General features: G+C 59.7%; 47 protein-coding genes and 2 pseudogenes. 30 read left to right on the top strand and 19 right to left on the bottom strand.

What is annotated here, in order from left to right; genetic code table 11:
* Nucleotides 1–476 precede the first annotated feature (476 nt).
* On the bottom strand, nucleotides 477–1931 hold the full coding sequence (locus SB822_RS47685) for a hypothetical protein (RefSeq protein ID WP_410858001.1): 1455 nt from the start codon (nucleotides 1929–1931) through the stop codon (nucleotides 477–479).
* 527 nt (nucleotides 1932–2458) lie between these two features.
* Between SB822_RS47685 and SB822_RS47680 the strand changes: the two genes are divergently transcribed.
* From SB822_RS47680 to SB822_RS47610, 15 genes are all read left to right on the top strand, one after another.
* Nucleotides 2459–3172, top strand: coding sequence for a type IV secretion system protein (locus tag SB822_RS47680; RefSeq protein ID WP_180736639.1), 714 nt, complete (start codon nucleotides 2459–2461; stop codon nucleotides 3170–3172).
* A 5-nt stretch (nucleotides 3173–3177) separates the two neighbouring features.
* The gene (locus SB822_RS47675) at nucleotides 3178–4059 is read left to right on the top strand and encodes a TrbG/VirB9 family P-type conjugative transfer protein (protein WP_410858000.1); all 882 of its coding nucleotides are present in this window, start codon (nucleotides 3178–3180) and stop codon (nucleotides 4057–4059) included.
* 2 nt (nucleotides 4060–4061) lie between these two features.
* A complete protein-coding gene (locus tag SB822_RS47670) occupies nucleotides 4062–5321 on the top strand; it encodes a TrbI/VirB10 family protein (protein ID WP_410857999.1) in 1260 nt (419 codons plus the stop codon).
* The gene (locus SB822_RS47665; protein ID WP_410857998.1) at nucleotides 5314–6120 is read left to right on the top strand and encodes a transglycosylase SLT domain-containing protein; all 807 of its coding nucleotides are present in this window, start codon (nucleotides 5314–5316) and stop codon (nucleotides 6118–6120) included. Before SB822_RS47670 ends, SB822_RS47665 begins: the two co-directional genes overlap by 8 nt.
* Entirely contained in the window at nucleotides 6117–7382 is a 1266-nt protein-coding gene (locus tag SB822_RS47660) for a hypothetical protein (protein WP_410857997.1), read from the top strand. Before SB822_RS47665 ends, SB822_RS47660 begins: the two co-directional genes overlap by 4 nt.
* Nucleotides 7379–7807 (top strand): lytic transglycosylase domain-containing protein, encoded by a 429-nt coding sequence (locus SB822_RS47655; RefSeq protein ID WP_410857996.1) that lies wholly within the window; start codon nucleotides 7379–7381, stop codon nucleotides 7805–7807. The genes SB822_RS47660 and SB822_RS47655 overlap by 4 nt, the downstream gene beginning before the upstream one ends.
* Nucleotides 7808–7822: 15 nt before the next feature.
* Complete coding sequence (locus SB822_RS47650) at nucleotides 7823–8434, top strand: toxin co-regulated pilus biosynthesis Q family protein (RefSeq protein WP_410858003.1); 612 nt, start codon at nucleotides 7823–7825, stop codon at nucleotides 8432–8434.
* 4 nt (nucleotides 8435–8438) lie between these two features.
* Nucleotides 8439–10070, top strand: coding sequence for a type II secretory pathway protein (locus SB822_RS47645; protein WP_410857995.1), 1632 nt, complete (start codon nucleotides 8439–8441; stop codon nucleotides 10068–10070).
* A gap of 8 nt (nucleotides 10071–10078) precedes the next feature.
* Nucleotides 10079–11359: a hypothetical protein gene (locus tag SB822_RS47640; protein WP_410857994.1), complete on the top strand. Its 1281-nt coding sequence runs from the start codon at nucleotides 10079–10081 to the stop codon at nucleotides 11357–11359.
* Nucleotides 11346–11930, top strand: coding sequence for a hypothetical protein (locus tag SB822_RS47635; RefSeq protein WP_410857993.1), 585 nt, complete (start codon nucleotides 11346–11348; stop codon nucleotides 11928–11930). The genes SB822_RS47640 and SB822_RS47635 overlap by 14 nt, the downstream gene beginning before the upstream one ends.
* 4 nt (nucleotides 11931–11934) lie before the next feature.
* Nucleotides 11935–14331 carry an ATPase, T2SS/T4P/T4SS family gene (locus SB822_RS47630; RefSeq protein ID WP_410857992.1) on the top strand — a complete coding sequence of 799 codons (2397 nt, stop codon included), beginning with the start codon at nucleotides 11935–11937 and terminating at the stop codon, nucleotides 14329–14331.
* A gap of 15 nt (nucleotides 14332–14346) precedes the next feature.
* The gene (locus tag SB822_RS47625) at nucleotides 14347–15465 is read left to right on the top strand and encodes a type II secretion system protein (protein ID WP_410857991.1); all 1119 of its coding nucleotides are present in this window, start codon (nucleotides 14347–14349) and stop codon (nucleotides 15463–15465) included.
* A 74-nt stretch (nucleotides 15466–15539) separates the two neighbouring features.
* Complete coding sequence (locus SB822_RS47620; protein WP_410857990.1) at nucleotides 15540–16118, top strand: type 4 pilus major pilin; 579 nt, start codon at nucleotides 15540–15542, stop codon at nucleotides 16116–16118.
* A 12-nt stretch (nucleotides 16119–16130) separates the two neighbouring features.
* Complete coding sequence (locus SB822_RS47615; protein ID WP_410857989.1) at nucleotides 16131–17351, top strand: hypothetical protein; 1221 nt, start codon at nucleotides 16131–16133, stop codon at nucleotides 17349–17351.
* 25 nt (nucleotides 17352–17376) lie between these two features.
* A complete protein-coding gene (locus SB822_RS47610; protein ID WP_410857988.1) occupies nucleotides 17377–18045 on the top strand; it encodes a hypothetical protein in 669 nt (222 codons plus the stop codon).
* Between the two features lie 197 nt (nucleotides 18046–18242).
* Here SB822_RS47610 and SB822_RS47605 read toward each other — a convergent pair whose 3' ends face one another.
* From SB822_RS47605 to SB822_RS47575, 7 genes are all read right to left on the bottom strand, one after another.
* Nucleotides 18243–19310, bottom strand: a complete 1068-nt coding sequence (locus SB822_RS47605) for a CAP domain-containing protein (protein ID WP_410857987.1) — start codon at nucleotides 19308–19310, stop codon at nucleotides 18243–18245.
* Nucleotides 19311–19514: 204 nt separating this feature from the next.
* On the bottom strand, nucleotides 19515–19886 hold the full coding sequence (locus SB822_RS47600; protein ID WP_410857986.1) for a hypothetical protein: 372 nt from the start codon (nucleotides 19884–19886) through the stop codon (nucleotides 19515–19517).
* Between the two features lies 1 nt (nucleotide 19887).
* Nucleotides 19888–20058, bottom strand: a complete 171-nt coding sequence (locus tag SB822_RS47595; RefSeq protein WP_165778933.1) for a hypothetical protein — start codon at nucleotides 20056–20058, stop codon at nucleotides 19888–19890.
* A 13-nt stretch (nucleotides 20059–20071) separates the two neighbouring features.
* A complete protein-coding gene (locus SB822_RS47590; RefSeq protein ID WP_180736622.1) occupies nucleotides 20072–21256 on the bottom strand; it encodes a FlhC family transcriptional regulator in 1185 nt (394 codons plus the stop codon).
* A 66-nt stretch (nucleotides 21257–21322) separates the two neighbouring features.
* Nucleotides 21323–22657, bottom strand: a complete 1335-nt coding sequence (locus SB822_RS47585) for a hypothetical protein (protein ID WP_410857985.1) — start codon at nucleotides 22655–22657, stop codon at nucleotides 21323–21325.
* A 153-nt stretch (nucleotides 22658–22810) separates the two neighbouring features.
* Nucleotides 22811–23290, bottom strand: a complete 480-nt coding sequence (locus SB822_RS47580; protein ID WP_410857984.1) for a hypothetical protein — start codon at nucleotides 23288–23290, stop codon at nucleotides 22811–22813.
* Between the two features lie 214 nt (nucleotides 23291–23504).
* Nucleotides 23505–24179 carry a nuclease-related domain-containing protein gene (locus SB822_RS47575; protein ID WP_410857983.1) on the bottom strand — a complete coding sequence of 225 codons (675 nt, stop codon included), beginning with the start codon at nucleotides 24177–24179 and terminating at the stop codon, nucleotides 23505–23507.
* Nucleotides 24180–24567: 388 nt separating this feature from the next.
* On the opposite strand from SB822_RS47575, the gene SB822_RS47570 reads away from it, so the two are divergent.
* The 5 genes from SB822_RS47570 (at nucleotide 24568) to SB822_RS47550 (ending at nucleotide 27892) form a co-directional block, all read left to right on the top strand.
* Nucleotides 24568–24879, top strand: a complete 312-nt coding sequence (locus SB822_RS47570; protein WP_410857982.1) for a hypothetical protein — start codon at nucleotides 24568–24570, stop codon at nucleotides 24877–24879.
* A gap of 110 nt (nucleotides 24880–24989) precedes the next feature.
* Entirely contained in the window at nucleotides 24990–25424 is a 435-nt protein-coding gene (locus SB822_RS47565) for a hypothetical protein (protein WP_410857981.1), read from the top strand.
* Nucleotides 25425–25435: 11 nt separating this feature from the next.
* Entirely contained in the window at nucleotides 25436–26215 is a 780-nt protein-coding gene (locus tag SB822_RS47560; RefSeq protein ID WP_410857980.1) for a hypothetical protein, read from the top strand.
* A gap of 269 nt (nucleotides 26216–26484) precedes the next feature.
* On the top strand, nucleotides 26485–27567 hold the full coding sequence (locus SB822_RS47555; RefSeq protein ID WP_410857979.1) for a primase-helicase zinc-binding domain-containing protein: 1083 nt from the start codon (nucleotides 26485–26487) through the stop codon (nucleotides 27565–27567).
* Between the two features lie 103 nt (nucleotides 27568–27670).
* Nucleotides 27671–27892, top strand: a complete 222-nt coding sequence (locus SB822_RS47550; protein ID WP_410857978.1) for a hypothetical protein — start codon at nucleotides 27671–27673, stop codon at nucleotides 27890–27892.
* Between the two features lie 71 nt (nucleotides 27893–27963).
* Here the strand turns inward: SB822_RS47550 and SB822_RS47545 are convergent, their stop codons facing one another.
* The 3 genes from SB822_RS47545 to SB822_RS47535 all read right to left on the bottom strand — a co-directional run bounded on the left by SB822_RS47545 (nucleotide 27964) and on the right by SB822_RS47535 (nucleotide 29839).
* Entirely contained in the window at nucleotides 27964–28203 is a 240-nt protein-coding gene (locus tag SB822_RS47545) for a hypothetical protein (RefSeq protein ID WP_410857977.1), read from the bottom strand.
* A gap of 233 nt (nucleotides 28204–28436) precedes the next feature.
* Nucleotides 28437–28823 carry a hypothetical protein gene (locus tag SB822_RS47540; RefSeq protein WP_410857976.1) on the bottom strand — a complete coding sequence of 129 codons (387 nt, stop codon included), beginning with the start codon at nucleotides 28821–28823 and terminating at the stop codon, nucleotides 28437–28439.
* Nucleotides 28820–29839, bottom strand: a complete 1020-nt coding sequence (locus SB822_RS47535) for a PRTRC system protein D (RefSeq protein WP_410857975.1) — start codon at nucleotides 29837–29839, stop codon at nucleotides 28820–28822. Before SB822_RS47535 ends, SB822_RS47540 begins: the two co-directional genes overlap by 4 nt.
* Before the next feature lie 1286 nt (nucleotides 29840–31125).
* Between SB822_RS47535 and SB822_RS47530 the strand changes: the two genes are divergently transcribed.
* Nucleotides 31126–32253, top strand: a complete 1128-nt coding sequence (locus SB822_RS47530; protein ID WP_410858002.1) for an integrase domain-containing protein — start codon at nucleotides 31126–31128, stop codon at nucleotides 32251–32253.
* Nucleotides 32254–32698: 445 nt separating this feature from the next.
* Here SB822_RS47530 and SB822_RS47525 read toward each other — a convergent pair whose 3' ends face one another.
* The 8 genes and pseudogenes from SB822_RS47525 to SB822_RS47490 form a co-directional block, all read right to left on the bottom strand.
* On the bottom strand, nucleotides 32699–33367 hold the full coding sequence (locus tag SB822_RS47525) for a hypothetical protein (RefSeq protein ID WP_410857974.1): 669 nt from the start codon (nucleotides 33365–33367) through the stop codon (nucleotides 32699–32701).
* Between the two features lie 97 nt (nucleotides 33368–33464).
* Nucleotides 33465–33899, bottom strand: a complete 435-nt coding sequence (locus tag SB822_RS47520; RefSeq protein WP_410857973.1) for a hypothetical protein — start codon at nucleotides 33897–33899, stop codon at nucleotides 33465–33467.
* A gap of 14 nt (nucleotides 33900–33913) precedes the next feature.
* Nucleotides 33914–34228 carry a hypothetical protein gene (locus SB822_RS47515; RefSeq protein WP_410857972.1) on the bottom strand — a complete coding sequence of 105 codons (315 nt, stop codon included), beginning with the start codon at nucleotides 34226–34228 and terminating at the stop codon, nucleotides 33914–33916.
* 27 nt (nucleotides 34229–34255) lie between these two features.
* Nucleotides 34256–34672 (bottom strand): hypothetical protein, encoded by a 417-nt coding sequence (locus tag SB822_RS47510; RefSeq protein WP_086909424.1) that lies wholly within the window; start codon nucleotides 34670–34672, stop codon nucleotides 34256–34258.
* A gap of 133 nt (nucleotides 34673–34805) precedes the next feature.
* A pseudogene (locus SB822_RS47505) lies at nucleotides 34806–36020 on the bottom strand (DUF1173 family protein).
* 3 nt (nucleotides 36021–36023) lie between these two features.
* On the bottom strand, nucleotides 36024–36314 hold the full coding sequence (locus tag SB822_RS47500; protein WP_086909426.1) for a hypothetical protein: 291 nt from the start codon (nucleotides 36312–36314) through the stop codon (nucleotides 36024–36026).
* Complete coding sequence (locus SB822_RS47495; RefSeq protein ID WP_086909427.1) at nucleotides 36311–36574, bottom strand: hypothetical protein; 264 nt, start codon at nucleotides 36572–36574, stop codon at nucleotides 36311–36313. The genes SB822_RS47500 and SB822_RS47495 overlap by 4 nt, the downstream gene beginning before the upstream one ends.
* Nucleotides 36575–36579: 5 nt before the next feature.
* Nucleotides 36580–37032, bottom strand: coding sequence for a hypothetical protein (locus tag SB822_RS47490; RefSeq protein ID WP_133061183.1), 453 nt, complete (start codon nucleotides 37030–37032; stop codon nucleotides 36580–36582).
* Nucleotides 37033–37515: 483 nt separating this feature from the next.
* Here SB822_RS47490 and SB822_RS47485 point away from each other — a divergent pair, with 483 nt between their 5' ends.
* From SB822_RS47485 to SB822_RS47445, 9 genes and pseudogenes are all read left to right on the top strand, one after another.
* Complete coding sequence (locus SB822_RS47485; protein WP_410857971.1) at nucleotides 37516–38346, top strand: hypothetical protein; 831 nt, start codon at nucleotides 37516–37518, stop codon at nucleotides 38344–38346.
* A 13-nt stretch (nucleotides 38347–38359) separates the two neighbouring features.
* Nucleotides 38360–38581: a hypothetical protein gene (locus tag SB822_RS47480; protein ID WP_086909430.1), complete on the top strand. Its 222-nt coding sequence runs from the start codon at nucleotides 38360–38362 to the stop codon at nucleotides 38579–38581.
* Between the two features lie 83 nt (nucleotides 38582–38664).
* The gene (locus SB822_RS47475; protein WP_410857970.1) at nucleotides 38665–41784 is read left to right on the top strand and encodes an SNF2-related protein; all 3120 of its coding nucleotides are present in this window, start codon (nucleotides 38665–38667) and stop codon (nucleotides 41782–41784) included.
* Entirely contained in the window at nucleotides 41781–42029 is a 249-nt protein-coding gene (locus tag SB822_RS47470; RefSeq protein ID WP_336598631.1) for a hypothetical protein, read from the top strand. The genes SB822_RS47475 and SB822_RS47470 overlap by 4 nt, the downstream gene beginning before the upstream one ends.
* A gap of 254 nt (nucleotides 42030–42283) precedes the next feature.
* A complete protein-coding gene (locus SB822_RS47465; protein ID WP_410857969.1) occupies nucleotides 42284–43954 on the top strand; it encodes a PRTRC system ParB family protein in 1671 nt (556 codons plus the stop codon).
* A 34-nt stretch (nucleotides 43955–43988) separates the two neighbouring features.
* A complete protein-coding gene (locus SB822_RS47460) occupies nucleotides 43989–44528 on the top strand; it encodes a PRTRC system protein E (protein WP_410857968.1) in 540 nt (179 codons plus the stop codon).
* 12 nt (nucleotides 44529–44540) lie between these two features.
* Nucleotides 44541–44759, top strand: a complete 219-nt coding sequence (locus tag SB822_RS47455; RefSeq protein ID WP_028366978.1) for a PRTRC system protein C — start codon at nucleotides 44541–44543, stop codon at nucleotides 44757–44759.
* A 96-nt stretch (nucleotides 44760–44855) separates the two neighbouring features.
* Nucleotides 44856–46001 (top strand): PRTRC system protein F, encoded by a 1146-nt coding sequence (locus SB822_RS47450; protein WP_410857967.1) that lies wholly within the window; start codon nucleotides 44856–44858, stop codon nucleotides 45999–46001.
* A gap of 10 nt (nucleotides 46002–46011) precedes the next feature.
* Nucleotides 46012–46306, top strand: a pseudogene (locus SB822_RS47445) (hypothetical protein); the annotation flags it as partial.

The following is a 46306-nucleotide window of genomic DNA, read 5'->3' as shown; positions in this document are numbered from 1 at the left end:
CGTCAAGTGTTCGCTTCGCCGGGCTGAAGCCCGCACTTGACCCGCCAAGCCACCCATTCGAGATTTGAAAGAAGCAGTTTCTAAGATATACAACAGCGTTTACAGATTTAGAACCGTTTACCCTCACTCTCAGTTTCGGGTACGACTCGGAACCGACGCATGAGGAAGCAGTCGACGCCGGCATCGGCCAATCGCAAATAGTCGAATACCACATCGGCAATCTGATCCCGAATTACCCGACGGGGCGTCTTACGTTTGCAGCAACTGTAGACGGTCGCCAGCAAATCCATGAGACGGCAGCCGAGCCGCTGTCGGCTGCGTGACGCCAAGGCTGTCGCGAGTACTTTGAAGCACTGTGGGCGAGGTAACGGTCGGAAAATGCTCCCAGAATTGCCTACCTTTCCGTTGCAGGAAGCAATTAAAGAACCGTATGGCGATGCAGATCAATTCTGCGGCCGCGGCATAGCTCGATGCGCTCAGGTAGTTCTGCACGATGCACCGATCCTAACGGTTTCGAACGGGTTCGCAGCAAGGTATTGATACGAAACCAGATCGTCGAAGCACTTCCTCACCGTTTCGAGCGCTTTCCGCCGGCTCTCGTACGAGAGCGGTCCACGGAAGGGACGCCAAGTCGGTTCATTGCGCGAGCGCCGCCCCTTCATTATCCAGACAGATCGCGGTTGAGGATCCACGGCAAACTGGTTGATGTATTCGTCGGCATCGATGACATCAATGCTCGACAGCGGCTTTCCCTTCGCGATAATGGCCCACAACAACAAACGTTCGACTTCGTTTTGATATCTGTTCCGAGTCGTTGGGTTCTGGTAATCAGACAGCCAATGCTCCAGCGCAGATCGATCGTCGTGAACGCCAACAGGAGGCATGGCAGTGCCACGGTTCGATCCTACAGAGCCGGACAGGTGCGGAGGTGTTGAAAGGCGGGAAAGAGGAGCTGGCCTGTTAAGCCGTTGCTGCTGCGTAGCGAGATACGGCCGGCGCGGATCTACGCGTGGCTTAACGATGCCGCTACTGGCTCCTGCCACGCTATTAGCGTTCGCCACGCGGCCTGCGAACTCCACGTTCAGACAGCCCACGAGCGTTTCAAGGCGCGATTCACTGTCTGGATCCAACGCGTCGAGATGTATCTCCACGAATATACGGCCCGGTCGGCCGCGCCTCTCGGGCGCACGCCGCACCTTGGCAAGGAATTGTGAAGCGTCGATTCCCATAAGACGCGCCAGCATACGTTGCGGGCTCGGCTGTGGTACCACCTTCCGGGCAGCTACCGCCTCTTTGCGGATTGCCTCAACCCCTCGCACGGCTACTAAGTCTGCAATGGCGCGCCCCATTTCAAAGGTCAGGCAATCCCCCGGGAGAACACTCGTTAGCTCATTGGGTAGATTGGCCACGGCCGATGCCGACACGATTCGCGAATGCGCGATGCCCATCACCTCGGCAGCTTCGCGCATCGTTGCCCATGTTTTCAGCCGAACGCCTTCGAGATAGCGCCTGTACAGCGCCAAGGGGCTATCCCTCTTGTATGTTCCACGAAAGCCGACGCGATGGGTGCCGCATAGATGCGCCAAAATTTCAGTACGCGACTTCCCAGCCGGATCAATGAGGGCAGCACGACTCACTAGATAAGCAATACCGTTCTTATTCCTCGCGCGAACGAGTAGACGGGCTGTCTCGTGCACTATGCCAACGTCGGAAAACAGCGCCAAAATCTCGTCAGGAAATGCCGAAACAGCTAGGGCTTGTTGAATCTGTGCCCGGCGAACGCGGGGGCCCAAGCTCGTTAGTCTCTCTGCTGCCTCCGCTTGGCTTCCCCATTTTAGCCCAAGCCCTGCACGATACAGAGCCGCGAGCGCCAGCGGGTCGTCACCTAAGCTGTTGGTCCTACTAATAGCCGCGTTACTCATTTCGGTCATTCAATCTCATGATCGTCGGTTAGTGCACGCAGCTTCAGTCTCCGGAAAAAAGAAGCCAAAACTCGCGCCAATCCGTTGCCTTTCGTTTGTCGGTTTCTTGCCGGGCTAGCGCCTGGACACTATGCCTCGTCAAGCCTTACGCCAGCGAGAGAGGTCTTCGAGGAGATCAATGCCACCTTGAACGTGAAGCAATTCTCCTGATCCCGTACACGTATAACGCGTTTTTCATTGTTTGTGGCTAAGTCGTTGATTATGCAGCTATGGTTTGTGTATCGTTTATAGACCACCGCAATAAACGATACATTACCTGTACGTACAATAGCGCAACGTCGCAGCCAGCGGATCCGAAAAGACTATCAAAAAAGGTGGTCTTTCCGCGGTTTGATCCGTAACGCGTTACACGCCGCAATTCGGCCGGATCAATCGGCAAAAGAGGCAAACATAAAAGGCCGCTAAAACTCTGTGCCTTTTGCCGCAAATCGCCTGTGAGAAATTGTTTCAATGGTAGCCATTCATCAAGGGTTGCCATGCGCATTTTCAGGAACAAGCGGCAGGCCGCGCTATCCACGGCCCCCGGCATGTATGCCGAGGAAGAAGATCCATCGAAAGTCATCTTCGAGACCAGCACGCGGCTCAAGGTCGAGAGCAACCGCTGGATGCTCATCGCTTTCGCCTGCGCTGCGGTCGCGGCCGGAGCGGTCTGGACGCGTCAGCCGCCGCCTTCCGTTACTCGCGTGGTCGGGGTCTCGGCCGACGTCAGCGGTCATCCGGTGGTGACTGAACTTGTTGCCTACAAGCCCGACTCGCAGGCCTTGCGCACGAGCATGCGTGACATGGCCGTCCGCTGGTTCACGATCGAGCCGGTGCTGACCGACAGCCTTCAGACGTCGCGTATGTCGCTGAACATCAACTCGGTGAAGGCACAGATGATCGGCGCGGCCACAGACCAGTTCAAAAGCTGGCTGCGCGAGGACGCTCCTTTCCAGCAGATCTCGGCCAATCCCAAGCTGATCCGCGAAGTGAACGTGCGCAACATCGCGCTGCTGGAGGACCAGACGGTCCTCGTTGAATTCACAACGACGACCTCTCAGGCAGGCGCTTCCGGCAAGCCAGAGGTCAAGTCGTATGCGCTGACCCTGCGCTATCAGATCGTCGCGCCAACGGCCGACGCAGCACTCACCGCCAATCCCTTCGGCATCTATATTCCGTTTTTCCGCCTTGAGCGGACCGGTGGAGCTTGAACAGCATGACTTCCAGACTTCAGCGGCCGGCGCTCGGCCTACTTGTCCTGCTCGCGGCAACAGCGTTGCCGATGACCGCGGCGAACGCCAAAAAGCCTACAGAGAACGGTTCGTTCAACGCCGCGATGATTGCCGGTGACCCGATGAGTCCGGTTAATCCATTCAACGGTGGATCAGACCCGCTCACGATGCCAGGCGACGCTCGCATCGGCGTCTTCCCATACAGCCGCGACCAGATTTTTCGCGTGCTCACCGCGCCGCTCAAACTCACGACGATCGAGCTCGAGCCGGGCGAGAAGCTGATTGCCGATCCGGCTATGGGCGACAGCATCCAGTGGGAGGTCGACGACGACAAGATGAACCACGTGTTCATCAAGCCGCACAAGGCGGACATCGTCAACACGCTGCACCTGACGACGAACCGGCGCGAGTATGACTTCACGCTCATCGCGTCGCCAGCTGGCGGGTTTTTCTATCAGACGGTGCGCTTCCAGTATCCGCACGCGCCGGTGGCCCGGACGAACGCGCGCGACGATGGGAACGGAGCAGGGCGCGGCTCCGCAAATGGGGAGCGCGGCGGCGATTCGGGAGCGATTACCGTTGCGCCCGACAAGCTGAACTGGGATTACTCAGTCGACGGTAGCGCCGAATTCAAGCCCGAAGTCGTCTTCGATGACGGTCACTCGATCTGGATGCGCATGCCTGCCAAAGCGCAGACCTGGCCGGTGCCGATGTACAAGGATCACGGCGATCGCGTCGTCGGCAACTTTATCCGCCGCGGTGACTTCCTTGTGTTCCAGCGCCTCGCTGACGAGATCGTCCTCGTTTCCGGCAAGGATGAGGTGACGGTGATGCGTGGGCGCCGGCGCGTGTTCGGAGTGTTCTGATCGTGCCCAAAAAAACGGAACAGGCGACGCCCAACGCCGAGCAGGCGGCGATCGTCAAAGGCAAGACGCCCCGCAACGCCATCATGAGCATTGGGCTGCTGGCCGCACTGATCATCGGCGCGCTAGGCTTCTACTACGAGCTGAAAGCGAGCGATCAGGCTGCGGAAGAAGCGCGTCTAAAAAAGGCAACGGCTCTTAAAAGCAGCACGGAGGTACCCGCTGCAGGCACCGCTGACATCGACAAAGTGATCAAGCAGCAGCAGGAGGCGGCTGCGGCTGAGGCGGCCGCGCGCGCCGCGTCGGATGCAGCAGCAGCGCAGCGTCCGACGGTAAAGCCGATGCTGACCGGCAATGATTTCCAGCGCGAGGTGGGGTCGGGCAGTGGCGACACAGCAGCTCTCGCCGCCAGCAACAAGCAGGACGCGATCTATACCTCGTCGGTTTTCAAGCATTCTGGCGCCTCCCGTAATTCAAGTCAGCCTGCAACCGCCACGCCTGCGGGCGTTCCCTCTCTGGACGATTTTCGTGCGGCGCGCGCTGCAGCGGCTTCCGCTGCGCAGAACCCGGCAGACGCGATGGCGCTCGCGCTGGGCAAACAGGGCCAGGCACCAGAAGACCGCGACAAGGCGTTCCTGAAAGAAACGGCAGGGCAGGGCGGCATCGAGCGCACGACATTCAACGGACAGGCTGGCGGCTGCACGCTGACTCCTCCGCACAACATTCACGTCAAGACTGTCGAAGGTCTGAACTCCGACAAACCGGGGCGCGTCGCGCTGATGGTGGACGAAGATGTGTATGACAGCCTGCGGGGCGACTGCCTGATGATTCCGAAAGGATCGTTTATCAACGGCGCGTACAGTTCCGACATCAAGGTCGGTCAGGAGCGGCTGCTAGTCGCGTCGACCAGTCTGCGACTACCCAACGGCAAGAGCGTGCCGATGAACGGCATGCAGGGCGCTGACCAGAACGGGTACGCCGGATTCTCGGGCGACGTCAACAACCACTTCCTGGCGATCTTCGGGGCGGGCTTCATCACCGCTGTACTGCTGAAAAGCTTCGACAATGGGTCAACGACCTCCACGACGGCAAGCCCGATCGGCATAACGACCACCGGGAGCACTGCAGGGCAAGTGGCTGCGACGACTGCCCAGGCCGTGCTTCAACGCAACCAGAACATCCCGCCGACGATCACGGTCAAGCCCGGCGAAAAATTCCTGGTGCAGGTTACGCAAGACATCGTGATGGAGCCGTACCATGACTAGGCGCGCCATCGCTGCGCTGCTGCTGACGGCCGCGTGCTCGTCGGCGGGTGCCGCAGTGATCGAGACGGTGATCAGCCCAACGCGCTTTGTCGTTGAAGAACACGGCGAGCGGTTCGTGCTGGAGCTTCCCGGCAGGCCCGTGTACGCATGCGGCCTCCAGCGCTTCCTTACATGGGCTCAACCGCTAAGAGGGCAGAGCATCACGCCGGGGTCACGTGGCTTCGCATCTGTGCTCGTTGATGGCGCGCCGGAAAGCCTGCAGGCGTTACTGGTGCGCAATGGGTGGCTGCAGCCAGCAGCGCTTGACGACGAAGCGCAGGCCGCGTTGACCGAGCGCCGTGGCGGCTGGGCCTGTGCGTCTGCGCAGACACCATTCGACGTCATGCATACAAGCGTCGACGCGAAGATCCTTGCGGGCGTCGCGCTCAATGAGTCGGCCTACAACGGTCGCGCCTGGCCATGGACATTGAACGTCGCAGGCCGCGGCTTTTTCTTTCGCACGCGCGAGGACGCTTACAAGGCCGTGCGCTTCCTCATCGCCGACGGCCGCTGCGATTTCGATGTAGGCCTCATGCAGATCAACTGGTGCTACCACCGGCAACGCTTCGCGTCGCCGTGGGATGCGCTCGCACCTGCCACCAACGTCCGAGCTGCCGAAGACATCCTCAACGAGAACTATCGAAAGACGAATTCGGCGGTAAAGGCGGTGGCGTACTACCACAGTGCGAACCCTCAACCGGGCCGCGAGTATCTCGCGCGCTTCATCCAGCATCTCTCCCAACTCGACCGCGGGCTATGAAGCACACGCTATCCCTTATCGCGCTGGCAGTGTTCTCGCTGTCCGCGTCGGCAGCGAGCACCGATCCGCTCGACTTCGACTACCAGATCAACGGCAACATGACCGAGCGCCCGGCGCTTGTGTTCAACGATGGCACCGACACGTACCTGCAGCCGCGTGTGGGCCAGGTCCTGAAGGTTGAGGGCGGCCATACCGAAGGCCCGTACATCGTCGTGTCCGGCACGCCCGAAGTCATTTCATATTCGGTCGGCGGGTCCAGTGCAACGGCGCGCTGGAAAAAGTCCAACAGTTTTACTTCCGAGCGGGGTAACCGCAGTGGTGACATGCCCGCCGGCTTCATGGGTTTCTCGAACCGCCTTGCGCTGATCGGCGCACGCGCTCGACTGGAGACGACACGCCCGATGAGCGCAACGTTGCCGCTCGCCCAGATGGTTAAGGCACTGGTGCCGCAGGGGTGGACCGGGTCGGCGCAGAAGGACGTGGACCTCACGAACGCGCAGAGCTTCGCGACGCGCGATGGCGAGAACTGGATGCAGTCGCTCGACCGCCTGCTCGGCGCTGTGGACCTCTATGCGGACGTCGATTTCACCGCGCACCACGTCACGCTGCGTCGTGCTGCCGTCAAGTCGACCGGTGTGAATTACGTCGCGAGCGCCACGCCCGTTGATCCAATCGTTGGGGAAACGCAGACGGCGAGCGTAGTGCCGGATTCTGCCGCGGCCGCAGTCGCGAGTGGTGCGACGGCGGTGTCCGACAAGGCGCAATCCCAGGACGGGCTGGCGGTGAAGTTCGGGGCTATCGCGATCCGCGATGGCGACGACACGCACATCCAGATCCGCTTTTCACAAAGGCCTGCAAAAGAGCTCGTCTTTCGGGACATGGACGGGCATTCCCTCAAGCCAAAATGGGACGACTCAAGCAATGTCGTGACGTTTAACCGGGCAGAGCGGTTCGTGGTGTCGAACGGTTCGGACAGTGTTGAGGTCGCGCGCGTCGCGGGCCTTGTGTACGTCTTTGAGCCGAAAAACAGCGCGGGCCTCGAGGGCGTGTTCGACAAGGAAGGATCGACCTATTTCAAGTTTGCGGACACCGTCGGCAACGTGAAGGTGTCGGATGTCGCTCATATGGGATCGGGCGAGCAGAAGGGGCGCTATTACAAGTTCAACGGTACGGCGGATCAGTTCATCGTCAACGCGGACGGAAACGTCGTGAACGTCACGCGCAAACACGACGTGCGCTTTTTTGACCGGCCGAAAACATGAGTGCCCGATCCGTTGCCGCCCTGTGTGCTTGCGCCCTGATCAGTAGTACACCCGCCCTCGCTGATTGCCTTGACGACGCTGCGCAGTTCCACCGCGTCAACGTGGTGCTCGTGCGCGCGATTGCGCAACAGGAGTCGGGAATGCGCGCGAATGCGATCAACGTCAACACGGACGGGACCGAGGACATCGGCCTCATGCAGATCAATTCGTCGTGGCTGCCGAAGCTGAGGCGCTATGGCATTACGCGTGGGGCCCTGTTCGATGCGTGCGTTAACGGATACGTCGGGACATGGATCCTCGCGTCGAACATCAGACAGTTCGGTCCAACGTGGAAGGCAGTCGGCGCATACAACGCCGTCTCAACGACCAAGCAACTGGTGTACGCCAACAACATTTATCGGCGCATTCAGCGCGCGGCCCACTGAAAATTCATGAAGCCAATGATCATCATGCCCATCCACCACCGCGCCTCACTGATCGCGCGAATCTTCACATTGCTTACGATGACGGGAGTTGCAACCGCCTCGCTTGCACAGTCTCAGCTAGCGCCGCCGGCAGGCGATGGATGGCAACTACTTCTGTCCGGCGCGCCGAGCACAACTGTTGCGATGGCCGCTCCAGCTAGGTCGACCTCGGGCAACGCCACTTCATCGCACGCCTCAGTGCCGCTGACGCTAAAAGCGGCTGCCGAACCGACACAGGCTGTCGCCCCGGCTTCAAAGCAGGCATCAACCGATGTCGTTCCCGCGGTGCTTCCAGGGCCGACCGGTGCTTCAGCGCCGGGCGGCATTCTGACTTTCTCAATTACGCCGCAGGACATCAACTTGCGCAATGCGCTCGACCGGTGGCTGCAACAGCAAGGGTGGCAACTTGCCTGGAAGATCGATGACGATTTGCCGCTTGAATTCAACGCAAGCTTCAGCGGCGACTTCGACTCGGTGCTCACGCAAGTGATGCGGGCAACGAATCACATGCGCACGCCGACACGCGTTTGCGAACACTCCAACAATGTAATTCGCGTGGTCGCTCGCGCGGCCAACTGCCAGGACTAAACCGATGCGTGCAAACCGATTTCAGGCTGCTGTCTCCCTCCTCGTTGCGTCCACGCTTACAGGTTGCGTTGTTTCGCAGACCGACGTGAATAACGCGTATGACTCGGCGACGCGCGACGCGACGCACGCAATGTCCGGCATGGGTGAGTCGATGCCCCTCGTCGAACACGTGCAGACTGCCTTTCTCGGCGACCGGCTTGTCCCAGTCGCATACGAAGCCACTCTGCCCGCGGTGTTCCGCGAGAAGTCCGTTACCCTACCGGCGAACCTGCCACTCTCGAAGATCGCGACAATGCTTTCGGACGCCGCAGGTTACCCCGTGCACCTGAGCCCGGACGTTTTCATTCCGCGCGATGCGTTGATCGAGACGAGCTCAGGCAATGCCAACGGTGGGAACGGAGCAGCAAAGGTTCCGGTCCAGGGGCTCGGACAGGCTCCGACAAACGTCGACCCCGTCTACCGGCAGCCGGGCAACGCGAAGCTCGGGCAGTACCTGCACGGTCTGACGGAGGATCTGGGGCTCGCGTGGAACTTTGACGGTGCGACGATCAATATCTCGCGCTTTGTGACGCGCACGTTCCAGATTGCGGCGATTCCCGGCACAGTCAACATCAAGTCGTCGATGTCGAAGGGCACGGATACGTCCACAGGTACGCAGTCGACAGCGAACGGCACGACCAGTGCCAATACGGGTTCGTTCGCAGCAGTTACGTCGACGGGCCGCGACGGCAAGTTCGATCAAATCGACCTGATCACGAAAGAACTGGAAAGCCTGAAATCGCCTCTCGGCAAGATAACGGTCAATCCGCAGAGCCGCCTTGTCATGGTGCGGGACACGAAGGAAGCCGTGGACCGGATGAGCGAAGTGCTTACGCGCGAGAATGCGATATCGACGCGCCAGGTGTCGGTCCGCGTGCGCACGTTGCAGATCGCGCTGAACAATGGTTCGCAGGCGGGCGCAAGCGCCGACATCATCTTCAACAAGATCTCTAATGGTCTCCTGCAGTACTCGATCAGCGTCGTGTCGCCCACATCGCTTGCGACCTCGGCAGGTTCGGTGGGACTTTCGATCCTCAAGCCAAATGCGCCGCTCACGGGTACGAACGCGGTAATCAATGCGCTCAACACGTATGGCAAGACGATCGCGGACAACACCCAGACGAAGATGACCCTCAATGGCCTGCCGATGTCGATCGGTTCGTTTGAGACCAAGGGCTATCTGGCGGCAACCACCCCAGCGACGGGAACGCTCAGCGGCGGGGCCGGTCTGCCGGGTCTGACGCCTGGATCGGTCACTGTGGGCGACTTTGTGAACATCCTGCCGTCCGTGAACGATCACAACCAGATCATCCTTTCCTACTGGAGCGACAGCTCGAAACTCAACGGGCCTTTTACGACGATTGGCACGGGTTCTGGTGCATCGGCACAACAGATCCAGTTGCCGGATATCGTGGGCAGCAAGGATGACCAGACCATCGCGCTGTCTGATGGGCAAACGGTCGTCATGTATGGCGCGGTGACGAACAACTACGATGGTTCCAGCAACAACGGTATCCTGGGCTTCAGCGGAGCCTGGAACAAGGCGAAGACGTTCCAGGTGATCATGCTGACCGCGAACGTCGTGCCGTCGATGTGAGTGGCGCGATGCATTTCGAAAACATTCCCAACGAAAAGAAAGCAAGGCTCGTCTTTGGCCTTGAGTGGCGTGCGTTCGCCACGAAGGGTGGGGCTGCCGAGCGTCGACGCTATGCGCAGGAGCTCGACGCGACACACTTCGTCGAGATCAAGGGCAAAGATGAGACGGTAGCGGGCTTCTGCGCGCCGGAGTCCTCCGAGCGCAAGGGTGTGAAGCTCTATTCCGCGGCCGCGCGCATCGCTGTGCTCGAGCGCGTGCGTTCCAAACCTGCCGTGCTGGTCCTGATCCAGGATGGGCAGCGGGTTCACGCCGTGCTCGTTGTGCGTGGCGCCGTTCGTACCGATGAAACAGTCCCACTGAATGCGCTGGCATCGCGTCGCGTCGCTCTTGAGGAAGAGTGTGTACGCGATCGTGTCGATCTGGTCACGATCGGCTACGGCGCGGATCTGGTAGACCTCGATGAGCCTTTTGCTGCGAGCGAACTGCTCCGCGGCAAAAACGTCGGCCTCGTCAAGAAGCTGCCCGTCAAGGTGCCAAAGGCGGTACCGCTAACGGTCATCGCGGTTGCGGTGATCTACGGTCTGAGCGAGGCGATCAGTTATATCAATCCGCCCCCCCCGCCAGCAGCGCCGCCGCCGACGTACATGCAGGAATATCAGACTGCGGTCGCGCGCGTGTTTTCCGGTCCTTTGCCTCTTGCTTCGCAACTTGCGCCCGTGCTGCTGGACACTTTTGGTCACCAGGAGACCAACGTGGCCGGATGGCAGTTCGAAAAGGCGTCGTGTGGCGTCACCGGTTCGTGTTCCATTACCTTCAAGCGCGAGGGCGGAACATTTAAAGAGTTCGACGCTCGAGCGTCAGCACAGATGCGTCCCGTCGTCTTCAATGCTGACGGTCTTCATCTGCAAACCAAAGGACCCGCTGTCCCCCACATGCAGAAAGTCGCGTTGGCGCAGGCAAAGCAATGGCCCACGGCACAGGCGCTCATCAAGCAGCTTCAGACTGACCCTCAACGTCTTTCGACCAGGCCCGACCAGCTGATGAGTCATGGTTACGTCGTGACGTTGAGGCCACCACAGCGCGTCCTTGCCCGTCAGCCGATGGCAGGGGACTTGTCCGGACCTGTCGTTCAGGCGGGCGACTGGACGATCGAAGGCTATATGTGGCAAAGCCGACTGCTCGCAAACCTGCCGGACAACATGTCTCTCGACACGCTTGAGCTTGAACTGAAAGAAGACGGCACCGGCGTTCACTTCACGGCGAAGGGTAAATACTATGTTCTCCAATAACACCGTCCGCGTTGCGGCGGCATCGTTTTTTTCCCTCTGCATCGTGAGCCTCGCGCATGCCGATGAAAAGCACCTGACGCTGGACGACATTGACGGTCTTGCACGTCAGAACCTGGTCAACTCGATGCGCAAGACGGACGCGACCCAAGCGCCCGCGCAAGGTATCGGTCTGAACGCTCCGTTGTCGGCACCGCCGGCACCTCCTGTGACCCCGGCTGTGGTCGTACCAAAAGGATCAAAGCCAGTTGATCCGCCCGCGCGGCGTACGACACCCGTCACTTTCGTTGGTGCATACAGCGATATGGGCGGAGTTCACGTGCTGTACGACTATCAGGGCGGTATCTATTCCGCCACGCGCGGTGAAAAGTTGATTAACGGCTGGGTCGTCACGCGCGTCGATGGTTACCACGTTGCCGTTTCGGAAGGTAAGCGGACGTGGTCTGAAGTCATCTCGACATCTGCGGCGTCGCTCCCGACAGGAGACAGCGCGGCAGTGCAGGCTATCACTGACCTTGGCGGCCCGCTTCCTATGGGTACTCGGGTGGGTTCGTTCGGTCCGAACGGGAGATAAGGTAATGAGTCTTTTTTCTGGCAACGAGACGGACGAAGATCAGGCTGGCGGCGGATTTCTGAAGCGGTTGCGCGGCATCAGGCCAACAGCGTTCGTGGAAAGCGGGCGTAGCGCGACCCGCGCAGCGCAGGAACCGCACTTCAGCGAACCTACGAAGGCGATCAATCCGACCGTGTCGTTTCTCGGTCGCAAGCTGTCCGGTGACGACATCACTGATGTCGAGGAATTTACGGAATCTGACGCTACCGGGTCAGCGCCGCATACTGCGACGGCTACGCGTGAGGCGAGCGCGGTTGTTGAGACGCCCGCGCCCACAACGGAAGATGTTCCGACGGCGCGGACGCCGGACCCTGTTGTGGGCGCGGGTGATCTGAGCGCGTCCCTTGGCGACGTGTATGCGGAAGGCGAGAAGGCGCTGCGTGAGCTGGACGAGTTGATTGCAGCGCAGTCCCGCCCTATTGATCGCGCGCGCGCCACGGCACCTTCGAGCGCTGAAGTTGTTCGGCCCGCTGTTGTGGCCGAAAGCGCGCCTATGTGGAATGAAAGTGCCGTCACGTTCTCTCATCATGGAACACCTGACGAAACATCGGCACTTGCACCGGCTCCCGCATCGGCGCCTGCAACGGCGCCGGCCTCCGCCAACGTGCGTAGTGCTGCGACAGGGCAGGCTGCGAGACGTGCGGCAGCCGCGTCCATGCGGGACAACGATGAAGACGAGGGCCACGAGCAAGAGCCGACCAGCACGATGACCGGACGTCCCGCGCTGGTGTCAGCGGAAGCCTTGCCCGATTTCAAGCGCGTCATTACTGGCGTTGACGCAGACTCGACACTGCGCATATCGGCAGCGGTGCGCAAGGAATTCGTTGCCGTGGAGATCCAGCCGGGCATCGCAATTGTTGCGGCCACGGCCCGCTTCAGCGAGCGGGCGCAGTTTGCGACGTTCCTGAAAGACCTCGCCGCACACGATCTACTGGTGCAGGAGGAAATGATCGCCACCGAGGAAGTAATCGCGGCGATCTACGAAGGAAAGCGCGACGTCGCCCTGAAAGGCGAACGCGAGGCGTCTCGGGCTATCGGCAACTTCCGTGACATCATCGAAGCCGCCCATGCATACGGCGCGAGCGACGTGCATATTGAGCCGCGCGATTTCCTCGGGGAAGTTGAGGTGCGCTTTCGCGTGAACGGCGATCTCTACACATACCGGCGGCTTCCGAAAAACATCGTACGCCGGGCGTTGTCCGCCGCGTATTCGGACCTTGTACAAAAGAACACGAACTCGGGCAATTCATTTCAGCCGAGTGCGCCGCAGTCGGCGATGATCCCGCTTGTTCTGGGACGGGACACCGTCAACCTGCGCTGGCAATCAGCTTCGACGGTCGGCGGCTACGACGTTGGCCTGCGTCTGCTTGACGGCAATTTCAAGAACTATTCGGTGCTCATGCCGGACCAGATGGGGCTTTCTCCGAGTCAGCTTGCCCTGATCGACACGCTCAATTACGTGAGCGGCGGTGTCACGGTTCTGACGGGCGAAACGGGTTCCGGCAAGACGACGCTGTTGCGTGCGCTGTCGTACATGCTGCCCGATCGCGAACTGAAGAAGCAGTTTGCTGTGAGTGAGCCGTCCGAGTATCCGCTGCCGTGGCTATCCGAGATTTCGATCATCCGCCGTCCGGACGAGTCCGACGACGAGGCGAACCGCAAATACGCAGAAGTGATCCGTACGCTCATGCGTATGGACCCGGATGACGTGACCATCTCCGAAGTGCGCGATCGCGTGGTGATGGGACTGGTGTCGGAACTGGCGCTGACGGGACACCCGGTTCGCTTTTCGTTGCATGCGGGGGACATTATCTCAGCCGTCATGCGTATGGCGGGCGGCCGCCTCCAGTTGCCGATCGACGAACTGGCGGCAGAAGGCTTTATCAATGCCGTCGGCAATCAGAAGCTGGTCCCGACGTTGTGCGAAGACTGCAAGCTGCCGGCCGAAGATGTGATGCAGAAAAGCGATCTCGAGCTGCTGCGCTCGAAGTTCGGCCTCGACACGACGAAGATGGCTTGCCGCGACCATGCGGGTTGCCCGACTTGCCGCCTCGACGGACTGTTTTCGCGCGACGGCAAGGTCGCCGGCGGCACGACGCGCCCAACACTCGTGGCCGAGCTTTACCGTCCTACAGAGGAATTTCGCGAGCGGATTGCTGCACGAGACTGGCGCGGTGCGCGTGCCGTGTGGCGCGGCGAGCGCAGGACAGGGTTCGATAACGAGGACATGACCGGAAAGACGCTATATGAACACGCTCTTTTCAAGGCTTCCCGCGGTGAAATCGACCCACAATTCATCAACCGTTCGATGCAGGCTCTCGCGCAATACCGCGTGATGCCGGGTGCTGACGGAAAACTGTAACGAGGGTGATGGGTCATGTTGAGTTCGTTGATCGCCAGGTTTCCTGAGGCGACGCAGATGCGGATCGCACGTTGGCGTTTCCAGAGCGTGCGCGAGACCTTCTATAAGGAAACCCGTCTGGATATTGAGAAGAAGGGTCTTCGGGACGTGGAGACCTTGCGTGAACGTCTCGAGACCTATGAGAACCGCAACCGCAAGCGCGACCGCATCGAGTGGAAGGTCTTTGCGCGAGTCCGTGAGCGCCTCGTGAAGGGTGACTCGTTTTCCGCCGCGATCAAACCGTTCATTCCAGGCGACGAATACACGCTGTTCGATATCGCGGACGAGTCAACGCAGAAAGACGCGGTAGCCCGAGGTTTCGAGCTTGCCGAGATGGCCGCGTTTGCAAAGCGCACGCTGTCATCACAGACCACGCTGCAGGTGGCTTACCCGACGTTTCTGCTGATCTATCTGTACGGTTTCTGCATGATGTTCGGCGGCATGATCTACCCGCAGGTTGTCGAGATCAAGCCGTTAGAGCAATGGCCCGATGTCGGACGCCTGCTGTTCCATATTGATACTTTTGCCTACGAGTACTGGTGGATTTCGGCCTCGCTGATTATCGGAACGATTGCGTTGTACTTCTACACGTTAAAGCGCTGGGTCGGTCCGCTGCGCAACCGGTTCGACAGATTTCCGCTCATGTGGCGCAACCGTCGTGACATGCGCGCAGCGCTGCTGATTGTGTCGCTGGCCGGGCTGTTCGATTCCAATCTGACTTTGCGGGCGGCTATTAACCGGGTGGCGCAATCCTCGGACCCATGGATGCGCTGGCATCTGACCACGATGAGCAAGCGTCTCACGCAGCGTCCCGATCAGCCGATGCGGGCTCTTGACACTGGCATCTTCTCGGAAATGATCGTAGACACCATTACCGATGCAGCGGGCCGTGACCAGTTTGAAGCGGCGATCAAGTCGCTCGGTCGCGATTCGCTTACGCGTGTGGTGGAGGCCGTAAAGCGAAACGCGCGGCTGACGCATTACGTGCTGCTCTGTTTCGCGGTGATCGCCTTCCTGACCATCGGTGTCGGTTCGTATGTCGTCACAGGAGCCGTGAACATGAGCGGTGGCATCCCGACAGCCGGCGCGCAGTAAGCGCTCGACCTGCAGTTTCATTTTCAGCCACGTCAACTGGCGTGAACTTTGGGAGAAGATTTATGCAACAAGAAATGACTAAGGCCACCCGTTTGCGTTTGCTCCAGATGGCTCGACGCAGGAAACAGTCGGGCGAGCTGTCGCTGATCGAGGCGGGTGCCTACATGGCGGGCGCCGCGCTCCTGGCGATCGCGGTGATCAAGGGTGGGGCTTATGTCTACACCCTGATCAAGTCGTCGCAGTTCACGAGCGAGGCGCAGATGTTCCATACGGGCATGCTGAATGCCACACAGAACGACGCCGACTTCTCCACTGAGACACTGACTACGCTTGCCACGAACCGGGCGTTCGACGCGGCAGGCGCACGTCTGGCGTCGGACAAGTCGTCGTTGAAGGGTATCTTCAACCAGCCAGTGACGATCTCGGTCGGTACGCTGAGCACGGCCAATGACTCGCTCATCATGTCCTATCAGGTCCCCGCAGCGGTATGTTCGATGAGCGTGGCCGCGTTGACAAACACGTATTCGCAGGTGGCAGCGAACGGAACGACCCTCGCCGGTCCAACGACGACTTTTAGCAGCACCACGGCAGGCACAGCCTGTGAAGCGGGAGGCGCATACGCGACGTTGCAGCTTTACACGTCGCGCACGTAATCCGGGGCGGCTATGGGCAGCTTGCTGGAAATGATGATCGTGCTGCTGGGCTCAGCGATTCTGACTGTGCAGGCGATCAAGGCGGATGTCGCGGATAAGCGTGCGACGATGCTGTCGATCGAAGGTCAGAACGAAGCGACGCTCGTTAGCGCGTTCGAAGGCTGGATCTCAGACAACTTCGGGACGATCCTCTCGCAGTACACGGCGTCGGGAAATGTATCGACGTTGACGCCGCCAACACTCGCGCAACTCGTCGCGGCAGGTAATCTGAAGCAGACGCATAGCGCAGGACCGTTCTGGGGCGGCTCGTATGCGACCTCCATGACGATGATACCCGCCGGCTGCACGCAGGCGGCGGGCAACTGCCGCGTGGCTTTCACGATGTATCCGACGAAGCCCTTGCTCAAGGGTGGTCAGCCTGACGTAGGCGGTGCAGCCCAGGTGGCTCAGGCTGGCTCAAAGCTGGCCGGGACAAGCCAGTTTGGCTATTCGAATTCCCAGAACCCGGCCGTGATCGGCGGCATCAACGGATCGTTCACAACCGCCAATCCGCTTGGTGCCAAGGCAGCGACAATCCTGGCGACGAACGGTCCCAACGATGATGGCAGTTCGGTTTATATCCGGCGCGATGGGAGTCTTACGTGGACGGGCGACCAGAACGTGAACGGCGTGAGTCTCCACAACGTCCAGAACATCGACGCGCAAGGAACGATAGCAGCCCCCGCACTGGCGGCATCGAACGTCGCGGTAAGCAATGCGATTCGTACGCCGTCGACCCTCTACGTGCAGAACGCGGCAGGTAGCGCGCCGGCTCCGCTGGACGCGGGCGCGGCAGCAGTACACGGTAATGCAGCGGTCGACGGTTTCGTGAAGGTCGGAAACCTTGCAGTGCCGGGGACCGCATGCTCCGGCACCGCGATGTCAGCGAACAGCGATGGTTCGGGGCAGTTACTGCAATGTCTGTACGGGACGTGGCTGCCAATTGGAGGTCGCATTCTGCGCATGGCGTACTGGCAGGTCGTTCACGGCAGTGTCGTCCCCGCGCCAACGTGTCCGAATGGTGGGCTAGCTCAGATCGAACTGACGCCGCAAAACTTTTCCGTCGATCCGACAACGGGCGTGAACTTCGGGCCCGTAACTGGCACGGGTCCGTGGACGATCCTCATTTACGACGGTGTTGGTAGCCCGATTCCGGGCGCGCGAGGCGTCGTCTCGACCTATTGCGCGTATTAGTTCCCGAAAAGAGAAGGATAACTAGATGAAACGCTGGAAGAACTTTTGGGGCGTCCTGTCGGTGGCGATTCTGCTGGCGGCAGGGAAGGGCGCGTTGGCCAAACCCGTACTGTGCTCGCCAGGCTATCAGGATTCGACGTGCGGGTCGCCCGTTAGCCACGCAGCCATTCCGCAGACTCAGTGTTCGGCGGGTGCTGGCTGGACAACGCTTTCTCCCGCTGTGTGGCAAGGTGCGCAGTGGTCGGCGCCCAGTTGTCAATATCAGCCGCCGCCAACATGTTCGTCCGGGTGGACCCAGGCTTCCGCACCGTGGTGGAACGGGTCGTCCTGGGTCGGGCTGTCCTGCAACCCGCCTTTTTTGCCGTTCGACCCCAATGTTCAATGCGCCGCAAGGTTGCCGGCAGGATACTCGCAGGCGGCCCAACCCGCCGACGGCTTCCCGTATTCGTACTGGTCTCTGGCTACCGCCGCCGAGTTGGGCACATCGTCCGTGGCGCAATACCTGGGCAATTATGGAATGCCAACGAACGATACCCTGTATCTGGTTGGCGCTGTCGGTCCGCTCTATCAGGCAGAGTGCGGCCAATTCAACGATTATGGAGCCTTGTGCGCCGTCAGTCCGAGCAACAATATTGATGCCGTCTGGGTTGTGTCGAACGCCAACAATAAGCCGGGCTGCGGCGGTGGGAACTAGAGTCGATAAGAGTGTGATGCCTCTCGATCGTCCCCGACCCTCTCGCGTCGTTGTGAGGTGATTGGCGTGTCAGTCTGTTCAGCTGACACGCGTGTAAATCGAATGATCTAGTCACGCCGACGGTAAAGTCCTCCCAAAATGAAAAGCGCCCCGGTGGTCAAACCACGGGGCGCTTTGGTATTGCTGTTGGGACCGGATTACAACTGCTGGGTGCCTGTCGTGAAGGACCACGTCACGTTGACCGGCGTGCTATCACGCGCACCCGAAAACGACACCGTGTAGGTCGTGCTAGTCGACAGCGGTGCCAGCGGAAGGAGGAAAGCAACCCCTGCAGGAAGCTCACCACTGTTTACGTCAGCGGTAGCGCTAGAGGTCGATCCCGCGAGGGCCTGCGACGGAACAATGATCCGCGTGGGCACAACCGAACCGCTCGACGTCGTCAGCGTAAAGCTCGTCACGGTCAGTACGTCACCCTGATTTGCTGCGTTCACGCGCACCATGATCGGCCGTCCGGGCGTGGCGAGGTCCGGTGCCGGGTTGGGAGTTTCCGGGAACATCTGCAGGAACACATTCGTCTCGTTGGAGAGTGGCACATGCGTGATCGCGGTCGTCGGCATCTGTTGTCCGCTCGCGGTCCGTCCGAAATCCAACGTACAGGCGTTCATGATCCCACCCGTCATGAGATGGCTGCCGTCGGCTGACCCCAAACCGATCCCGATCGTCTGGAATGTGTCAGTCGCCCCAACCAGGTGGTACATCGTATTCAGCAACTTGGGCAGGCAATTGGCAAAATCTACGCTCGCAGTCGGGGGCGAATTGACCAGCCAGGCTCCAACGTCTTCGCCGACAGATACGGTAGATGAAACACCAGCCTTCTGTGCACGGCTAGGCGGCGTGTCGCCGTAATAGGCGGCGTTCGTCGACACTTCCGTGTGGGTCAAAGCAGGGATGCTGCCGTTACCCACGTTCGTCGCGAGATACAGCGCATGCGCGTTTGCAGCCGTGTCGAGCGCCGCGTCCTGCGCGAGCAAGCCCACTCCCATTGACTGACGGTAGGAATTGAGTTGCGCAAAAGTCATGGCTTGCATCGAGCTACTCGCATATGTCGGCGTCGCCACAGAAGTTTGCAGGGAACCGCTGTTCGTTGCGGGTGCAGCTGCGCTGGTCTGCTGACCGCTACTTCCCCCGCCACCACCGCCGCACGCCGACAGGGCGAGTACGGTTGCAAAAGAGATAGCCGTGAGAGCGGAAATGTTCTTTTTCATTGCTTTACTTCCTCGGAGTGTTATTGGCTGTGCCCCTTTGCACAACCGTACTTTCATCTTATCGAGCGCCATCTGAAGTCAAGGCGACCCGCGATCAGTGAGCGTCCTGACCTGCGCTCGTTGCTCAGCTAGTGACCTCGGCGACGAATTGTAATAGCCGGTAAGTTCCGTCTGAGTACTTCGTTGCAGGCACGCAACCGTTTGCTAGCGCCGCCGGGATTGTTCTCGTCTTCGCTTTATGCGTATCGCAACAAAAATTCCGAGGAGCACGACACCCGCAGCGACCGGTTGCTGTTTGCCGACCGTTGTGAGCAGCAGTGATCCTCCCCACGCCATAATGAGGAAGAACACCAGATGTTTGAACGCCTTGCTGTCCAGTACGCGCAATAATCGGGCGCCGGATCGTTGCTCACACCGCTTCGCATATTGTTCGTTGGCTGTTTCGAGGTCGAACGTCTCGGGCATCGCCTGACGCTCGGCTCTGTAATGACGCTCGTAGTGTGGGAAGCGAGCGTCGCCACGGCCTCTGAGCCAAGCCGCGGCGCTGTCGCCAAAAAGATAAGCGAAGTCCTGCATATCAGTGCATCACGTCCGCTGTGAACTCCACTACGCCGATCACACCCGGGATGCATTGGCCGTCGGCTTCGGCGTGGAATTCGCCAGTTTCAATATCGCGCCAGCCGAACTGGACGCGGCCATCGTGCGAAAAGACCACCAACCCAATCTGAACCGCGAAATCCTGATGCATGGCGCGACCTCCCTTAATGTGGTTGCTTGCGCTTGCTCACCTGACTCTTTGGCGAGAGAAGGTAGTTGCAGCCGGGGCAGCTAAAGTCTTTCGCCAGTTCGATCTTTCCCTCGCCGTTGGACAGGACATAATCGGTGCCGCAACCGCGACAGGCCGCCATCGTGAGGCGTGAGTCGAGCGCCATCGCTCGCGTCAGATGGTTTCCACGATCTGCGGTAATCACAAGACTCTTGCCGAACGTCTTGGCCATGATGTCGTTCGCCGCAATCAGCGCTTCGGGAATATTTCCGCCGTTGTCCAGGGCGCTGCGGTACAGCCACACGTATGTCGTCGCCTGGAGCCGATGAACCGATTGTTCGACATACCAGGTGAGCGACGTTGGGTTGCATCCGCAGGGAGAGCTAACGCCGTGGATGTGCTTATATGTGGCTCGAGCCTTGCCCGGATTGAGGTTGAAAAGATTTGTCGCAGTCGAAGCTCGGCAGCCTTGCGCCATCATCATTCGGGCGAAAACTTCCTTGTCGCTGCGTTCAAGCCGCAGATCCGTCCAGGCGTTCTGATAAGGCAGCGATGCGGTGCTGACGGGCGACGTGTGCATCAGGTAGTGCGCAACGGTCTCTTCGGTAAGCCAGCCAGCGCTAAATTCCATCCAGAAATTCGCGTCGTGGAAACGCCACCGGAACAACGGGAACTTGATTGCGCCGATCGCGTTGTCGAGTCGCGCCATCGGCAGCCCTTTGAGATACGACGCAAGTTCCCTGGAAATGCCGAGCAGAGGGATCGCGGCGACGTTCATGTGCAACACGTCCTTGAGCAGCTGGACGTACGCCTGATTGTAATGATAGATGTCGCGGCTAGTGATTTGATCCACCCGCGGCATCTCTCTGGTTAGCCTCTCGACGTTATGTGAGTCCATTGCGCCGTCGACGAAAGTCTCCCAGTCGCGTGGATCTTCAAGCACCGGAGCAAGCGCGACAAACGGGAGATTCATCAGCGTTGCCTTCGCGGCGGCATGCTGCCGGAAGGTGTCCATGTTGGCGAGCGAGACGCCAAAGATGCTTTCGAGCTCGGAATGTCCGGCGAGCGCAAGGAACATGAAGTCGGTAAGCGAAAAGTTCGTACGTTGGATCTTTTCAGCCAACCACGGGGTGAGCAGTACGTTGCGTGCTTCGGTGCTGAGAGCTTTATCAGTAGACATTTTTGTTCATTCTTCGTGTTGATCCGGCGCCCGGTCCGAGGCGCCATTCGCTATCGCATCGGTCTATTACCGTTGCAACGCCGCTTCGATTTCGGCGACATACTTGCGCAGTTGCGCAGCCAGGGCCTCGAGCGCGGGGTCGTACTGCTTCGGATCCGTGGATGCCAGCACAGCCAGTTGGAACGAGCTCATCTTGCCGCTGACGTCCTCCCAGGCGGCGGTCAGCGCTTCAAGAGAAGTGTGCACTGCCTTGTTGGCAATCAGTTCCGCTTGCTGACGCCTGAGTTCCGCCTCGATGTTGACTTGTTCGTCTTTGAGAGCCTGCGTCCTGCTCTTTGCCTCTTCGAGTTCCTCGAGCGCTGCCATCACCGCTTGCTTGGTTGTTTGATAGCCTGCGGGAAGCGTTTCAACGGGAACTTCGACCTTTTCCACTTTCGCTGGCGCATTCTGGGCAGCAACAAGTTGCTGCGAAAGCTCCTCGAGCTTTTTGTTTTTGGCAGCCAGTTCCTGCTCCATCGCCGGATAGCCGGAAGTGCGCTCGGTCAGTGCGGTGCGAAGGTTGGAGATGCTGCTTTCTTTTTCGGCAAGATGACGCTCGTAAGTGGCAAGCTGCTCCCTGAGGTGCTGGCTCTCGCGCTCAGTGACCTCAAGTTGAGTCTTGTGGTCCTCAAGTATTTCGTGGATGTTCTCCAGTTCGCGGGCGGCGTCTTCGACTTGCTCGTCCTTGAGCTGCAACTCTCGCAGCAGCCTTTCGACGTCATCCCGTGTCATCTTCTTGCTGGGATCCTTAAGCTCTTCGGCTTCCCGTTTCTTGAGCTTGATGACTTCGATCTGCTCGTCCGTAACGTCTTTGGCGGCTAGCAGATTCAGTTCCCCATAGCTGAAGATACGGATCGCTTCAGCATCGTCCGCAAATCGTTGGTGGCAGCGAATGTAGCCACGAGCGCTGGGCTGTGTGATACCCAGCACCGCCTTGAAGAAGTCAAAGCAGAGTTGCGCTGCCTTCCGGCGCGCAGTGAGTGTGTCACCGACCTTACCGGTGTGATGAGTGATGGCCATGTTGACCATTTGCTGAAGGTTGCCGCCGAGGATGATCAGCTCTTGAACGATCTTCGCGCGTGACTCTGCAGCCGACAGCATGTGCTCAACGAGCTTCGCGATGAAGTCGCTGCCTTCGGGCCCCGTGCCAAAGATCTCACGCGCGGCCGCCGCGATCCTGTCGCGCGACACTGCGTTCGGGTCTTGCACACTGAAGACAAACTCAGTCATCGGATCGAACGAGACCAGATCCACGGCTGAGGCCGTGTCATCGTCCTGGTACGTGTTTGTCGGAACCATCCTGTGAACCGGCGCCCGGCTCGAAAGCCTCAGGTCAGTTCTGGAAGTCTTGCCATTTTGCATTCTTCTCTCCAGAAGTTGAAAGGACGACCACCCTCGTTGTCGTCGTTGAAAAGAGCATTCGCCCTAAATCGAAGCGTGGCTTCGCTAACTCACTTATTGACGCTGATCGCTCGGACTGTTGTTTCCCGAGCCGGTTGCCGGGCCTTGCCGCCGTTACGACTCGTCACGTCCGTCCTCGCGGTCACTCTCTGTGAGGGACCGGAAGAGGACCATCAATTCTTCGCGCGTCATGTCGGGTTTTTTCTCCTTCGCACGAACAATTGCGTCGATATGGTCCGAACTGACATTCTTTCCGGCGAGCGCGTTTAGCTCGCCATACGTCAGAATCCGTGTCGCCGCAGGGATGTCGCCGAACTTTTCATAGCACCGGATATATGCTCTGGCGCTCGGCGTCGAAATGCCCATCGTTTCCCGAAAAAACCGGTAACAGAAAGAGACGGCTGCTCGTCTATTGCCCGGCGTATCGCCAAGCCGGCTAACCTGCAGCTCAATGGACTTCTTCATCATTTGCTGGAGGTTTTCGCCAAGACACACCAGTTCTTCTGCTTTCGTAGGGCGTGACAAGCGATCCGCCTCACAGGCCTCGAGCAGTGCATAAATGGCCTTGAACTCATCGTCGTTTGCTGCGCACATAGAGCACCGTTGATGCAATTTGTAAGAGAGAGTAACGCGTTGGATTCGCGCTCAACCTGTGAAAGACGGCGTTTTCATACCGTCTTTTGCCGGAGTGCGGGTCAGGCTCTCCCTGTTTTCAGGAACCGAAGACATACATATCGGTCACATTTCGGAAACATTTAATGACATTTGTAAAACGATTACTCTATTGCTGAACGTGAAGCGGTAAGTTTTACCTCGCAACCCGAGCGCGGTGGGCGTCCATCGCAGCAGGGGACGTTTCGATCAAAACCGCGATTCCCTCGGCAGCCTTCTGCACGTCGACGGATTGCATCCCAGCGTAGCTGTCGCGTCGCGCGCGGAGCCAGTGCGGCAAGTCGCTGAGAGACAAAAGGTCGGAATGGAGTGCGGGGCAGAGATGTGCATCGTCAGAAACCAGCAAACCTGCACCGGCGACGAGCCACAGCGAGGGAAGGCGGCTGCGGAAAAAGGCGACCTTCGTCCGGTTCTGCTCCAGCGGCGATCGGCGGTCCTCTGCCTTGCCGTCGCGATCTGTCCTCGTCAGGAAGCCGGGAACCGAGGCAGGACTGATATAGCCCGACCAATTCTTGGTCTCGAACACGAAGATGCCGAACGGGGTAACGGCGAGGTGATCAATCTCGGCGGTGGGGAAGTCCGCCCCAGGCGCGTGCTCAACAATGATCGGCCCGTTGAAAAGATGGTAGTCAGCGCCGCAGAGAGCGGTCAGGCTGTTACGCAACGCGGCCTGCGCTTTCGCTTCGCCTGCTTCTCCGAGCGCCGAGCTACGGTCCGTGGGTTTTCGCCGGAACAGGTCGCCAAACGACGGACGTTTTTTTCGAGCGACGATTTGCCACGCGGCTACTCCCAGAAAGATCTCAAGAATCATTGCTGCCCCATGCGTTGATGATGAGATCAGCTTGACACGGCTATTTGGAAGTCAAGGAAGTGAAAGACGCCGGATTCGTATTCCAAAGGCGAAAGCACACCTGTTTTCTGAAGCTTTTCCGCCGCCGGGTCGACTGGCGATGCGTAAAGTCACTCTTATCCCCGCGTCTTGGACGCATCGACTCGAGTTTGTTGGCCCTGTGACGTAATGCGGCCGCGCTCTATCCCCTGTTCGCTTCCGCCGATAGCTGCTTTTGTCACGTCTTGACCGAGCCGTGAGGAAAGCGTCTCTCCGCGCGCCCGATTTCCCTGCTCACAAGAGCATCGAAACGGTCCAGTGCCTTCCAGCCTGGACATCCCCTAGTGCGTTAATTTTTCTGGAGAGAAAAATGCCGAAGCAGTTCTTGATGAAGGCGACTCGTTCGCCCACGTCGTTTCTCGCTGTGTGCTTTGCGCTTTGGCTCGCGGCACATTCATTTTTCGCCGCACTCTTTGTCGGCTTCCTCGCGATTAAATGGATCAGATCAGCGATTCGCGACACGTTGAAAGACGAGAAAGAGACGAGCGATACAACACCGGCAACGCCGACGACTGCCAAGCCTCAGGCCGAAGCGGTCCCGACGGCGGCTGTAACACCTATCAAACGACAGTACGCGAAATCGCCTGTCGTTGTTCCTCTTAAGACCGGCACCGACGAATAGTCGAGTCGCCTCAACAGCACGGACGCCCCTCCAGGGCGTCTTTGCAATTCACCCCAACGGGAACCCTTCCCGTTGCGGGGCATGGGTTTCCCGCTTCTCGGAGAAATCCCATGGAAACAGAAATCGCGGCATGGCAGCTCGACATGTTCGGCGGCGAATTGCCAGTCGTTGTTAGATCGCCCCTCAAGCCCGATCCGTTGCCCGATCCACAGTTTTGGAGCGAAGCGGTGCGCGAGAAGATGGTCGATGCACTGGTAAGCCTTGCTAGGGACAGCCGTCGGGGCGACAACATGCCCGAGTCATTGGCGGACTGCTGTGCGCTGATCAGCGAGAGAATTCGAAACTGTAAAAAGATCGACTTGGAGGACTATCGCGCAACCCTTGGCTGGGTGATGGAATTCTGGGACGGCGCCCTGCCGTACCGTTACGTATGTGAGATCAGTGGTTACCCAGCCGATACGCTGCAGGACATCATCATGGAAAATCCGCTGCTCAGGCGGGACATGGAAGAGGTTCGTCGTAGCTGCTTCGGCTCCTTGCTGTAGGAGAGCCGGAGATGACAGCAACGACATTCGGCAAAGTCCTGAGCGGACTCTTTGGCCTTCGGGAGCCAGTATCAGAGGCGGCAGCGCCCGCACCGGTAGTGGTAGGGCAAGGGGGCCGCAACGAGCGTCAGGTCGTTATCGCAGGCGAGGTGCGGCTGTTCCGCGACGAAGGCGATGTAGTCGTTCAGTTTCGCCCGGCCTTCGATTACCAGTTGCGCGACACGCCTGTCGGCATGAAGCTCGTACCGTCACTCGAACCTCACTGGGCCGTCGTTGACGAACATCCCGGCCCGCTGAGGGACGCGATCGCTGCGGCGATCAAGGCAGCGGCTTCGCCGGTCGCCCGGGAGCGTGAGGCCGCAGAGGCAGAGCGTCCTCGTGCACCTGTGCAAGTCAAGCCAGCTACCAGGCCGGTCGTGATCGAGAATGCGGCGCCAGCGTTGGCGTCGTCCACGAAAGCGTCGGGGCCGCATCGCACGGAGCGTTCGCACTACGGCGTCGTAACGGAGTGGGGCGAGCGCGAGTTCCCCGATGGAAAGCGTCCCGGCAAGACCTACGAGTCGTTCTGCCTGACGCTGGAGAACCGTGGACAGACCCGCCTGTTGCAGGGCGAAGGCTTGCGTGACGCAATCGCCGAGACGCACTGCCGCATTGGTGATCGCGTCGAAGTCCGGCGACTTGGCAAGACGAAAGTGCCCGCAGTCAATTCGCGCGGGGAGCCCATTCTTGACGGAACGGGCGCTCAGGTCCTATGGGACAAGTGGCTGTGGTCTATCAAAAAGAAGTCGTGATGAACATCCAGCACTTCTGATCCCGAACTCTCTCACCTTTGTTCCTGTATCTGCTCACCTTCGCTGCCTTGACCATCCCTCACGGGTGGCCGGGCGCGAAGTGTGGGTTTTTCTTCCTCGCATTCTTCAGTAACTCCAACCGGCAGCGCTCCGTCCTTGCTGAGAAAAGCCGTTCCGCGTGACGTACGCGTAACGGACGGCTTTTCTGAGCAACGGTTTCACCGCCTGTAAAGGCATCGACCTCAACCACACCACTACTGGAGTGACATATGAATGTTAAGGACCTGAAGCTGTCCCCGGAACAGTGGGTAGCGTTGCTCCAGAAGTACGGAGTGCCCGCAACCTCATTGACCGGAAAAGGCGCGCCTTGTCCGATCTGCGGCGGTAACGACCGCTTCACATATGACAACAAGCGCGGCCGCGGCGACTGGGTGTGCCGCAAGTGCAATGAAGGAAGCATGAAGGCCGGCGACGGCTTCGAGCTAATCTGCAAGGCAGCGGGGATCACTTTTCGAGAGTTGATGCTTGAGCTCGAGGGCGGTCCGCTGACGGCGCGCGATACGCCGCGATTTTCTGGTACTGCGCCTTCGCCCGGTCGAAAGGCCGATCCGGCATGGGCCCGAAAGCGACTGGAGTCGATGTGGAACAGCGCCGTGGTGCACGGGCACGACGATCTCGTGTCGAGGTATCTACGTGCGCGAGTGCCCGGTCTCGACCTTCCGTCGTCGCCGGCGCTGCGTCTGGCAATGCTCGAATGTCGGCACGAAAAAAAGGTCATTGGAAAGTGGCCCGGCATTCTCGCCAGATTCACGTTGCCTGATGGACGCCTCGGCACACTTCACCGGACGTTCCTAGATCGGTCTAAGCCTGCGAAGGCAACGATCATCACTAACGATGGCGAAGTCCTGCCTTCAAAGATGAATGACGTGACGCTGCACAAACTCAACGGCGGCGCAGTCCGGCTGATGGATCCGGTCAACGGCGAGATCGGCGTGGGAGAAGGGCTGGAATCGGTGCTCGGCGCGCACATGCTTTTCGGCGTGCCGGTGTGGTACTGCCTCAACCGTGTGCTGCTTTCCGATTTCGTTGTTCCTGAAGGCTATGGAATTCGCGTAGTGCACATCTTCGCGGATTTTGATGCGGTTGATCCGAAGACGCGAAAGTCTCCTGGGATGGCTGATGCGCTGGCGCTTGCGAAACGGCTTCGCGCCGACGGCTATACCACCATCGTTCACCGCCCGAAGGTTCGCGGGACTGACTTCGCGGACGAATGGATGACGTCATGTAACAAGCCTCGCGGTCCAGCCGTCCCTGTGCGGCTCGGCAGCACGCGCGAGGCGCTGCGCATCTGATTGACAGCGGCTTTGTCCGCTCAGTAGTTGTTCTTAACCGCCCGGTGGGGATTCGTCCCCGCCGGGGCCGCAATCCGTCTGGGCCTTTCTCATGGAGAGAAGCATGTTCAAGATGATTGTTGGCCGGTTTGAGATTGTCGCTACTTCGGGTGTTGAAAACGGTTCGGTGCGGGTCGGCAAGTCGCAGGCGCAGGCTTACGATGTGATCGACCGGCGTCGGGCAGTGAATACGAAACCCGAAAAGATCGGCCTGGATCTGGATGACGCGTGGACTTATTGCGTTCGCCATCAGGGTCGAGCTCACGCTATTGCCTTGTTGCATTGACTCAACCCCATAAAGACAAACCCGGCCGATGGCCGGGTTTTTTTCGACTGTACGGACCGCTCGTCCTTCTGTCACCACCACCACGGCCGCGTCTTGACTCGGATCACCGTCCGCAGAAGGTAGTACATCATGATAAGGAATGGGCGAAGAATTCCGATCGCCCAAAGAAAGGCGGTGCCGCAGATGAAAAAGACCCACACCGTGACATCGCAGGTCGGAAAGAGAAGGTCGACAAACATCAATCCCGCAAGGCCGACGGCGATAGCCGCGCGCCGTGCGAGCGGATCGAGAGCCCAGAATCTCTCAAGCATGGTCGCGATCCTTTCGAAGCCACGAAAGCACCGCGCTGCGAAGGTGATACGCCGATTCCCACAGGGCAACACCGACTGCGACGAGGAGCCAAAAGCGCGCGGCCCGAGTCCAGTCCGTGTTAGTGAGTACGTGCAGGAGATCCATCGTTTCTACTCCGTTAGTGAAGCCCTCTATCGCGGGCCGATGACCTATCTTCGCAAATGTGGCGCGAAGTCAAGGACATCGGCCGCGACTAGAAGTCGGCGAACTGGTCGGCGATAGCGTCCGTGTTAAAACGCGGTGTGCCGGTGATCGCCGCCTCGGCAGCGCGCGACTCGAGCGGTTCTGGCGCCGTGGCCGGGGCAGCATCGACAGAGAAGATCGGTGTGGGATCGCTCTCAACCATCTCTGCTACTTCTGTTTTCGGCTGGGGCGTCGCCGGTTCAGTCATGCGCATGACCGGCTCCACGGAAGCGTCGGATGCAACACGTTTCGCGTCCCCCCCGTTGAGCGCCGCTCGCGCGAGCGCCCTGAGTGCGCCCGCGCGCATGCGCTCGTTGTCGAACTGTTTGATGAAGGCGAAAAGATCAGGGTCCGTCGCTTCATTGAGCGTGACTTTGACCACGGCCTTTCCAATCATGCAGCGACTCCCACCGGTTTGCGTTCGCGAACAAGCGTTGCCTCACCAACGATCAGGAAGCCCTTTGCGTTGGCATAGCAGGGAGCGTCGAGCACGTCGAGTTGGACGCGCGGAAACGCGGCGCGTATCGAGGCTTCGTACAGAGCTGCGCCACCACCGGTGAGGACGATCGAGCGCAAATCCGCTGTCCGGCCGACACGGTTTTGCATTTCCTTGACCGTTGCATTGATGATGGCCTGCGACTGTTCCAGATAGGGGATAAGGTCAACATCCTTCCCGTAGAACAGGAGCGGCTTTTTCTCGCGCAGGCATTTGTCGATACGTTCGATATCATCGACCGGTTCCTTCTCGCTCTTTGCGATCAACGACGCAATGCTCTTGTAGACCTGTGACGCACCGCCCGGAGCGCCGCCGCTGCGGCGGTCATTCATCGTGAAGCCGTGAGCGACCACCCAGTCAGTCGTGAAGTAGCCCACATCAATCACCAGATGGGCGTTTTCGCGATCGAAGCGGCTACCGCCGTACTCGGACAACGATACGAGCGATCCTAGGGGTTGCGGCACTACCTTTACGGAGTGGACACGGATATCGCCATGGCCAAAGTTGAGCGTCCCGGTGAACGCATCGCGCAGATGCGCCGAATATTTGTTGATGGTGTGAACAGGGAGCCCCAGCACCATGCGGTCGACCTCGGTGACGCCCGCAAATTGGAGAGATCCCCCGAGTAGCGCTGCATAGTTTGACGTGAGGCAGAAGTCTTCCGATAGCGTTCGACCTGCATTTCCGTATGCGGAGGACAGTTCAACGCCTGGGCCAATCTCGTATGTCGCGCCGTCCACTTCAATCGGCAATACCTTGCGCGCATGCAGCACGCCTTGCCCATAGCTCGAAACTGCCTCGCTCACCGCAATCGGCGTCACCGAGGGAAACATTTGCGTGGCAATGTCCGACCCCATACGGAATGCGCTTTTCGTATTGCCGTAACCGACGTCGACTGCAAATACCGATACCTTCATTGGGCTCTCTCCAGAGTTGTTTATCAATGTTCACTGCGCGTTCGGCCCCAGCAGGGGCCAAGTACGGGCCAAAGATCGTTGTCGCAATGACGGCTTCTGTTCTTGGTCCCTGCTGGGGCCAAGTACGGGCCGAAGAGTCGCTGCCGCAATGACGTCTTCTGCTCTTGGGGCCGAGTTGGGGCCAACGTTGGCCCCACAACCGCGAGTGACGTTCCAACTCTATCGGCTGACGATCAAAGTCAAGGAAGCTAAAGCTCGCAACATTTAGGGAGCTTTAACGATTTCGGGAGCGGCGAGCGCAGCTATTCTCTTCGTTACCCACCGCGCGATCAGCGCATCGACCTCCGAGTTTCACCATTGAAGGGATCGCTTTGCCTGGCGAAAACCCTTCCTGTCACAGGCCGCATTCTGACGCGGCCTTTTTCTGAATCAAATCAAGTGCACCATGGTCCACACTGAGGACCCCGGACACGCGATATCCATTGGGTTAGCGGGCGGTTTTGCCCAGATTTGCGCGATGAGGCGACGTGTAAAGCGGACAGTCGGACACTACCGACACTGCGCGCGACGACTCAGACACGCATGGACACACCCTTTCAGCACACGGAGCTGGGACCGTTACATGAAGCCCGACACACAGCGGCAGATTGAGCGGACTTGGGGGTGGGGGTATGTAGTCGCGGTCAAAGCGAACACATCCCTGTACGGAAGACGAACGGCGGGCGCGGCCGGAGAAAGAAGTGCGCAAAAAGTATTGCCGGGCATTTGGCCAAAGTCGTGCGAGTCGATAGACAGACGCACACGGGCACGCGAAGCGTGTCGCAGGCCGGCACGGTAGCCAGAGCAGTCGGCGGAGTCGGGATCGCGGAGCGAAAGAGCGCTGCGGCCCGACCTGTGAGACAGCGGACCCGATCAACGACGATGGACTCTGCAAAGGCAGATCCGTTGCGGTGATGGCAGGGAAAGCAGGTATCGCAGGCAGGCATCGCGCGCGAGCGCGGCGTCTTGCAGCAGGCAGCAGATGGACAGTCGATGCACGTCTCTTCCACGTGCGGGGCTGATCGAATGGAATCGCTAAAGGACAGGAAGGCAGTACCCGGCGGGGAACGCAACGCGCAGCGCGGTCAGGTTGATGCAGGGGATAGGCTCCCGGCGTGCCGCCCGCAGTGCGAACGACGACGACCGTGAGAAGCGGGCAGGTTGAAAACGGTATCCGGCGCCGCGGCTTGCGGACAGGTAGCTGTGCAGCGATGGCTGCACGGCGCTATATGCATGGGGACATCAGGGTGTCAGCGATATTGAACGTGCGCGCGGTGCTGCGCGACTACTGGTTGGCTGCCGACTTCAAGGCTGCATTGGAACAGCTGCTTCTGGATAACGTGAATCGCGTCCATAGCCGGACGAGAATCAGCGCGAAGCCGCTTTCGATAAAAACGCAGGAGCGCCGGACATTGGCGATCTGCAAGTCGTTTGAAGAGTTGCGCCGGAATGGCTTCGCGCTGCAATCCCCATACTCACTGAAGCGCAAGCATGTCGAGTTTCTCGTCAAGTTCTGGGTCGATGCGAAACAGACCGGGGGGACAATCGAGAACAAGCTGACCTATCTGCGGGCCCTCTGCGAGTGGATGAAGAAGCCGAATCTGATCGGCACGCTGGCCGACTATATCGACCGCGAGCAGCACAACCTCGTGCGCTCGTACGTCGCGCTGCAAGACAAATCGTGGGAAGGAAATGGAATCGACGCTGAAGCCATGATCAACGAGATCGCCGTCACTCATCCGAACGTGGCGGTGCAACTGAAACTCCAGGCGGCGTTTGGACTACGCGTTGAAGAGAGCTTCCTTCTTCGGCCCGAGGAAGCTGTGCGTGAGGATAGTTTGCTCAATGTCACCCGCGGTACGAAAGGCGGCAGGGAGCGCACCGTACCGATAGAACTCAAGCTTGCCGTGCTCGAGGAAGCGGCAACGATGTCGAATCCGTATACCGGATCCACAATTCCACATGGATACACGAAGAAGCAGTGGCGTGAGCACTATTACCACGTGCTCAGGAAGCACGGCGTCACGCAGGCGGGTATAGGCGTAACGAGCCACGGTCTCCGCCATCAGTACCTACAGCAAATGTACGAGCGGATCACTGGCGTCCAGGCTCCGATCAAACAACCCACGGAACGGGTAGACCGTGAGGCGCACAAGGCTGCGATGCAGCGCATTGTTCAGGCAGCCGGACACAGCCGCGCGACTAAGGCGAACGCTTATCTGTCAACGCATGCGGCGATGGATGCGCGAAAGAAACGCTCGATCACGCGGGAAATGGCAATGGAAGCGCTCGCTCAGGCCGGCGGTATAAAGTCTCGGGCGGCCGCAGCTTTAGGAGTCTCAAGACAGGCGCTCTACCGGCTCCTCGAGCGTTGAAGGGGCGAGCGCCAAGTTCACTTGCGGGCCGGCAAGTGCTCCCGACGCCGATACTTCTGGAGGGCTCCATGCCCGCAGATGTCGGAGGACGTACACGTAAGTGTGTCGTTTATTGGGGTGGTCTATAAACGACACACTTCAAGTTCGTTTAAAAACAATGGGTTAGAGGTTCGCGCCGGAAAACGCGTTATACGTGTACGTGAACCTCAGGGAGTCGACGAGAGTTGCCGCTACAAAAGCCACTTCAGAAGCGGGCTAGTCAGTGCATGGTAGGTGATGATTACGCTGATCGCGAGAAGGGTAAGCAGTTGCGGCATCAACTTCTCACGGTGGCGGTACGCGGCGCGGATGTATTCGACAGGTGACATATTTTTTCCGGAAGGTCGTTCGCTCACCGGTGCGGCGAGAGTTGATTCCAGTATGACGCCGCTCTCATGAAGTCAAGTCACCAGCGGTTGCGATCCGGGAGATCGTCGACGGCTGCCGAGACGCGTGTCTCGAACGAGCACCCCTCGTCACCGCCGGTCGCCGGAATGCGCGGAAACTGCACGGACGCCACACCATCGATGTAGACGAAGCGCGCCATCTGCTGCAGCGTGCGGTAACGCGCGGCATCCTCCAGCACCGGGTCGACCGGCCAGAGGTCGCGCGTTGTGATTTTCCCGTCGACGATCTTCTGAGCGAGCATCGACAGGATCGGGCCGCGCTTCTCCCAGTCCTCCGTTGTCCGCGCGAGCAGGTCAAGTACATACGGCGCGTCGATCGGCGAGATCTCCTTGCGAACAAGATCAAGCAGATCGCCTTCCGTAGCGGCCGGTCGATTCAGTCTCGTGTTCCAGATTTTTCCGGCCTCATCGAGCGCGGCGTGCTTGTTGTCGGTGAAGGGGATCCACGGCGTCTGCATTCCACAGTCGTCACACAAGATGCAGCAGAGCTTCTCGGTTGGTGGCTCCGATAGCGATCGCGCCTCCATGTCGTTCATCACGGGGGCGGTGCTGGAGTTGATTTGCAGAAAATCCGTGGAAGGCCTGATGCGGCCCCCAATCACTCGTTGGGACCAGCCGAACGCCCAGTTGCCGCCACAGTGTGCGCAGGGGAATAGTTCATCAGTCATAGCGCTTCCGCAGGTCAGTGTATTTACCTTGGATTGTAATGTTCGCCGACCGGCGTCACTGCACAAAACGACAGGAAAAAGCACCAATTGCGGCAGATCACGATCGCAGGGCGTCAGCGGCCCGGTTGTATGCCTCGTGAGATAGCAGACGTATCGGGCGCAACGATTCGCAGTCGAACATCAGGCGGTAGGCATATCCAACGGGCACAGAGAGGACCTGGCCATTTGAGGACCGGATCTGTTTCCCCTTGAGCGCACAGGGATGGGTGCCGTCCCGCACCTTCGCGAGGACCATTCGAGCCTCTTTCTGAATCGATGGAAGATGCGCAACGCACGACAGGTCGATCGGATCGGCGGCGGATAGTTCTGCCTTGGCGAGACGCTTATACTGCCTTGCGAGCATCTCGGCTTCTTTGGCTTTGGCGATGGCGGCGCAGGTATGGCAGTACTTGCCTTTGCCCGAGTGTCCGCAGGGGAAGTTGCGCTTCATGGTGGTGTCGTCCTTGGGATAGTTGATACACCATTCGACCATGAAGGCTCTCGCAGTCAAGGGAAGGTTGGAGCTGGTTTTAATGGCTCTTTCGCGTGATTGCCGTCGAGCTCGGCCGACAGGTCGAGAATGCGCGCGTCTGCACCCGCGAGCCGTCTCTCCAGCCGCTCTATGTGAGCCAGAGCGACGGCGTACTGGTCGGCGAGCATAGTGAGCGCCCAAAACGGCGTGAGCGCGGCCGAGCAATCCCGGCAGGTGACGATTCCGCCGCGAGGGTCCAGGCGGATGTTGTGATGGTCGCACTCACCGGGCCGGTGAGTGCGTTCGTCGGTGGTGACGCGCAGGCGCGCGAACGGTATGACACTGCTCATGCACGTCCGGTTGGCAAAGGTAGTGGTTTATGGGGCGGTGGGCCGCGACTGTACCGCGGAAGCGGCGTCGGGTGGAAAAAGGGTGCGGGAGATCGTTTCGTCGCGGCGATAATGCTGCTCGATGATGTCGAGGTAACGACGGAACCCATCCGTTTCCAGAGGAGCGACGCGCCCGTTGCTCGCAGCGAACCGCACGTCGGTTGGCGCGTTGGCGTGGCGCTCGATGCTGCCAAGTGCCGCCACATCCGGTAACCACCAGCGATTCCAGCGCGTCGTGAAGTTCAACCAGCCGCGCGTGGCCGCATCCATTTCTACCCAGGACGCCTGAAAGTCGAGAATGGCGCCGAGTGAGCTGAAGAAGGCCATCCGCACGCCATTGTCGTCCGCGGCCGCGACGACGATCTGTTTGCGCCGTTCGTCGACGGGGTCCGTCGAGCTTGCCATGCAGAGTGCCGGGTAACTGACGTGCCAGTCTGCACCACGCGCAACTGCGCGTTGAAGAAAGAAAGAGTTGGATTCCACTGTGACGGTCCTGTTTTGAGCTATGTCTGCTCACTCTATCGACATTGCCAGCAAGTCAAGTCGGCGACGGCAGCGCGACCGAGGAGAGCGGCGACGGCGGTATCCATTCAACACATGGCTCATTGCGTGAAGCGTACAGCGCCTGCTTCTGCAACTTGCGCGCACGGTAGGCATCGTTTGATTCCATGCCGTAGACCTCGATGGCGGTTGGGCGCGCCGTGTCAGTCAGGCGAAAGTCTGGCAGCATGTCGTCCGACTGGTCGCGGCGTAGTGGTTTGTCGAACCGCCGGCGTTCTGCGACGAGACGATTCGCCATCTCGACCTCGTAGCTCGAGTCGCAGGCGATGAACGAGCGGCTGCAAAGCTGCAGCGCGAGATCGATCGCCCGCAGATTGCCGTCCTTCGTGCGTTCAACGACGAGCACAGCGACGATGCGTGCTTCCGGCTTGCCGATCATCGGCCACGCATGCCGGAAAGACCGGGCCGCGTTCTCGATCAACGTCTTCGATGCGTAGAACGTTTCAAACGTCTGGCGCAGACGAATGACGAAACCGTATTTCTATGGGTCGATCGCCTTTATCTCCGCGATGATCACTCCGCGATCCGAGGTTGTGGGCGTCGTGTGAATGCGGCCGAGGAAGGCGTCGAACTCTGCCTTGATGATCGGGAGTTCACTCTCGTCGTAACGCCGCATGACGTGAACGACATCCTGAATCTGCTTCCCGTTCATCTTCCCATCGCCGAGCACAGCAAGGATCCGCGCGCTGCACGTGCCCCAGTTGCGCTGCGCTTCTGCAGACCAATGGTTAAGGCGAGCGTCCTGCCATACGCGTCGCAGAAATCCAAGAAGGGGGGCGGACGGGCGTGACTCGGCGCGCAGAGTGGCGTTCTCTGAGTTTTCCCGGCGTGCCTTCTCGACGGTGCGCACAGTCAGAGAGACGTCCAGCCGCGCATCGAGGCCCGCTGCCGTGTTCCGTATAGCTTCCTGCCCTGTGACGGAAGACGAGCCAGCGTCGGTGGTATCGGCGAAGAAAGAGCAGAGGTCCCGATTGTGATGCATCCCTTCGTCGGGCCAGCGCGCGAGATGGAAGAGTGCGCCATAGCGGCGAACGACGAGTCGTAGTGGCTTGCCGCCGCCGGCGCTCTGGCAGAGACACTCGGCATAGCCGGGCGAGCGCTTCGCCCGTTCGAGCCGTGTCGCGAAACGCGCGGGATTGTCCTGCACGTCCTCGAGGGACGTCACCAGGCCATCGAAGCGGACGTTTGTCATCGGTCAGTTCCGTAGGAAGTCTGCTATCGAAATGCCGTTGCTCGCGCGAAACGCGTACGTCCCGAGTAGCTTGCTCACCTGCCGAACGCTACTGGCAAACTGGTCGAGGTGGTGTTGTGTTGGGAAGCGTGCAACGATGCGTCGCAGTATGCCGGGAGCGATGTAGTCCCGCTGTTCGATATAGCCGTCGCCAATCAGGGCGTCCATCCAGCAGTCCGGAAGTCCTAATGCGGCGGCGCTGCTGGCGCCTTGCCCACGCGTTGTATCGAGGAATTCAAAGACGATCGTGATCAAGGTTGGACCTTTGCGGTACGGAGCGCGTCGGCGAGCCTGGCCATCCGCCCGAGCGGGATGATGCGCTCGATGGTCGAGGCGTCGATGACGTGGCGAGCGCCTGTTGCATTCTGAAACTCGAGGAAGGTCACGCCGTCAACGACGTGCTTGCCGATGAAAGTGCGTTCCAGCAAAAAACCGGGGAAATAACCGTTAGACAGCGCGATCGCGCGTGTCTCAATGCAGTAGCCCGTAGCGGGCAATAGTTGTTCGTGTTGCATTGCGCTCAGGGCCGCGCGGGCTTGTGCTTTACCCGATAAGCATCGAGGAGTGAAATTGCACCGATCGCTGTAGCAAACGCGTTGAACAGGGCGAGGGCTATCAGCCACGCTGTGCGCCGGTCGTGCGCAGCGATCTCTTGAGCGCGCTCCCGCTCGGCGATCGCAAGATTGGCGCGCTGCGCGCTTAGTGATTGGCTCAGCGCATCTTCAGAGCGCACTTCGTGACGTGCCAGAACGCCGGAGCGAAGGTCAGGCGGCAAGTCTTTGATCGCATCCGAGACACCCGTCAGTTCCGAGACGATTGCGGTGTCGATCACCACACCGACGGCTGCGCGTTGTGGTTGCAACTGGATTCCGGCAAGGCCGATCGTGGCCGTCGACGTGAGCACGGCGATGGCGAGGATGGACAGCGTGGCGCGTTGACTAAATTTCATGTTGACCGATGATGTTGGCCGCAAGGGCAGCGCTGCTCCCTATTTTCGAGCGAACGCCTTTCTCACGGGCGCACAAAGGGAGCGGAAAAACTGGAGCATTCCCCTTTTCAGCGGTGATAGTTCGAAAGCGTCATGTAAGTGCTTGGCCGGAAAGAGATAGCAAAACCGCCACCATTCTCGGGATTGGTCCGTAACGCGTTAATGGGCGGCGGACCTGTCATCTCATGGCGGTTGCTCCGCAGCGTCAGAGGGATGGGCCTCGGTCTAGCCCAGAGTCGCAGTTATCCACAAGTTTGTCCCCCGAAAGTGGGGATAACTCTGGGCGGGCCGCGGAAAGAGACGAGGCGAAATTGCCGTCATTCGACCGTGTCGACAGCTTCGCGCGTCGTATTGTTTACCCATCACCCGCGCATACGCGCATCGACTGACTGCGCATCAGCGCAAATTCACCTGACGGCCGCTCTTAGGCCGCTCATTCAACCCAGACGGGAACCATCCCGCTCTGGCGTGGTGTGCCCCGTCAATATCATCGAGGGAAACACCATGTACACAGCACTTGTTCAGCAGTTCAAGGACGCACAAACGAAGGCGGCCGCTGCCTATCTTGAAGTAAGGGCAGCAGAAACCGCGCTTTTCCCGGGCGACGGTCAGTATTGCTACCGCGCTGCAGAGTCCCGATCCGAATACAAGACGGAGCGTGAACTGAGCGACTTCTGCAATCGACTGTCGCATGTACTCGTCAGAGAGGCGGTGCGACGCTTTTCGCCGCCCGGAGGACGGCTGGAGATCGACGACAACAAGGAACTCCAGAAGGCTTCCGTCGATATTAGCGGGGCGCTCAAAGCGGGGAAGTGTCCTGACTTCGATGCTTTCTGGGCTCATCTCGAACGCACGTACAGCGGCGACGCTGGAAAGCGTATCGCTTTGATCCAGGCCGCGAAGCTGATCATTGACGGGTTCAACATTCGTCCGAACTCCGAGATCAAGCGGACGTCGAGCGCAATCGTGCTTGAGGGGCGCATCTGGAGCGAGCCGTGCCATCGGTCAAGCGCCCGGAAGCCGACCTATCACTCACAGCAGACAGTCGCCAGCATCACGCGCGGGCTCGGTGCCTTCGCAGGGCATGCTGGCTTCGACGCGCTTGCCTCGGTGCTCAGCCATGGTGGCCTGCTCGACTACCACTTCGAGACGCGCGAAAAGGTGTCTTTCCAGGGTCTCGACATCGTGATGTACAACGAGAAGTGGCAGTTTAAGTTCTCGCACGAGGTGGGGGACGCGCTTTCGTTGTTCATCAGCGAGTATGGCGCGGAATACCTTGCCTCACGTGATCGGTATTGAGGCGGAAGCAGCCATGTTCCGTCAACGCATCTTCCGTTTCTCCCGCCTTGTCGCGCAGACGTATGCGCTCCCGCACGACGTTCTCGTAACGATCGTGAGGGCGAGTGATCGTTACTCGCCCGCGCTGCGTGCAGCCGCCCTGCGCCACATCGTGCTGCAGGCTCCGTTGCACGTGACGGGCGGCCAGCCGTTCGCCGCACGCCGGCGAGCTGTTCGCAGGTTCTATCAGTTGTAGTTTTTGTCCCGCCGCGCAGTACATCGGCGTTCTTTCTTCGGCCCGCTTTTACGCGGGCCTTTTTTCTTTTTATGGATGCAATCATGCAGAGAGACCTGTTTTCTTTCGAGCCCGACTGGTACGAGCCTTTACGTTCGCTCATCAGTCTCGGCTCACAGGCTGCACCGGTCGCTCACCAGGGCGAACTGGCCGCGGCGCGACGGCAGCACCTCGGGCAGTTTTTCACGCCGGACGCGATCGCCGCCTTCATGTGGAGTTTCATCAGTGGCTGGCGTCTCAACCGTCGCATCCGTCTGCTCGATAATTCGGTCGGCTCTGGTCGGCTTTTTCAGTACGCTGACCCGGAGCGATATGCGGTGTATGGCGTCGACGTCCATGCGGAGGTAATCACGCGATGTCAGAAGGTGTTTGAGGACGCAGCGTTCGACTGCGAATTCAGGCACGCGGGGATGGAGGACATCCAGCCCACGAACTTCGACATCGCGATCATCAATCCGCCGTTTTCAGTGCATCTGGAGTCACCGCATCTGAAGCCTTTTCCCTGCACCACGTGGGGCAGATACGGGGCCAACACCAGCGCACTGAGTCATGAGTATTCGGTGCATCAGGCGCTGGACGCGGCGAACATCGTTGTTGCCTTGCTTCCGATCACGACGGCCGAAGCCGTCATGACCGGCGGGTTGGGAGACTCGGCGCGACGCCGCGCAGCGGGTCTGTTCGAGTTGCCGCCCGATGCGTTCAGGTCGGAAGGAGCAAACGTAAGGACCGCTGTTGTGGTGTTCGACCGATACCGCTCAAGGCCTTCGGATTTTGTCCGAACGAAAGTCGAAAACCTCGCGCTGCCGGGGCCCGACCTCGGTTTGCATTACGAGGATCGAAGCTTTGGCGAACCGCGCGTGCGCTTCCAGAAGCTCGATGACAGCGTGCCGGCCATCACTCGTCCTGTGACGGGCGACAAGTCTGTCGTCATCTCGCATGACGGCCGACGCATCCGTCTCGGCTTCGCGTGTGGGTTCAACGAGGCGATGGTGCTCAACAGTGTCTTCGTTGAGCGCATCTATTCGCGTGACGGCCACCGGCTGCCGCGCGGCTTTCGGTATGCCGGTCAGGGACTGCTCGATCTTGAGACGTATCTGATGCAGGACCATCCGCGAGCCGCGCTGGACAGACTGCTCGACCGTATCCGCAGTGTTGGAGGCGCACCGCAGTTCGCACCGGGTTTCCTCGAGCACTTCGAGCGGCGTGCGAGAAGATGCATCCGGCAGGCCACGCCGCTCAGACATGTGGCGTGGACGACGGGTGCGGGCTCTTCGGATAACGTCACCGGCAAGGCGCGCGAGACCCACAAGGTTGACGCAACACGCTGGGCGAGTCCGCTGGTGATGGCGGGCGAATCAGTCAACTTCGCACGCGAGGATGACGGTCGCTACCGGTACGTCGTGAAGGGCGCTAACTACCATCTGTCGGTCGACGAGTTGAACGCGCGATTCGCGGTCGAAAACGTCGCCGAGGGTTGGGAGGTGGTGCACGAAGGCCTCGCTGTGAAGTTTCCGCAGCAGGCCGCGGCGCTGAAGGCCAGGGTCCAGTCGTTGGGTATCGATCAATGGCTTGACTGGGAGTTTCAGACTGAGGATCTGGTCGAAACGCTGATGAAGCCGTCAGGCTGTGTGATTGCGTGGGAGCAGGGCTGCGGCAAGTCGCGCCTCGCGATCGCGCTCATTCTCGCTTCGCAGGTCAGGCATGGACTCATCGTTGTGGAGTCCCGCCTGATCGACGAGATGATGAATGAGATTGCACAGCTGCCGGTCGACGCCGATGACGTAAAAGTCATCGGTCGCGCGGCTGACCTGACTGACCTGCGGCGGATCAACCTGATCTCGTATGAGCGGCTTCGTATGCCCGTCGACAAGGACGCGTCCAAGCGCGTGACATATGCGCATCGTCTGCGTCGACGCATCGGTCTGCTGGTTGCCGATGAAGGCGAGCGGCTTGCCAATCCGACAAGCGATCAGAGTCGCGCGCTGTGGCAACTGTCTGCTCGGCGTCGTTATGTGCTCACCGGTTCCCCAATCCCCAACTATCCGCGTGACGCTTTTGGGCTGATCGCGTTTTCCGGGGGTGACGGGACCGCGGCGCAGCCTTACGGCTATCGCCTCGGCTATCTGGAGCAGAACTGGATTAACACCGTCGAGTATGCGATGCGCGGCGTTGACCGGTTCCGGGATGACTTTGTAGTGCTCGAATGGGTCACGTGGCAGTTCGCGGAAAGCCTGCAGGAAGGGGCGAAACGTGAAGTGCCCAAGATCGGCAATCTGCATGGTTACCGGGCGATGCTGGCGCCGCATATCAAACGGCGGCTGGTAGCTGAACCGGAAGTCGCGAAGTACATCAGGATCGATCCGCCTGAATTCGAGGTGGAGACGGTGGACTGGGACAGTGGGCATCTTGCCGCTTACCTGCGCGCGGCCGACGAATTCGCTGACTGGTATCGCTCATCGCGCGACGACAGGAAAGCGTGCAATCTCGTCACAATCCTCGCGCGTATCCGTGCGGTGCATTTTGCCGCCAACTATCCGCAGTACGGGATGGAGGGCGTCGAGCGCATCGGTGGCGTGACGAGCAAGCAGCGTGCAGTTATTTCGCGCATGCGCGAGATCGCCGCAGAAGGCAAGCAGGCGATCGTGTTCGCGGAGAACCCGGGCGTGCTGGATCTGCTCGCACGCGAACTTGCGTCGCACGGTGTGCAGTCGGTGCCGTTTCACGGCGAGATTCCGATCAAGCGCCGCGTGTCCGACAAGGACAAGCGGTTTCTGACGGGACTGGCCACGGGGCTTCTGGCAACGAAGGCGTCGGGGCGCGCGGGCTACAACCTCCCGAACGCTGACTACATCCTGTTTTACGACCGGTCGTGGACGTGGCGCATCGAGTATCAGGCGATGCGGCGCGCGCTGCGCTGGAACCGGAAGGGGACCCTGAAGGTGCTGTATTTCCATTTGCCCGGCAGCATTGACGAGTATCAGGACCAGATGGTTGCGCACAAACGTGATGCAACCCAGGCAGGATTGGACTGGGCGACGCCCGAGTTCGAAGACGAAACGTTCCTGCACATGGATTCGCTGCTGGACCGTTTTGTACATGACCTTGCATTGATTGCCGATCGAGAGAGCGGCGACATGCGCAAACTGTTGAAGGAGGCAGCATGAAGGAAGCAAAAGTGTCCGTGCTCGTCGGTGAAGGCGTCGTGACCGTGAAGCGCGAGGGTTCAAACCGCGCGCTTCAGGCCAACATTCTTGGCACGGTCGAAGCAGACGGTGTCGAGGTGCTATGTCTTGACCGGCTCGTGCATGCGAGCCACGAGCAGCAGTTCGGCGAGTGGACGTTGTCGGGCGCGGTGACGACGCTGCTGTCGCGTCCGCTGGCTGTTCCGGAGGCAGTTTTGCCTCAATAGGTGGTGTCAGCGCCGTCATGGCGCAGAGCCCGCTCCTTATCCAAACCCGGCTTCGTGCCGGGTTTTTTCGTTTACGCGAAAGGCACGGCGTTTACGCGAGCTTTGCACGCCGTTAGCGCTGCGCGCGGCGGTATCTTGGCGTTATCACCCGCGTCCCTGACGCATCGACTCGCCGGCTTAGGCCGGTCTATTGTTGTTCAACCCTTCGGGAACTCACTCCCGGCGGGGCTGGGTTCCCTCCCCGGAGACCCACAATGCAACAGCAACCTACTCTTGCCCTCAAACAGATCACCATCGCTGCCAATCCACGCACGTACTTCGACGCGGCGGAAATGGAAGAGCTGACGGCTTCGGTCCGCGAAAAGGGCGTCATCCAGCCTGTCATTGTTCGCACGCTCGCCGGTGGCGGATTCGCGCTCGTCGCAGGTGGCCGCAGATACAGAGCGGCCATGACGGCGCATGGCGAGGATTACGAGATACCCGTCGTCGTTAAGGAGATCGATGAAGTCGAAGCCAAACAGCTTGCGATCATCGAAAACATCCAGCGCGCGGATATGTCGCCTGCCGAGGAAGCCATTGCGGCGGCCGAGCAGGTCGGCCTGTGCAAGGGCGATCGCGACGAAGTCGCGCGCATCTTCGGATGGTCACGTGCCACGCTCGACAAACGCCTCGCACTGATGAACTGCAGTGCATCCGTTCTGGAAGCGCTCAACACCCGTCAGATCCTTCTGGGTCACGCGGAGCTGCTGGCCGCGCTCCCGAAGGAGACGCAGGACAAGCTGCTGCCCGTCATCATCAAGGAAGGCAAGCCGGTCCCCGAATTGAAGAAGACGATCGAACAGGTTGCCTGTTCGTTGTCTGCCGCAATCTTCGACAAGACCGACTGCGCGAACTGTGCTCACAACTCGTCCACCCAGGGCGAGATGTTTGGCGAATCCATCGCCACGGGCAACTGTACGAACCGTACCTGTTTCAACGAGAAAACGGAGAAACAGCTTGAGGCGGTCGCCGCTAATCTTCGCGATGATTTCCCCGTCGTGCGCATCGTGCGCGCGGGCGACAACCACACCCGGATACAGCTTGCTGTGGAGGGTGCAAAGGGAGTCGGCGAAGAACAGGCGAAAGCCTGCCACGCGTGCCAGAACTACGGCGCGGCGGTGAGCGGTCTGCCTGACTCGATCGGCAAGGTCTACAAGGGTCAGTGCTTCGACACCGTCTGCAACATGAAGATGGTTGCGAAGCGCCTGCAGGCTGAAAAAGCTGCTGCCGAGCCGAAGCCTGAAGCGAAGGGCGGTGGAACTGGTGCAGCGAAGCCTGCTGCCAAGGCTTCCGGCACCGCCCAGTCGACGACGAGCAATCCGCCGGCGACAGTCGTTGCCGAATCGGACCGCATCAAGACGTATCGCGTGGCGCTGTGGCGTAAAGCTCTGCGTCGTGAGGTCGGCCAGAATCCTGGGCTGGCCCAGCGATACCTCGTCTCGATCGCTCTCGCCGGACAGGCCCGCTGCGTCGATGACTCGACGTTGAAGGGCATCTGGGAAAAGCTGACCGAAGAAAAGATCGCGGTGTCGGACGTGGCCAAAGCTGCGACGTCTGTGGCCGCGGCGGATGACGCCAAGCTCGCGCTTGCTGTCACCGGCGTCACGGTCGCCGCGATCCAGGGTCTGGACGTTCATCATCTGACCAGTCTGTGCCGTCATCATCGACTCGACCTCAACCAGCACTGGAAGCTCTGCAAAGAGTTTCTGGAACTGATCACGAAGTCGGAAATGATGGTGGTGGCCGACGAGCTTGGCATTCGTGCCGCGCTCGGCGACGAGTTCAAGAAGGTGTTCGGCAAATCGAAGGCGGAAGTCATCGATGCGCTGCTCAACGTCAAGGGCTTCGACTACACCGGAAAGATTCCGAAGGTTCTGAAGTATTAACGCGCTCTGGCGCATCGACCGAAGTGGACAGACAGTGCCCGCTTCATTTCTCTTATGGACTGCCCACGGGCGGTCCTTTTTTATTTGTGGAGTCTTTATGTTCGTTGAACTTGAACCGCTGTTGAAGTCGTGTGGTGGCCTGAAGCTGGCGCTGAAGATGAAGGGTGATGCGATGGTCGTGGTTGTTTTGCCGGAAGGCGAGGCGAAAGACACGGCGTTGCGTCAGCCGCTCGTCATGACCGCGACGGCGGCGGAACTGGATGCCGGCTTTGCCGAGCATCTGGCGACGTACACCGGCGCTCATGCGTCGCTAGCCGAACAGGTGGCTGCGACAACGGCGATCCTCGGTGAAGCCCAGAAAGCGCAAGTCACGAAAGCGACCAAAGCCCTCTCGGGCAAGGCTGGCAGAAGTACACCAGCCTCGGCCAAAGCCTCCCCAGATGGGGACATTGATGATGACGACAGTGAATCGACGGAGTCGGATGCGCCGGCCGCCGGGAACGAAGGCGAAGCGGACGCTCCGGCGGCTGCTGAGCCTGTTTCGAGCGGCACCGACCTCGCTTCGCTCTTTTAAGGAGGCACGGTCATGTCGATTTCGATCACCGCGCTCGTTCGCCAGTTCTCTTACAACGGCGTTGCATTTGCCGATCCCGGCCCGGCGTTCTCGCCCGAAGACGTTCGCGATCTCTACTCGGCGCAGTATCCCGAGCTGACGACTGCGTCCGTCGATGGTCCCGAGATCTCGGGAGATGTCGCGACCTACAAGTTTGTCCGCGCGGCGGGCGCCAAGGGTTCGTATGCGTAAGCAGACGCTTCTCAAGGCTCTTGCCGACCCGGCCAACGGGTTCAATCAGGAACCGCCCGAGAGGGCGGTTTTTTTATATGACGACGAGGTTCGCCAATGCTGTTCGATCCTTCATTCACTGATAGAGCGGTCGATGCAGGCGTCGGTACGTCCTGGCAACCGCCAGTCGCTGCCGTTGCCCAGTATCGACCTGCCGATTGTGTTCTGACGCTGCCGGATGTTTCTGAGGAAGTGCCCGCGCGTGCGTCGGTCAAATGGCGAAACGATGCATCGCTTGATGCGATCGTGCTCGAGCAGTTTCGGCATGGTCCGCTTCTCGCGGCCGACGTGGAGGCGCCGGCCAGTCCGGTCGACGCATTCCAGCAGGCATTCTTTGCATGGGTGCGCCGGCAATTGCCAGCGCCGCTTCGCTTTCTGTCGTTCCGACTTGAGCTTTGCGACACGAATGCGGTGATGGATGCCATCCATCATCAGTATGAGCACGATGATTTCAAGCCCCGCACGCCGTTGCATCTGGGCGTGAAGTGCATGGACGAGTGGGTGCACGAGGTGGGAGCCTTTGCAGAACCGTTGCGCCGTGCCCATCCGCTTTTGTTGCACACGATTTTCAATATCGTTGATCGCGTCTCCGGTAAGACAGTCCTGATCCGTACCCCTGGCTGGTTCCTGTGCGAAGCGTCCTGCTTGCACTGGGAGGGTGACGAGAACGCGACTGACGAAGGCGTGCGCGAGTGGCTGAAGGACTTCTATGGTGGGGATGACGATGTGATTGATCGTTATCTTCCGTCCGAGCTGCGGCCGCTGCTTTGTCCCGACGAAGTCCGCGATCCAGACAAGATCAAGGGGCGACGTGTTCGCTCCTCGGTCCTCTCGGATAACGAACTGCGGCTGTTGCGGACGGCTTCACCGGGCATGGTCGCAAGGGTCTGTGACCAACTGCTCGTCCTGAAGCAGCTGTTACGCAAGGCTGGCAAGTCCGACTGCCTGGCTGATGGCTATGACGCACAGCAGCTGTATTCGGGCTGCACGTTTGTCCTCGCACACAACGAGCGCACAGGCGAACTGCTCGACGACCACATGAACAACGCGTTCTCGGCGGGTGAATCGTCCGAGTACAGCCGTTTCATTTCCTTTTCCGACACACGACGGGGCATCCGCCAGCAGTACGCGCAATGGAGCCTCGGTCTTCGCATGCTCCATCACCTCGATCGCCTGATGGCGCTGGTGGTGGACCCTAACTAGGAGTTTCTCCATGAATGATGTTTCAATTGGCCAGACGGGTCACGACGTGACGCTGTCATCGGCCCTGTTGCTCTATACCGGTCCGAACGGCGCGCACTATGCAACGGCGCATCCGGTCGCGGCAGAGCCCAGGACGGGACGCCCGATTATTGGTGCAGGCCGGCCGCTGGATCGCAAGGCGCTCGTCGTGGCCCTCATGCAACTGGATCGCAATGCGGCGCCCAAGGGTGATTTCCTTCCGGCCACGGTGCTCGGTATCACGTCGGCCGCAGTGACGTGGTGGTGCCCGCCGGCGCTCCGACGCG

The sequence above is a fragment of the Paraburkholderia sp. SIMBA_054 genome, from assembly GCF_046534875.1.
In the GTDB taxonomy this organism is placed as follows: domain Bacteria; phylum Pseudomonadota; class Gammaproteobacteria; order Burkholderiales; family Burkholderiaceae; genus Paraburkholderia; species Paraburkholderia hospita.
The sequence above is the reverse complement of the archived record's forward strand: the minus strand, read 5'-3'. Positions and strand labels throughout refer to the sequence as shown.

Bases quoted from the DNA above. Each gene is read 5' to 3' on its own strand.
- SB822_RS47685 (WP_410858001.1), bottom strand. From the start codon at position 1,931: ATGACCGAAATGAGTAACGCGGCTATTAGTAGGACCAACAGCTTAGGT.
- SB822_RS47680 (WP_180736639.1), top strand. From the start codon at position 2,459: ATGCGCATTTTCAGGAACAAGCGGCAGGCCGCGCTATCCACGGCCCCC.
- SB822_RS47675 (WP_410858000.1), top strand. From the start codon at position 3,178: ATGACTTCCAGACTTCAGCGGCCGGCGCTCGGCCTACTTGTCCTGCTC.
- SB822_RS47665 (WP_410857998.1), top strand. From the start codon at position 5,314: ATGACTAGGCGCGCCATCGCTGCGCTGCTGCTGACGGCCGCGTGCTCG.
- SB822_RS47660 (WP_410857997.1), top strand. From the start codon at position 6,117: ATGAAGCACACGCTATCCCTTATCGCGCTGGCAGTGTTCTCGCTGTCC.
- SB822_RS47655 (WP_410857996.1), top strand. From the start codon at position 7,379: ATGAGTGCCCGATCCGTTGCCGCCCTGTGTGCTTGCGCCCTGATCAGT.
- SB822_RS47650 (WP_410858003.1), top strand. From the start codon at position 7,823: ATGATCATCATGCCCATCCACCACCGCGCCTCACTGATCGCGCGAATC.
- SB822_RS47645 (WP_410857995.1), top strand. From the start codon at position 8,439: ATGCGTGCAAACCGATTTCAGGCTGCTGTCTCCCTCCTCGTTGCGTCC.
- SB822_RS47640 (WP_410857994.1), top strand. From the start codon at position 10,079: ATGCATTTCGAAAACATTCCCAACGAAAAGAAAGCAAGGCTCGTCTTT.
- SB822_RS47635 (WP_410857993.1), top strand. From the start codon at position 11,346: ATGTTCTCCAATAACACCGTCCGCGTTGCGGCGGCATCGTTTTTTTCC.
- SB822_RS47630 (WP_410857992.1), top strand. From the start codon at position 11,935: ATGAGTCTTTTTTCTGGCAACGAGACGGACGAAGATCAGGCTGGCGGC.
- SB822_RS47625 (WP_410857991.1), top strand. From the start codon at position 14,347: ATGTTGAGTTCGTTGATCGCCAGGTTTCCTGAGGCGACGCAGATGCGG.
- SB822_RS47620 (WP_410857990.1), top strand. From the start codon at position 15,540: ATGACTAAGGCCACCCGTTTGCGTTTGCTCCAGATGGCTCGACGCAGG.
- SB822_RS47615 (WP_410857989.1), top strand. From the start codon at position 16,131: ATGGGCAGCTTGCTGGAAATGATGATCGTGCTGCTGGGCTCAGCGATT.
- SB822_RS47610 (WP_410857988.1), top strand. From the start codon at position 17,377: ATGAAACGCTGGAAGAACTTTTGGGGCGTCCTGTCGGTGGCGATTCTG.
- SB822_RS47605 (WP_410857987.1), bottom strand. From the start codon at position 19,310: ATGAAAAAGAACATTTCCGCTCTCACGGCTATCTCTTTTGCAACCGTA.
- SB822_RS47600 (WP_410857986.1), bottom strand. From the start codon at position 19,886: ATGCAGGACTTCGCTTATCTTTTTGGCGACAGCGCCGCGGCTTGGCTC.
- SB822_RS47595 (WP_165778933.1), bottom strand. From the start codon at position 20,058: ATGCATCAGGATTTCGCGGTTCAGATTGGGTTGGTGGTCTTTTCGCAC.
- SB822_RS47590 (WP_180736622.1), bottom strand. From the start codon at position 21,256: ATGTCTACTGATAAAGCTCTCAGCACCGAAGCACGCAACGTACTGCTC.
- SB822_RS47585 (WP_410857985.1), bottom strand. From the start codon at position 22,657: ATGCAAAATGGCAAGACTTCCAGAACTGACCTGAGGCTTTCGAGCCGG.
- SB822_RS47580 (WP_410857984.1), bottom strand. From the start codon at position 23,290: ATGTGCGCAGCAAACGACGATGAGTTCAAGGCCATTTATGCACTGCTC.
- SB822_RS47575 (WP_410857983.1), bottom strand. From the start codon at position 24,179: ATGATTCTTGAGATCTTTCTGGGAGTAGCCGCGTGGCAAATCGTCGCT.
- SB822_RS47570 (WP_410857982.1), top strand. From the start codon at position 24,568: ATGCCGAAGCAGTTCTTGATGAAGGCGACTCGTTCGCCCACGTCGTTT.
- SB822_RS47565 (WP_410857981.1), top strand. From the start codon at position 24,990: ATGGAAACAGAAATCGCGGCATGGCAGCTCGACATGTTCGGCGGCGAA.
- SB822_RS47560 (WP_410857980.1), top strand. From the start codon at position 25,436: ATGACAGCAACGACATTCGGCAAAGTCCTGAGCGGACTCTTTGGCCTT.
- SB822_RS47555 (WP_410857979.1), top strand. From the start codon at position 26,485: ATGAATGTTAAGGACCTGAAGCTGTCCCCGGAACAGTGGGTAGCGTTG.
- SB822_RS47550 (WP_410857978.1), top strand. From the start codon at position 27,671: ATGTTCAAGATGATTGTTGGCCGGTTTGAGATTGTCGCTACTTCGGGT.
- SB822_RS47545 (WP_410857977.1), bottom strand. From the start codon at position 28,203: ATGCTTGAGAGATTCTGGGCTCTCGATCCGCTCGCACGGCGCGCGGCT.
- SB822_RS47540 (WP_410857976.1), bottom strand. From the start codon at position 28,823: ATGATTGGAAAGGCCGTGGTCAAAGTCACGCTCAATGAAGCGACGGAC.
- SB822_RS47535 (WP_410857975.1), bottom strand. From the start codon at position 29,839: ATGAAGGTATCGGTATTTGCAGTCGACGTCGGTTACGGCAATACGAAA.
- SB822_RS47525 (WP_410857974.1), bottom strand. From the start codon at position 33,367: ATGACTGATGAACTATTCCCCTGCGCACACTGTGGCGGCAACTGGGCG.
- SB822_RS47520 (WP_410857973.1), bottom strand. From the start codon at position 33,899: ATGGTCGAATGGTGTATCAACTATCCCAAGGACGACACCACCATGAAG.
- SB822_RS47515 (WP_410857972.1), bottom strand. From the start codon at position 34,228: ATGAGCAGTGTCATACCGTTCGCGCGCCTGCGCGTCACCACCGACGAA.
- SB822_RS47510 (WP_086909424.1), bottom strand. From the start codon at position 34,672: ATGGCAAGCTCGACGGACCCCGTCGACGAACGGCGCAAACAGATCGTC.
- SB822_RS47495 (WP_086909427.1), bottom strand. From the start codon at position 36,574: ATGCAACACGAACAACTATTGCCCGCTACGGGCTACTGCATTGAGACA.
- SB822_RS47480 (WP_086909430.1), top strand. From the start codon at position 38,360: ATGTTCCGTCAACGCATCTTCCGTTTCTCCCGCCTTGTCGCGCAGACG.
- SB822_RS47475 (WP_410857970.1), top strand. From the start codon at position 38,665: ATGCAGAGAGACCTGTTTTCTTTCGAGCCCGACTGGTACGAGCCTTTA.
- SB822_RS47470 (WP_336598631.1), top strand. From the start codon at position 41,781: ATGAAGGAAGCAAAAGTGTCCGTGCTCGTCGGTGAAGGCGTCGTGACC.
- SB822_RS47465 (WP_410857969.1), top strand. From the start codon at position 42,284: ATGCAACAGCAACCTACTCTTGCCCTCAAACAGATCACCATCGCTGCC.
- SB822_RS47455 (WP_028366978.1), top strand. From the start codon at position 44,541: ATGTCGATTTCGATCACCGCGCTCGTTCGCCAGTTCTCTTACAACGGC.
- SB822_RS47450 (WP_410857967.1), top strand. From the start codon at position 44,856: ATGCTGTTCGATCCTTCATTCACTGATAGAGCGGTCGATGCAGGCGTC.